Raw genomic sequence first — 57,671 nt, 5'->3', positions numbered from 1 at the left:
GGCTGAGCTTTTTCAGCCAGCACTTTAAGTTCGGGAATATATTCCGCACCTAAATGCCCTGGAAGACGTTCACCTAATCTGGCCTCGTAACGCGCTGCGGCACTTTGCGGCGAAATTTGGCACCAAATTTCCAGCACCTGCGTTACGCCCGCCTGAGTCAGATAGTCGGTGAGCACCTCTTTCGGCTGAAATCCAAACCACGCGTCGACTATAAAGGTAGAACCCTGCGGCGCGTCGCCAATAATCGACCAGATAACCTGATAACTGGCTTGACCCAGTTTGCGGTTAAAGGCGCGATCGACACCTTCGAGCCGTTGCAGGAACGGATTTTTAATGCCGTCCAGCGACAGCTGCAACCAACCTGTCTGTGCAGAGAGTTCAACGGCGAGACTGCTTTTACCGGAAGCAGGGATCCCGTTGACCAGAATCACCCTTTTTTTCGGCGAGGTCAGCGCATCGACGTTAAAAACTTCTCTGTTATCAGACATGTTCCACCTGTTCGGTTGCGGCGTTTGTCCCCTTTTGGGCCGCCTTGTAATGTTTCTGAATCACCGCCTGCAACTCTTTCAAACGCGGCACCGCCACGGTTTCAAGTTTGGTTTTGGTAGTCGCGTGATCCAGCGAGATGCAGTCTTTCCAGAGTGAACGTCCGGCAATCACGCCCGATGCGCCCGTGCTCATGGCATCTTCGACCTGCTTAAGGAAAGTTGTATGATCAACCCCCGCTGACAGTACCGCCCAAGGCACGTCACCCGCAAGCTTAGTTATTGCCGCGCAGGCTTCTTTGGAACCTGGATAAGGCAGTTTCAGCACTTTGGAACCCGCCGCCAGGCAAATTTCCGTGCCGCCGTAAATCAGTTCAGGCACTTTGGCCTTGTACTCTTCGTCGGTTTCGCTATCCAGCTTGTAAGTCAGGAATTCGACCACCAACAACAGGTCTTCATTGCTGAAGTCTTTGATACATTTATGCAGGATGTCGATATTATGCTGGTTGGCTTCAGGCTTGTCGGAACGCAGATACACCATGATTTTGCCGCCAGTCGCGCCCAATTCACGCACGCGGCGCGCATCGACATCTTTTGCCAGGCGGGAAAGGCGATAACCTTCCGGCGTATTGTCCCAGCCTGAGGCGTCCAGCCCGATGAGCAACGCCGTGTCGCGGGCAATAATGCCATCGTCGACCAGCTGCGGAACCGCGCAGATAGGGTCGACCAAAACGCACGAGGCTTTGCTGGCAAGATATTGCGTGATGTCAGCTTTAATCAAACCGAGCTGTTTTTCGGAAATGGCGGCCTGTTGCTCTGGCTCTTTGGCGAGCAGCGTACGCATGCCGCCACGTTGGTCACAGGCAATGACCAGCATCGCACCGTTTTGACCACAAATTTGCTGATAGCCGCGTAACTCGGAAGTTGATAATTTTGACATGAAACTCTCCTTTGCGTGAAATTTATTACAGATTAAAAAATCTCGATTACACTGGACGTTCTGTCTTTTCCCTTGTGAAGAAGGGAGATGAAAAAATCATGCACAACGCCGGTTTTAGGGGGTTTACGCCCTGTTTATCACCTTGCTGGAACATTGCTTTATCAATGTGATTGAGCAATAATTCCTCAACCACGCAATGAGTGTAATTCATTACTGAAAGGAATTTCAAGCTGAAAGAGCCAATTTTGCAAGATATTGCAGCAACGCGCACATTAATGCATATGGTGGCGAAGCTGCATTACGAGTCCGATATGTCGCAAGTCGAGATTGCCCGCAAGCTGGATGTCTCGACCGCGACGATTTCGCGTTTGCTTAACAAAGCCCGTGCAGCGGGGATTGTTCGTATAGAAGTCATTAACTTAGCGTCGCCAGAAACCATGACGGCGGATTTAGTGCAGCGCCTTGGACTCAAACACGCCTACGTGGTGGATGCGCCGGCAAATAACGTGCTCGATGCGTTACGCACGCCGCTGGCTGCGCTTCTTTCTCAAGCGGGATTAAGCGCAGGTTCCGTGCTGGGTATTGGTTGGGGACGAGCAGTGAGAGAAGTGACGCTGGCGGGCTTGCCGCGTTTACCGGGCGTGTTGACGGTGGCGTTAAACGGCGGCATGCAGCAGGCCGCGCCGCATTTTCAGATAACCGAATTCGTGCGCCGCGCCGCCGAGCAGATGGAAGGCACGCCCTATTTCCTTCATGCGCCCTATATTTCATCGCCTGCATTGCGTGATGCGTTTTTGGGCGATCCTAGCGTGCAGGAAATTATTTCTCTGTGGGACAAACTCGACGTGGCGATCGTCGGCATTGGCCTGACGCACGAGCCAAAGCCGAGCGAAAGCAGCACTGCAACGCTGAGCGAGCAGGCATTGAGCCACGCAACGGGCGACGTGCTGCGTCATTACATTACCGAGACAGGTGAAATTCTGCATTGGGAAGGCGAAGAGCGGATGATTGCCGCCTCGGTTGAGCAGCTTCGCCGCACGCCACTGACCATTGGCGTCGCCGCCACGCCGGAAAAAGCGGCGGGCATTATCGGCGCCGTTCGTTCAGGCATGATTAATTCGCTGGTCACCGACGTAAATACCGCGCAGGCGATTCTGGACCGTTTGCCAATCAATTAACGTGTGCCAAAAGTGAATCACTGGCTGTTAATTAAAATCTTACTGGCTTGGATAAATAATCACGTTGCGCTGCCAATTATCGTGGGCCGGTTAATAAATTGAGAACCTTAAATGGCTTAACCGGCCACGCCAGCGAACTCTCCGTTGCGGCCCCTGCATTTATTGCGGCTTATTTTCTTCGGGCAGTTTACCGAATTTCTTGCCGACCAATCGAATTAATACGATGCGCGTATAGTCAACGCCAATAAAGCCAATTAACACGCTAATCAGATTAACCCACTCCAACGGCAGCGCCAGAATAACCAGCAGGACATCATAGACATACCATGAGATGAGTGCGCACATTATTGCCGAAGTTACGTTCTTGATAAGAAAAGCTTTTTGTGAATACGTGCCGAGCAAGAAAGAGAGTAGGCCAGAAAAAATCGTCGCCATGATTTTTTCGCCATTCTTGACGATATAACCTAATACGAGAGTAGAAGGCGCGTGCCAGACATTCATGATAATAGCCCCAAATATTTTCCATACCCAAGGCTACGATGACCAAGAATATCGGGTCAATTTTTAGTGATTTAAAATACTTATCGGCGTGCCGTGTGAAAACATTGCTTTTACATCATTTTAATCTACTGTTTTATTTTTTATTGCCGATACGGGGTAATAGCTAAAATATTTATCACTAAGAAGGGAATGTTATTAAATTAGCTTGCCATTTTTTATCAGTAATCTCACGGCCTATCAAAAAAAGATGAATGCAAAATAGCCTCCTCACCATAAGAGAGGCTATTTTCAAGTGTGGCGAATAATGACAGTTACTGCTTGCTGATAAGATCCTGCGCGCAGGCCCACGCCGAACTCCACGCCCACTGGAAGTTATAACCGCCAAGCCAGCCGGTTACGTCGACCACTTCGCCAATAAAATAGAGGCCGGTAACGCTATTGGCGGCCATGGTTTTCGACGACAGCGCGCGAGTATCGACGCCACCCAGCGTAACTTCCGCCGTGCGGTAACCTTCCGTGCCGTTCGGCTGCACCTGCCAGTTTTGCAATTGCTCAACCAGCGCGGCCTGCTGCGGCGGATTAAGCTGCTTAAGCGTGACATCGGGAATCTGCCCCAACGTTTGCAGACACTCCACCAGCCGTTTCGGCAAATGAATAGAAAGGGTGTTTTTCAGGCTCTGATTCGGATGCTCTTGACGCTGCTGATTCAGGAAAGCCGCTAAATCGACGCCGGGCAGTAAATCAACGCTGACAAACTCGCCGGGTTGCCAGTAGCTCGAGAGCTGTAAAACGGCTGGACCAGAAAGCCCACGATGGGTAAACAGCAGGCTTTCGCGGAATACGGTGCCGTCCTGCGCCGTCATCACCGACGGAACGGAAACGCCGGAAAGCGTCTGTAAATGTTCCAGCAGCGGTTTATGCAGCGTAAAAGGCACCAGCCCGGCGCGGGTCGGCAAGACTTTAAGGCCAAACTGCTCGGCCAGACGATAGCCGAAAGGCGACGCGCCCAAGCCCGGCATCGAAAGTCCACCACTCGCCACCACAAGCGAACGAGCGCTTACTTGTTGACCGTTAACCTGTAGCGTAAAGCCGTCGTCGGTTTTTTCAACCGCGCCAATGTCGCTGCGCAGGCGCGTCACGACATGGCCTTTTTCACATTCCTGCTCGAGCATCGCCACAATTTGCTGCGCGGAATCGTCGCAGAACAGCTGACCCAGCGTTTTTTCATGCCACGCGATATTATAGCGGCTGACCAAATCGATAAAATCCCACTGGGTATAACGCGCCAGTGCAGATTTGCAGAAATGCGGGTTTTCGGAAAGATAGGCGGCCGGTTCGGTATACAGATTGGTGAAATTACAGCGTCCACCGCCTGACATGAGAATTTTGCGTCCCAGTTTTTTGCCGTTATCGAGCAACAAAACCTTGCAGCCACCCTGGCCTGCCTGCGCAGCACAAAACATTCCTGCCGCACCGGCACCAATGACTACAACGTCGAACTGATCCACATAAGCCTCTCAAATCTGCTATCACAAAGAAAAAAACTGCCGAAAAATGCACAAAAAGCGTGCAAATCAGCTTCTTGGGCGGCAGATTGTAAGCCCTGCGGCGTCGATAAGCCAGATTCCTGCTCAATAATCGTCGACGGTAAATAAATGTTTCAGAAGTAAAAGTCACATTAAATCAGATAGATATAAATATTACCTTTGCATATCATTGATTTCTCACCTACGTTTAGACAAAAAAATGTCATATTTTTCTTTTCCACTCACCCTGTTCTCGCAGATAATGCGCGGCGTTCATGTCCACAAACTGGCGTAACAATTATGCTGCATTTATTCGCCGGGTTGGATTTCCATACCGGCCTGTTATTGATACTCGCATTACTGTTTGTGTTGTTCTACGAAGCCATTAACGGCTTCCACGATACGGCAAACGCAGTGGCGACTGTGATTTATACGCGCGCTATGCGTTCACAACTTGCGGTTGTGATGGCTGGCGTATTCAATTTCTTCGGCGTCATGCTTGGCGGCTTGAGCGTGGCTTACGCCATCGTCCACTTGCTTCCAACCGATTTGCTGTTGAACGTGGGTTCTGCACATGGCCTCGCCATGGTGTTTTCGATGCTTCTGGCGGCGATTATCTGGAACCTGGGAACCTGGTATTTCGGCCTGCCCGCGTCCAGCTCTCACACGCTCATTGGTTCGATTATCGGCGTCGGGTTAACCAACGCGTTGATGACCCACAGTTCGGTGATTGATGCTCTAAACATTCCGAAAATGATTGGTATTTTCCTGTCATTAATTATCTCTCCGCTAGTCGGGATGATTATTGCCGGAACCATGATTTTCCTGCTTCGTCGTTACTGGAGCGGAAACAAAAAGCGTAAACGTATTCACCTGACGCCGGCAGAGCGCGAAAAGCAGGATGGCAAGAAAAAGCCGCCATTCTGGACGCGTATTGCCCTGATCCTGTCCGCCATCGGAGTCAGTTTCTCCCATGGCGCGAACGACGGTCAGAAAGGCATTGGTCTGATTATGCTGGTATTGATTGGTGTCGCTCCTGCTGGTTTCGTTCTGAATATGAACGCGACGGGCTACGACATTACCCGTACGCGAGATGCCGTGACGCATCTGCAACAGTATTATCAGCAGCACAATCAGGCGCTGCCTGAGGTGGTCGCGCTGACGCCGCTGGTGCCTGCACCGACCGACAGCAACGTTAACGCGACGGTTGATTTTCACTGTAACGACAGCTTGGCGATGGAAGCAATCACCCGCACTCAGGGCCTGCTGACTAACCTGCAAAGTTATAGCGAATTGGCACCAGACCAGCGTAGCCAGATGCGTCGTATGCTGATGTGCGTTGCCGATACCGTGGATAAAACGGCCAAGCTGAGCGAAACCTCTGCAGCCGACAAGCGCTTCCTCAACGACCTGCACGGTGACTTGCTGGAAACCGTCGAGTACGCGCCTATCTGGATTATCGTGGCCGTCGCGCTGGCATTGGCGCTGGGAACCATGGTGGGCTGGAAACGTGTCGCGACGACTATCGGCGAGAAGATTGGCAAGAAAGGCATGACTTATGCGCAGGGCCTCTCTGCACAGGTGACGGCGGCGGTATCGATTGGCGTCGCCAGCTATACCGGCATGCCGGTTTCCACCACTCACGTCCTCTCGTCGGCCGTTGCCGGTACGATGATTGTTGATGGCGGTGGCGTACAGAGCAAGACTATCAAGAACATCGCGCTGGCGTGGTTGCTCACGTTGCCGGTGTCGATTCTGCTCTCGGGCGCGCTGTACTGGCTGGCGCTCAAGCTGGTTTAAACCGGTCAGTCTGTTTTAGAGAAGCAGAAAAAGAAAAAGGCGGTGCATGAGAATGCGCCGCCTTTATTTTTTGCTTCAGAATCTTAGAGACCTTCTGAGTCTTATCACTCACCTTCAGAGTCTTATTGGTGAGTTAATACCAAATTAACATGGCGAGCATACTGATCAGGATGAGTCCGCACAGCGCGGTGGTCAGCACAAACTGCCCGCGCACCCGTTCACAACGGCGAATAAACTCCTCATCATGATGGTCAACATAACGCTGGGCATAGATATAACGCACGAGTCTTATTTGCTTGCTGGGCTGTCCGTGCGCGGTAAAGAAACCGCCTCCATCAACGTATTGATAAAGCAGCGGATCGCACCCTCGCAATACCACCAGCAACGCCCGTAGAGAAGAGTAATAACGCAGCATATTCACGACACAAACGACACACAAAGCCCAAAATAGCGCATTGGGACTGATCATGTTTCCCCCTTAAGGCGACCTCAAAACTCTCCGCCAAACGCCAGCGAGTCTCCCGCCCTTTCCACCGCTTTTTATCTTATCCCCTGGGCCAAATGCTGCCCGCCCCCCGGCACTCGTCCGGGCTAGCCTCATCCCTCTTGACTCAATCGATGTAACAGGATGAAAAACCGCGCTCCCGCTTAATAATGAGTGTAGGAAACGAAATAAAATTCGGGGAGTGAAAAAGCAATATTTCTCGCGGTAAGTCTGCCCGAACAGTCAGATACATGACATTGCTCATACGAATGAAGCCGTTATGAATGACGTTTTACAGCTATACTTGAGGTATGCTAGTTTTTCAGCCTATTGTTTATGCAATGATTAATGCTGACAGCAGCACCAGGACGACAGATAAATAATCCGAACAAACGTTAAATGACTTATGGAAGGAGTTTCTTATGGCTTATAAACATATTCTGATTGCGGTTGATCTTTCTCCAGAGAGTAGAGTGCTGGTCGCGAAAGCCGTCTCACTGGCTCAGCCTTACAATGCCAAAGTGTCTCTTATCCACGTTGATGTGAACTATTCGGACCTGTACACCGGCCTGATTGACGTTAATCTCGGCGACATGCAAAAGCGTATTTCCGAAGAAACGCACAACGCGTTGACCGAACTTTCCCAGAACGCAGGCTATCCGATTGCCGGCACGCTTAGCGGCAGCGGCGATTTAGCGCAGGTTCTGGTCGATGCCATCAAGCAGTATGACGTGGATTTAGTGATTTGCGGCCATCATCAGGACTTCTGGAGCAAGCTGATGTCTTCGGCGCGCCAGCTGATTAACACGGTACACATCGATATGCTGATTGTGCCGCTGCGCGATCCTGAAGAAGACGACGAGTAACGACTCGACGCATTGGCGCTGAAACACTTGGCGCCGAAAGATCCTCGCGGAGGTGCAAATTTGCACCTCCCGTTCAGTTGTTTTCACTAGAAAATGATGTAGCTCAAATTTCGCTTTATTAAATTTCGATCAACTTAAAACATGCTATACAAAATCGCCCATTTATCTTATAGCTAGTGAATCATTTGTGAACAAATGGATTTTGTTAGCTATGGACACACAATTTTCCGGCAACAAATGGGCTCGCCCGCTACCTCGCCACTATAATATTGAAACCACCGCCCAGCTTTGCGGCGTGCTTCCCGTTAATCTGCGCACCTGGCAGCGACTTGGCCTTATTCAGCCGCGCCACGACGAGCGCGGCAGCCGTTGGTATAGCGATAACGATCTCACGCGTTTGCATTCGATAGTCAAAACCCTTTCTGCCGGCATTCCGATAGGCGAAATTCGCCCCCATATTGATACTCGCGAGAGTTACACGCTTTTGAATGACAACGTTGCGCGCCACAACAGCAGCTGGCGCGGACTGCAGGCCGAAATCCTGCACTGCCTTGGGGAAGGAGAATGGCTCAAGCTGCGTCGTCTCATCTGGCGCTTTGGCCGCGAATATCCGCTGACCTATTTAGTGAATCGCGTTTTTCGCCCGATTCGCGCCTTCCTGACCACCAGCACCCAAACGACGCTTATTCAGCAAAAAGGCCTGTTTGACAGCATTCTGCTTGAGTACGCGACCTATATGATGCGGGTATTGCGCCATAAAACCCGCGCGCAGGTGCTGTTGCTGCCGATGCAAATCGACGATCCGCTGGAACTGTGGCTTGAGTCGTTGCGTTTGTCGGGCGAGGGATTAAACGTCGAGATTGTGCGCGCCGAGGTGGAAGAACCGGATCTGGCGGCTTTCGGGATGGAACATTATTTGATTTGGTCAGACTGCCCGCTGAACGAACGCCAGCAGGCGGTGTTTGACGCTTGGTTACAGCGAGGCCTGCCGGTGATGCTGCTCGGCAAGGCGTCGCATCTTAAAGCAGTGTATAAATATCAAAGCGGTGTATAAATATCAAAGCGGTGACTTTTCGTCGTAACCGCTGCCTGAGCCGGAATATCGGCCATCGGCGGCGCGTAATCAGGACGTTTCACCACAATACGTTTAGTGGCTAAACGTCGTGCCGGTTCGAGCAGGCCGTCGGCGTCATCGTCTGCACCGACCAACCCCTGAAACACGCGCATCTCTTTCTTTACCAAGGCACTTTTCTGCCGATGTGGATACATCGGATCCAGATAAACTACCTGTGGACGCGGTGAAATCTCGCCGAGCGCGGTCAGGCTGGAGCCGTGCAGCAGCGTTAAGCGTTGCTGCAACCACGGACCGATTTCCGCATCCTGATAACCACGGTTCAGGCCGTCGTCCAGCAACGCGGCAACCACCGGATTACGTTCAATCATTCTGACGTGACAACCCAGCGCGGCCAGCACGAACGCGTCGCGCCCAAGCCCCGCCGTGGCATCGACTACATCCGGCAAATAGCTGCCTTTAATGCCGACCGCCTTGGCCACCGCTTCGCCACGACCGCCGCCAAATTTACGCCGATGGCCCATCGTGCCGCCAACAAAATCGACATAAATTGCACCCAGCTTGGGTTCATCGCGCTTGCGCAATTCGAGGCGTTTGGCCGTCAGCACCAGCGCCATAATGGCGTCGGGGTCAGAGACCAGTTTCCAGCGTTCGGCCAGAATAGATAAGGCGCCTGCATCGGCGCCTTCTTCACAGGTTAAAAACACACTCACGGGAGGCGGTTATCCTTCAACACTCTGCTCTTTAATATCATAGTGGCGCAGCATAGCATCCAGCTGTGGTTCACGGCCACGGAAGCGTTTAAACAGCTCCATCGGCTCTTCGGAACCGCCGCGCGACAAGATGTTATCAAGGAACGACTGGCCGGTTTCGCGGTTGAAAATTCCCTCTTCTTCGAAGCGCGAATAGGCGTCGGCAGAGAGCACTTCCGCCCACAGATAGCTGTAATAACCAGCGGCATAACCTCCGGCAAAAATGTGGCTAAAGGCGTGCGGGAAGCGGCCCCAGCTTGGTGAGGGCACCACAGCGACCTGTTTTTTGATCTCGGCCAGTGTCTCGAGGATCTGCGCGCCTTTGGCAGGATCGTATTCGGCATGCATCCGGAAATCGAACAGCCCGAACTCCAGCTGACGCAGAATAAACAGCGCCGCCTGATAGTTTTTCGCCGCCAGCATTTTTTCCAGCATCTCCTGCGGCAGCGGCTCGTTGGTCTGATAGTGCCCGGAGATAAACGCCAGCGCTTCCGGCTCCCAGCACCAGTTTTCCATAAACTGGCTCGGCAGCTCGACGGCGTCCCACGGCACACCGCTGATTCCGGCAACGCCAGACGTTTCGACTTTAGTCAGCATGTGATGCAGGCCGTGACCAAATTCGTGGAACAGCGTGGTGACTTCGTTGTGGGTAAACAGCGCCGGATTATTGCCGACCGGACGAGTAAAGTTACAGGTCAGATAGGCGATCGGATGCTGCAATTCACCGCTGGTACGACGCAGGCTGCCCACATAATCATTCATCCACGCCCCGCCGCGCTTGTTTTCACGCGCGTAAAGGTCGAGATAGAAACTGCCGCGCAGCTCGCCGCTTTCATCGAATAAATCGAAGAAACGCACGTCTTTGTGCCAGGTATCAACGTCGGTACGCTCTTTGGCAGTAATGCCGTAGATGCGTTTAACCACTTCAAACAGGCCAGACAGGGCGCGGTTTTCAGGGAAATAAGGGCGCAGCTGCTCGTCGTTGATAGAGAACAGATGCTGTTTCTGTTTTTCGGCGTAGTAAGGCAGGTCCCAGGCGTTCATTTCGTCGACGCCAAAGTTTGCCTTCGCAAAGGCGCGCAGCTGAGCCAGCTCCTGCTCACCCTGCGGACGAGCGCGTTTCGCCAAATCATTCAGGAAGCCGGTCACCTGCTGCGGATTTTCGGCCATCTTGGTTGCCAGCGACATATCCGCGTAAGAGGCGAAGCCCAGCAGCTGAGCCAGCTCGTGGCGCAGCGCCAGCTCTTCGGCCATTACGTCGCTGTTGTCCCATTTGCCCGCGTTTGGACCCTGATCCGAGGCGCGCGTCGCATAGGCCCGGTACATCTCTTCGCGCAGCTCGGCGTTATCGGCGTAGGTCATTACCGGCAGATAGCTTGGGGCGTCCAGCGTCAACAGCCAGCCTTGCTGCTCTTTCGCTTCGGCCAGTGCCTGAGCCGCTGCCAGCGCGCTTTCCGGTAATCCGCTTAATTGTTCAACGTCGGTAATCAGCTTGCTCCAACCCATCGTGGCATCGAGCACGTTGTTGCTGTATTTAGAACCCAGCTCGGAAAGGCGCGAGGTAATTTCGCCGTAACGTTGCTGTTTATCGGCAGAAAGGCCAATCCCTGACAGCTCGAAATCACGCAGCGCGTTATCCACCGCTTTTTTCTGTTCCAGAGTCAGACCGGCAAAATGCGCGCCCTCTTTCAGGTCGCGATAGGCCTGATACAGCCCTTCGTTCTGGCCCGCCCACGTCGCAAATTCAGACAGCATTGGCAGACACTGCTCATAGGCCGCGCGCAGCTCCGGGCTGTTTTTTACAGAATTGAGATGCCCGACCGGCAACCAGATACGGCTAAATTTGTCTTCGCTTTCAGCAATCGGCTGACAGAGCGTTTCGTAAGTGTAAGGACCTGATTTAGCTACCACGTCTTCAACCGTGGCGCGGCAGGTATCAATCGCGGATTTCACTGCCGGAACAATGTGTTCTGGACGAATCGCGGAAAAAGGAGGTAAATCGAACTGTTCCAAGAGCGGGTTGTTAGACGAATCGTTTTGCGTTGATTGGGTCATAGGGCAGTCCTGGTTATCCTTAAGGGCCTGAGGCAGGCGGTGCTTACATCGACGCGTCCTGCAGCAGAACAGAAATTGTGTGACACCTTCAATATGGCGTAAAAACTAACATGAGGACAAGTCGGGAGAAAATCAAGGGCGGCGCGTGGTTTGGCGCTGACGCTCTTCAACAGAGGTGATGAAGAGAAAGCCTCTGACTTTTTACCCTGCAAACAGTTTATACTGTGGGTAATGATGTACTCGCGAAAGCGGCCTTCTGACGCATTAATCGAAGGCGACGACGTGGGCACGGCATCCTTGCACAGTATAAACTTTCGGTAACCTACTGATTTTACTGTCACTATAAATTATTCGGAAAACGTAAAAACATTATGTTGAGTTACCGCCACAGTTTTCATGCAGGCAACCATGCCGACGTTCTAAAACATACCGTTCAGAGTTTGATCATCGAATCTCTGAAAGAAAAAGAAAAACCCTTTCTTTATCTCGATACCCACGCGGGTGCGGGCCGTTATCAGCTGAGCAGCGTTCATGCCGAACGTACCGGCGAATATCTCGAAGGTATCGCCCGTATCTGGCAGCGTGACGACAGGCCAGCCGAGCTCGACGCCTATATGTCGGCGATCAATCACTTCAACCGCAACGAGACCCTGCGTTATTACCCGGGTTCTCCGCTGATTGCCCGTCAGCTGCTGCGCGAAGAAGACAAACTGCACCTGACCGAGCTGCACCCGAGCGATTTCCCGCTGTTACGCAGCGAGTTTCAGAAAGACGATCGCGCTCGCGTTCTGCGCGGCGACGGTTATCAGCAAATCAAGGCCCAGCTTCCACCTCCTTCGCGTCGCGGCCTGATTCTGATGGATCCGCCTTACGAGCTGAAAACCGATTATCAGGACGTGGTAAAAGGTGTGCAGGAAGGCTACAAACGTTTCGCTACCGGCACCTACGCGATTTGGTATCCGGTTGTTATGCGTCAGCAAATCAAACGCATGCTGCGCGAGCTTGAAGCCACCGGCATTCGTCGTATTCTGCAAATCGAGCTGGGCGTGCGTCCAGACAGCGACCAGCGCGGCATGACCGCTTCCGGCATGATTGTTATCAATCCGCCGTGGAAACTCGAGCAGCAGATGAAAAACGTGCTGCCGTGGTTGCTCGAAACGCTGGTACCAAATGGTCAGGGCCATCAGCTGGTTAAATGGGTTGTGCCAGAGTAAATTTTTCTTTAAAGCTGGAGACTCTCTCCAGCTTTCATTTAGTTAGGCTATCGCAATCATCGTTGCAAATAGCTGCAATCCCTCTTTTCTAACGCTAAACTCTATGCCATCAGATTTTATAGATCTTGGGAACTCGCTTCCCGGCCTTCTATTATTCTCAACTTATGGAAATTTCGATGACTAAACATTATGACTATCTGGCCATTGGCGGCGGAAGCGGCGGTATTGCATCAATTAACCGCGCGGCCTCTTACGGACAAAAATGTGCCATTATCGAAGCTAAAGCGCTCGGCGGTACCTGTGTCAACGTCGGTTGCGTTCCAAAGAAAGTGATGTGGCACGCTGCGCAAATTTCTGAAGCGATCCGCAATTACGGCCCAGACTACGGCTTCGACACGCAGGTTAACGGCTTTAACTGGAAAACGCTGGTTGCCAACCGTACTGCCTACATTGACCGTATTCACACCTCTTACGACAACGTTTTAGGTAAAAACAACGTTGACGTGATCCACGGTTTTGCTCGCTTCGTTGATGCGCACACCGTTGAAGTTGATGGCGAAACCATTACCGCCGATCACATTTTGATCGCCACCGGCGGACGCCCGAGCCATCCAAATATTCCAGGTGCAGAATACGGCATCGATTCCGACGGCTTCTTTGACCTGACCGAAATGCCACAGCGCGTTGCCGTTGTAGGCGCAGGTTACATCGCCGTTGAGATTGCCGGCGTGATGAACGGACTGGGTGCTGAAACTCACCTGTTCGTGCGTAAACATGCTCCGCTGCGTACTTTCGACCCGTTAATTGTCGACACGCTGGTTGAAGTAATGAACACCGAAGGTCCGGCGCTGCATACCGAATCTATTCCGAAAGAAGTGGTTAAAAATTCCAATGGCAGCCTGACGCTGAAACTGGAAAACGGCAAAGAGTTTGAAGTCGACTGTCTGGTCTGGGCCATTGGCCGCGAACCTGAAACCGATAACTTCAACCTGAAAGCGACCGGCGTTGAAACCAACGAAAAAGGTTACATCAAGGTCGATAAATTCCAGAACACCAACGTTAAAGGCATTTACGCTGTCGGCGATAATACCGGCGCGGTAGAGCTGACGCCGGTAGCCGTTGCAGCAGGTCGTCGTCTTTCAGAACGCCTGTTTAACAACAAGCCGGACGAGCATCTGGATTACAGCCTGATCCCGACCGTAGTATTTAGCCATCCGCCAATTGGTACCGTTGGCCTCACCGAGCCTGAAGCCAAAGAGAAATTTGGCGAAGACAACGTTAAAGTCTACAAGTCTTCTTTCACCGCCATGTACACCGCGGTAACCCAGCATCGCCAGCCTTGCCGCATGAAGCTGGTTTGCGTGGGTAAAGAAGAGAAAATTGTCGGTATTCACGGTATCGGCTTCGGCATGGACGAAATCCTGCAAGGCTTCGCGGTCGCACTCAAAATGGGCGCCACCAAGAAAGATTTCGACAACACGGTCGCTATTCACCCGACCGGCGCTGAAGAATTCGTTACCATGCGCTAAGCACTATTTTAAAGGGTCTCTGTGGAGGCCCTTTTATTTAGCCTTGTTGTTGTTCTCGAGCTTGCTGCTTTTCCTGATAGCGTTTCGATTGCTCTACCTCTTTCAATTCTTCTAATTTAATTTTTTGCTGTTTCAGAATATTTTTAGGAATATTTAACGAACCATCTTCGTTAACCGCACCGGAGATTTCATCAGCCAATTCCATAATCATTAATGCTTGAGTATCGGGATTGTCAAATAACACCCCTTTTCTCAAGCGGTCATTATATTGAAATTTAACAATAGCTTCCATTTCAGATTTTGAATCCATTTTAGTAATAAAGTTCTGTTTTACTCTTTCAGCAGCCTCACCTCTCAGGAAACGTATATCCACTGCACCTGCGGAAAAGGAGATCACTTTATTCCTCAGTGTCAGAATATTGTTCATATTTTCATGATCATTGACATAAAAATAGTCAGGCATATGCACGCCTTTAATCCCTTTAATACTCGTGGCGTGTACTGACTCGTGAATCAGTAATTGTAGCTTTTCTGCGTCGTTTTGAAGAAAATATTTATCGTCAAAAGAGAGGGCGTTTTTATTGGGATTGAAATAGGCAATTACGCCGCTATTTTTTTTATTATAAATAGAGACTGACTTTATTGGAATTTCTTTGCTGTTGATTCTTTGTAATACCTCAAATAGTGCATCAATATTACCGCTAATTCTTTGAATATCTTTTCTAGTGAGTTTACCCGCTTCATCGTAGCCCAAATAAGCCGCAACAATTTCCTTGCCTCTTTCTGTGGCAAGCTTGGCCCTGGCTTTCACTAACGTTTCATCCATCTTTATCAATGCGCCAAATAGCGCCTGACCATTCTGCGGATTATCGATTGAAATGCCTTTTATTCCTCTGCCGCGCACGATAATGCGATTTAAAAGATTATCCATAAAAGTGCCAGGCCTTGGGTGAATTACAGCCTGTCGTCTGGGAACCTCTCCTCTTGCGCCCAACAACTCCTTTTCATCAACGTTGAGTTGTTTAGCAAGACTTCCAGCCACGCCCAGCGCGCCAAATAGCGAATTTACGCCACCGTCGATGATGGCCGAAAGCCCCTTTAGTCGCTCTTTTTCGGTATCGCCATAAAGGGCAATATAGACGCCCATCTCTGTCTCTATTATTCCTGCCTCAAGCATGACCAAACTGCCGACCCCAGGAAGAATAATCGTGGCCAGTCCGGCGGTGGCGATTACCGGCTCAAGGTTCATCAAAATTTGATTCTTGAATACTTCGCTATTGGTGACGGTCAGCGTTTCACTGTCTTGAAGGGTCCGTTTTTCAGCCTGATCCGAAAACCATCGGAACAGGTCGCCTTTAATATTCAACGGCTGGTAGTCAATATATTTCTCCGACCATGAGCCGCTGGCCATTTTGGTTAACGCTTTATTAACGCCTGCGTAGGTAGAGCCGTCTTGACGATCGTAGACAGAAAAGTGATGTAAGAGGTTAGTTAGCTTAGTTTCGTCGCGCGCATGTTCCAACACCCAATCTTTTAGCGCCTGCTTGTTATCAAATTCGACAAAGCTCTCAATGTCCGAGGGCTTATAAAGAATAATTTTGCCGCCATAACCGTGAATCAGGACAATATCGCTGGCGTGATAGCCATAGATTGAAAAGGTTGAAATGCTTAACCCGGGGCGATTGGATATTTTGGTGTTCAGCTCGTCCATCGTCATGGCCGGAAGTTTCTCGATATTGCCCAACGCCGCCATCATTACCGATTTCACGCCCATTTCACTCAGGTTGCTCGATTTATCACCCATGTAGGAGATAAATTTACCTTTGCTCACCGTGCGATAATTCACGCTGTTTTTTTGCCAGAAAAAGGCCAACGCCTTAAGATATTTTTCGCTGAAATTACTATCGACCACAATTTTAAGAAAATCTTTAGGTAATAATCGCACCTCATTGTGCTTACCAAAAGAATCGGCCTCACCATTTTGGGTATAGATTCCGGAATTTCCGCTCAGCGCATCTGAGTTAATACGATCTTCTGCGCCGAAATTTTCCAATAACATGCTCACCAGAGTTTTAGACTCTTGAGGATGCGAATTATGCTCCCAGCCTGTAAACGTTTCGGAAGAGCCCGCTGAAAATTCAAACCGGTTAAACCACGTCTTTTGCGGATCAATATCCATGCCGTGCTTTTTCCAGATTGCTACCCTCAGCACGTCCGCTGCCAATTTATTTAATAAGGGAAACTCATTCTTTATTTTATTAATTACTTTTAAATAGGCAATTCTATCAACGTTTTGCGCAGCCGGTGCCGAATTGCCTAGTTCATTATCAATCTCGGGATGCTCTAGCAGATTACCGGGATCGTGAATTTCATCATCAGGCTCGATGCTTATTTCTGGCCGTGCTTCCACGCTGCTCCACGGCGTAAGGGTTTTTATTAAATAATTAACCGTATTATCGACGCTATTCAGCAGCGACTGCGCCTGTCGAGAAGTAGCGCGCTGCGCGGCGGCAAACAACGTTGGCGCAGAGTCGGAAACTTCAGCCTGTTGATGGCTATAACCGAGATGATAAGGGGTTAACAGTTGCACCGCCGCCAGCGCTGCCGATGCCCGTGACGAGGTGGCTAACTCAAGCTGCGGGGCTGGAGGCAGCAAACCTTGCCCCGGAGTGGCGCGAGCATAATGGCTGGCTAGCCGCCATTCATTGTTGACTTGCTGCTTATTTTTAATATGTTTTAAAGAGGTCATCGACCTTTCACAATTAATAATATTATCTTTTATAGCCCGCTCATCACTCCTTTTAACTCCGCCAACGTCGCCTTGCAGGGTTTTATTATTTTCTTGTTGCATCGTGCTGAGCCGCATATTAATTCCTATTAATGAAGAACAGATTCATCAAGGACAATGCGCCAAAAAATAATGTGAGACCAGCTCGAAAAGTGAGTAAATCACTTTTTCCCGAGCTGTATCGGGAAATAATAAAATAAATCTGCAAAGGTAAATTATTAAGCGAAATGTGAAAGCTTCATCAGTTAATGTGGGTGTTAAGATTATATTTTAATTCTTTCTTCCAGGAAGGAGAGAAAGGCGCGGGTCACTTCACTACGCTGTCGATGCTGTGGATAAACGGCACTGAGCACTAAAGGTTCAGGTTGAAACGCTTCAAGCACGCTAATTAGGCTGCCCGCTTTTAAGGCTTCATCGACAATAAACTCGGGTAATAACACCAGCCCCAGTCCGGCAAGCGCCGCGTCGCGCAATACTTCGCCGTTATTACTGACAATAGGGCCGTGTACATCGAGCAGTTTACGTTTGCCCTCCTGTAGCAGTTCCCAGCCGTTTTGCCCTTCTCGCCCGTAGCGCAAACAGGCGTGCTGGAGCAAATCCTCGGGCAGCAGCGGCATGCCGGCGCGCTGTAAATAATCGGGGCTACAGCAGATTACTCGTTTTAACACGCTTAACCGACGGGCAATAAGCGTTGAGTCAGACAGCTGGCCGATACGAATGGCGATATCAAAGCCTTCGCCAATCATGTCGACATAGCGGTCGCCCAGCTCCACCTGAAATTGCAGTAAAGGATGCAGGCTCAGAAACTCGGCAATCAGCGGCGAGAGATAGCTCATGCCATAAGACATCGGAATGCTGACCCGAAACGCGCCTTGCAGCTCGAGGGTCTTTTCAGACACTGCCAGCTCGGCCTCATGAATATCATCAAGGATCTTCTGCGCATGGCGAGAGAAAACCTGCCCCGAATCCGTCACGGAAAGCTTGCGCGTGTTCCTTATTAATAGTCGTACGCCCAGCGACGCCTCTAATGCCGCCATGCGACGACTGACATATTGTTTCGATAGCATCAGCTGTTCGGCCGCGGCCGTAAAATTTCCGGCATTAATAACCGTGATAAAAATGCGCAGATCTTCAATTTGCATAGGGTTCGCTCTGTAAGTTTCCGGGTTAATTTGGAGGGTAAACGTCGTCAACTAAAGCGTGACAGTGTTTGTCATTTAAGCCATCTGGTGCGCAAATCAGTTTACGTTTAATCTTTCTACATCGGAAGGGCAAACGCACTTCCACCCAATAACCCAGGAGCACATCATGATTGAGCAAAGACTGTCAGAACAACGCGGATTAGGTGACCACGGTTGGTTGAACTCTCATCATACCTTCTCTTTTGCGAGCTACTTCGATCCAAAACAGGTCGGCTTCTCAGACCTGCTGGTGATTAACGATGACCGCGTGGCGGCTTCTCGCGGCTTCGGCGCTCACCCGCACAGCAACATGGAAATCATCTCCTACGTGCTGGAAGGCGAGCTGGCGCATAAAGATTCGATGGGTACCGGTTCAGTTATCGTCCCGGGTGATGTGCAGCTGATGAGCGCCGGTTCTGGCGTGACACACAGCGAGTTCAACAACTCAACCACCGACGGCGTGCATTTCCTGCAAATCTGGATTGTACCCGCCGAAAACGGCACGCAACCCGGTTACCAGCAGGTCTCCGTGGCAGACGCCGAAAAACGTGGCAATCTGCGTCTGATTGCTTCACCGACCGGCGGCGATAACGCGTTGCGCGTTCGTCAGGACATCAAGATTTACTCCGGTCTGTTTGACGGTGCCGAGCAGCAAACTATCGCCCTCGACCCAGAACGTTACGCCTATATTCACGTCGCTCGCGGCAGCGTAACGGTTAACGGAATCAGCTTCAAAGCCGGTGACGGTGCGCGCGTTCGCAACGAAGCGTCTCTGACTTTCACCGACGGCGATCAGGCCGAAGTGCTGCTGTTTGACCTGCGTCCGGTTGAAGTGAATCACCCGAAACGTTAATTTCAACGTTGAAGGCGTAAAAAGAGAAACAAGAAGGCCGAGATTATTCTCGGCCTTTTTTATGCTTTTTTATCAGACAGGCTTATCAGCCAAGTGAAACAGACTAGATTTCCGACCATTCACGCAGCAGGTTGTGATAGAGGTTTAACATGGATAACACCTCTGCACTTTCGCCGTGGCGCGCCTTCAGCGTCTGAATATTGCTGTCCAACTCGAACAGCATGCCACGCTTTTTATCGTCGCGAATCATCGACTGAATCCACATAAACGAGGCCACACGCGTGCCCGCAGTAACCGGCGTTACGCAGTGCAGGCTGCTGGAAGGATAAAGGATCATATCTCCGGCAGGCAGCTTGACCGAATGTTGCCCGTAAGTATCGTTGACCACCAGCTCGCCGCCCTCGTAGCTTTCCGGCTCGCAAAGAAACAGCGTGGCGGAAAGATCGGTACGCATCCAGCCAGATTCGCCATTATTACGCACCGCGCCATCGACATGAAAACCATAGGTTTCATTGTTCTGATAGCGATTAAACAGCGGCGACGAGATATTGCGCGGCAGGGCTGCGGCAAAAAACAGCGGACTGTTTTGCAATGCTTTTAACACTGTCGCCTGCAAATGCTGATAAATCTCGCTGCGGGTATCAATCTGCTGATTGTTTTTAACCTGCGCGCCCTGACTGCCGACGGTCGCGCGCCCATCAATCCACGGCGCATTTTCCAGCTCTCTGGTAAACGCGGCGACATCATCCGGGCTCAATACTGCGGGGATACGGTACATCATAGTGGTTGTCTCATCTGAAATTGTGGGGCGCGATGCCCCACGCTTTCTGGTCTGAAAATCTGGCTTAGAAGTGAACGTTCGCCGTCAGCAGGAAGGTTCTTTCTTCGCCCGGATGGTAGCGATAGCCGCTCTTGTTGATTGACGCGACATAATCTTTATCGAACAGATTATAAACGTTGAGCTGCAAATCGACATTACGGTTGATGGCGTAACCCACTTTGGCATCCGCAACCCAGTAACCTTCGGTGTAGGAAGGTGTGCCTACTGCGCCATCGGTGCCACGGCTCAGGCCGCCAACATAACGCGCGCCGCCGCCCACGGACCAGGCATCGCTAACCTGATATTGGTTCCACAAGGTGAAAGCGTGTTTTGGCGTGTAAGGCAGTGATGAAGAACCTTCGGCAGTTTCAACCGCGCCGGTTTTCACCGAGGCGTGCTGCTGGGTGTAACCCGCCATGACCTGCCATGCCTTCGTGATGTTGCCGGTCGCCGACAGCTCGTAACCTTCTACGCGCTTGCTGCCGTATTGCGAGTAAGTGCCGTCGTCGTTGGCTTCCACATCGTTGTCGATTTGTGTACGGAATACCGCGGCCGCCAGTTGCAGGCGCTTGTCCATAAACTCCCACTTGGAGCCCACTTCGGTGGTCTTGGCTTTTTGCGGTTTGAAATCGGTACGGTTGGCGCTATTGCCCGTGCCGCCCGCCGCCAGCGCGAAGGTGCTGCCGCCCGGAGGCTGCTGGGAAATCGCATAGTTGACGTAAACGTTGCCGTTTTCAGTCAGATGATAGAGCGCGCCGACTTTCCAGTTAACCAGATTGCCGGATTTGTTGGTATCCACCGTGGTAATCGGCGTGTTTTTAGGTACGCCCGCTGGACAGGCCAACGCGCCGCGACCCGTTGCGCCACAGGCTGTCGCGCTGTCGTAAGAGGTGTGGTAATTGTCGAGACGAACGCCGCCGTTAACTTCAAACGATTTGGTCAGTTGAAGCGTATCAAACGCGTAAACGCCGAAGGTATCAGTGGTGCCGTTGGCATTTGCGCCGTTGCGATCCAGACCGCCGATAGTAACGTTGCTGTTCGGATTGTAAATATTGACCGACGGCGGCGTGAGTGCGTTAACGCCGTAGTTGGTTTGCTGCTCGCGGGTGAATTCCACGCCGGCGCTGACATCATGACCAATCGATCCCGTCTGGAATTTCGAGGTAATGTTGGTCTGGTTGGTCAAAATTTTGTTGCTGACGTCTTTGGTATTCGACAGACGACCCAGCGACCATGAACCGACATCCGCCGTCGGGCGCGTGATGTTGGCATCTGCCGCCATGAAGGCGCTCAACAGATAATCCTGTTTAATCTGCGACCAGCGGGTGGTATTTCGAATCGTGGTGTTATCCGAGAAATCGTGTTCGAAACGCATCGTTACGGTATCGGTGGTCGAATCGTCGTAATCAGAGTCGGTACCGTAGAAATTGTGGCTGTTAACCTTGCCTGAATTGTTCAGAGCAGAGGTCGCCGCCGAAGGCGCCGAATACCCCGGCAAGCCAATGGTCGGCACGCCGCCGTCTGGCGTATTGTGCTGGGTAACGTGCAGATAATTCAGGAATAAGCGGTTTTCCGTGCCTAAGCCGAAGGCCACGGACGGTGCGACGCCGTAGCGCTCGTTTTGCACTTTATCGCGACTGGCGTCGTGAGTTTTCTCGCCCATCAGATTTAAACGAAACGCGGTGGTGTCGTTGATCATCTGGTTATAGTCGAGCGTGCTGCGACGGAACCAGGCGCTGCCCGCGCTTACCGAGGCGTCAATGCCGGTGTCGGTGCGAGGCTGTTTGCTGATCATGTTGATGGAGCCGGATGGCGCGCTGCGGCCGTAATCGCTGCCGGATGCTCCTTTAATGACTTCAACCTGTTCGGTGTTGAAGGTATCGCGCGACACGCTGCCGATATCGCGAATGCCATCAACATAAATGCTGTTGGACGTATCAATACCGCGCATGTAAACCGCATCGCCGGTAGAGGAACTGCCGTTCTCACCTGCATAGAAAGCGCCAACGCCCGGCACGTTTTTCAACGCGTCGGTCAGATTAGTCACGCCCTGATCGCTAAGAACCTGTTTTGGGATCACGGTAACGGTGCGAGTGGTATCGATAAGCGGACGCGTAAATTTCGGATCCGCAGATTCTCCCGGTGCATAAAGCGAAGGCGCCTGAGCTTCGACAACTAACGTGTCATCCTGTTTTTTATCTGAATTATCAGCCGCCTGTGCAAAAGCGGGCGTGGTAATGCCGATACAAAGACCTGTAAACAATGTCAGCGAATTGAAGCTACTAAAAGGCAAGGTGAGATTTTTGTCCATTTTCTTCGTTATAAGTTTTGAAAGTTGATTAACGCCCATCATGCAGATAACCCGCCGCCTGAAATAAAAATCCTCAGGAAAACAGCGGGTTATCATGGCTTGTTATGGATTATTAAATGATAAGAAGAATAGTTATCATTTATGTTCTTATTTTTATCACGTAATGCTTTCGAAAAAAATACATTTCTTTACGCTAAATGCACATTCTGTACGTTACCTAAACACTTCTTAACAGAATGATGCCAAGAACGCGTCTAGCCTTACCCGCTTAAGAGGGTATATCTCTTTTTACCCCCTTAAAGGGGTATATACTAATTTACCCTCTACAAGGGGTAATGTTGCTATTACCCGTGGCAAAGGGTAATGTTCACTTTATAAACAAGGGTTGCAGTTAGAGGCTTTATGAAGATAACGTCGCCTAAACAGTTAGCTATCCACCTGAAAGATCTGCGAAAAACGCAAAAAATCAGTCAGGCGGCTATAGCGAGTAGAGTTGGCATCAAGCAGGACACGCTCTCCAAATTTGAACTCAATCCTGATACCACCAAGATTGAAACCTTCTTCAAAATTTTGTCGGCGCTGAATCTCGAATTGCATGTTGAGCCCAAAGGGGAAAACAAACGGTCGCAAGGGTGGACGGAAGAATGGTGAGCAATCGTTTATCTGTTTATATGAATGGATTCCTGACAGGGACGCTGCTTCAGGAAAAAAATGGCGCGCATACTTTTACCTATGATCCATCATGGCTGGCGACTGTTGATGCTCGCCCTATCTCGCTGTCCCTTCCCCTGCGTCAGACAGAATATAAAGGCGCTGAAGTCTTTAACTTTTTTGATAATTTGCTGCCGGACAATAGAAATATTCGCGAAAGAATAGCGGCAAAATTTCACGCTAAATCAATGCAACCTTTTGACCTGCTTTATGAAATAGGTCGAGATTGTGTTGGCGCACTATTGCTGCTTCCAGAAGGCGAGCCTCTTCCCGAGCTTCAGGTAATCAATGGGCGTCCTTTAACTGATTCAACGTTAGCGACAGTGCTTGAGAGTTACCGATCAGAAACAGTTTCTGATGAAGCAGATAACGATTTTCGTATTTCCATTGCGGGCGCTCAGGAAAAAACGGCTTTATTACGTTTTGAAGATTGCTGGCAATTACCTCAAGGCGTCACGCCCACAACACACATTTTCAAATTGCCTATGGGCAGCATTCAAAGTCATAGCCACACGCTTGATTTAACAGACAGTGTGGAGAACGAATGGCTTTGTCTGCGTATCGCAAAAGCTTATGGTTTGAACGTTGCCGATTGCGAAATGGTTAAAGTAAAAGATGTTAAAGCATTGGCCGTAAAGCGTTTTGACCGCCGGTTTTCGGGCGATCATTCGTGGATAATCAGGTTGCCCCAAGAGGATTTTTGCCAAATTCAGGGCATCCCCTCAGCGCAAAAATATGAAAGCGATGGCGGCCCGGATATTGCCAATATCATGCATTTGCTGCTCGGATCAGAAAATGCACTAGCAGATCGCCATGTTTTTATGAAGACTCAGGTCTTATTTTGGCTCTTGGCCGCAAGCGATGGACATGCCAAAAATTTTTCGATTTTTATCCTTCCGAGAGGCGGTTATAGGCTTACCCCGCTTTATGACATTCTTTCATGCTATCCGATGATGGGAGGAGCCGGTTTGGCAAAGCAGGATATAAAGCTCGCAATGAGTCTAGCCTCGACAAGGAAAGGCAAAAAATATCACTGGCAGACGATTTTTCCAGAGCATTTTTTAGCAACCGCCAGGAAATGCGGATTTGATGAGTCCACCATGCAAGAAATTCTGATGGATTTTTATGAGCAAACGCCTGAGGTACTCGCCAGAGTTCGTGCTGAGCTGCCTGAAGGTTTTCCGCAAAAAATTAGTGATGCTATTTTTGGAGGCATCGAGAAAATTTATTCTCGGCTAGGCAAACCACCGAGATAAATCATATAAATTCTTTTAATAAGTCTTTATTTTATTTAAATGATATTGACCCGATGAAGAGAGGAGCATTTTTTAGCGGGTTAATGCGTCTCGCAATGCGGTATTATTTGTTTAATGTTGTTTAATGTTTTTTAATCGATCCCTTTAAAGAGCCTCTAGCTCATTTCACACGCTGATTACCCCAATGACGCTTAATTCGCACGCCCCGCTTTATGTTCTAGATGCTCAACCTGTCTTTAATGGTCAAACAGTTTTTGACGGCCATAACGATCTGCTGCTGCGCCTTTGGCTGCACGAAGCCGACGATCCCGTGGCGCAATTTCTTGACCATAAACTCGATGGCCATCTGGATTTAACGCGCATGCGTCGCGGCGGTTTTGCCGGTGGGCTGTTTGCCGTATTTATTCCACCCGCCTCTTACATGCCGAAGCTAAAGCCGAATGCCGAGCTTGCGCCGCACGATCCGCTGGCGATTACCCAGCAGCAGATCGCCCTGCTTCAGCGTATTGAAACTCAGTCGGGCGGGCGGACAAAACTGTGCCGCACGGTGGCCGAAATTGAAAATTGTATCGCGCAAGGCGTGCTGGCGATGGTGCTGCATATAGAAGGCGCGGAGGCTATCGACGTGTCGCTGGGCAATCTCGACAGCCTTTATCAGGCCGGATTGCGCAGTATCGGGCCATTGTGGAACCTGCCGAATCAGTTTGGCGTGGGCGTAACAGGCGATTTTCCGGGCTCACCCGATAGCGGCGACGGGCTGACATTGGCCGGTTTAAGCCTGCTGCGCGCCTGTAATAGAAAAAAAATTCTTATCGATTTGTCGCACATGAATGAAAAAGCGTTCTGGCAGACGGCGCGTTTTAGCGATGCTCCGCTGGTGGCGACACACTCAAACGCTCACGCTCTGTGCGCCCAGCCACGTAATCTCACCGACCGGCAGCTGGCCGCCATTGCAGAGAGCGACGGTTTTGTCGGTGTGAATTTCGGCAATGCCTTCCTACGCGCCGACGGCAAGCGCGATGCCGACACGCCGCTAGAAAGAATCGTGCAACATATTGATTACTTGATAGAAAAAGTGGGAGAAGATCGCGTGGGGCTGGGCTCCGATTTTGACGGCATCAGTGTGCCAGAAGCGTTAGGCGATGTTACGGGCCTGCCTTTACTGTTACAAGCGATGAAACAAGCCGGTTACAATAACGCGCTGATTGAGAAACTCGCCTGCCGCAACTGGCTAAAAGTATTAAAACAAACTTGGGGTGAATAACCTCAAAACGCCGCTGTGCGCTGTTTTCAGCCGTAATAACCTTATACTTTGCGTGGTTGATATCACTTTCGCTTAGGAGGAACATCTGCGGCGCAAATTTCAATATTTGACAACGAGCACTTCATCTGCCGGAATTAATACGGGCATGATGTTTTTTTAACCTGCAACACCATGAGGAGTCGACTATGACCACTTGGACTAAACCTAAATTTGTAGATCTGCGTCTGGGCTTAGAAGTTACGCTGTACATCTCTAACCGCTAATCCCCCATGCCCACGGCTCGCTGTGGGCATTTTTCTTTTTTTTTCACTTCCTGGTCTACACATGCTGATTAACGTTCTTGGTTCCGCTGCGGGCGGTGGCTTCCCTCAGTGGAACTGCAACTGTAATAACTGTCAGGGCGTGCGTAACGGCACCATGAAAACCTCGGCGCGTACGCAATCCTCGATTGCTATCAGTGATGACGGTATTGATTGGGTGCTTTGTAATGCATCGCCAGACGTTTGCCATCAAATTGCCGCCACGCCTGATTTAATTAAACACGGTGTGCTGCGCGGTACTGCGATTGGCTCGATAATTCTTACGGATAGCCAGATTGATCACAGCGCAGGCTTGCTCAATTTGCGCGAAGGCTGTCCGCATCAGGTGTGGTGTACGCCTGAGGTCCATCAGGATCTGACTACCGGTTTTCCGGTCTTTACCATGCTGTCCCATTGGAACGGCGGGCTGGTCCATCACGCGATTGACCCCGACGAGGCGTTTTCAACCGCCGTCTGTCCTGCCCTGAAATTTACTGCCATTCCTTTATTAAGCAACGCGCCGCCGTATTCCGAATATCGCGGCAAGCCACTGCCGGGTCACAACATTGCGCTGTTTATCGAAGATACTCGCACCGGCAAAACGCTGATGTATGCACCGGGACTTGGCGAGCCCGACGACGCGCTGATGGGCTGGCTGAAAAAGGCCGACTGTTTGCTGATCGACGGCACGCTGTGGCGCGACAATGAGTTGGCGAATACCGGCGTGGGCCGCAATACCGGCAAAGATATGGGTCATCTGGCGCTGGCCGAGAAACAGGGGCTGATGGAGCTGCTCTCCTCGCTGCCTGCCGAGCGCAAGATCCTTATTCATATCAACAATACCAACCCGATCCTCGATGAATCCTCTGCCGAACGCCAGGCTCTGAACGAGCAAGGCATCGAAGTGAGCTGGGACGGCATGCGTATAGAACTTTAGGAAACGCACATGAAATCATTTGATTCCTCGGCGGCGCTGATGACGCCGCAAGAGTTTGAACAGGCACTGCGCGCCAAGGGTGCTTATTATCATATTCATCACCCTTACCACATTGCGATGCACAACGGTCAGGCGACCCGCGAGCAGATTCAGGGCTGGGTAGCGAACCGTTTCTATTATCAGACCAGCATTCCGATGAAAGACGCGGCGATTATGGCCAACTGTCCGGATGCGCAGACCCGGCGTAAATGGGTGCAGCGCATTCTCGACCACGACGGTCACGGCGACAGCGAAGGCGGAATCGAAGCCTGGTTGCAGCTTGGCGAGGCCGTGGGTCTCGACCGCGACGTGCTGCTTTCAGAAAAAATGGTGCTGCCGGGCGTGCGTTTTGCCGTTGATGCCTACGTCAACTTTGCCCGTCGCGCGGTGTGGCAAGAGGCCGCCTGTAGCTCGCTGACCGAGCTGTTTGCACCGCAGATTCACCAGTCGCGCCTCGACAGCTGGCCGACCCATTATCAGTGGATCCAGCCGGAAGGTTATCATTACTTCCGCAGCCGTCTGAGTCAAGCAAATCGCGACGTCGAGCACGGTCTGGAGCTGGCGCTGGAGTACTGTAATACTGTTGAGAAGCAGCAGCGGATGCTGGAAATCCTGCAATTCAAGCTGGATATTCTCTGGACCCTGCTCGACTCGATGACCATGGCTTACGCGCTCGACCGTCCGCCTTACCACAGCGTGACGCAGCAGGCGGTGTGGCATAACGGCGTGTAAAAGCGCCAAGCTATTCATTGTTAAATAGATAGTTGTTGAATATAAAAACAATAAACCAAGAACGATTGCTCAGAGAACAATGCAATGATCGAGATTAACGTCAATCAGGTGCCAATGTTTCGTCGTGGCTTCCGCCTCCAGTGGGAACCGACGCAGGATTGTTACGTGATCCTTTACCCTGAAGGTATGGCAAAACTTAACGAAAGCGCCGCCATGATTCTGGAAAATGTTGACGGAAAACGTCTGCTTTCAGAAATCATCGACGGCCTGAATCAGCGTTTCCCGGAAGCGGGCGGCGTGGATGAAGACGTGAAAGAGTTTTTTGCCCAAGCCTATGAACAAAAGTGGATAATTTTCCGTGAACCTGCCTAAACCTCAGGTCAAACCGCCGCTCTGGTTGCTGGCGGAATTGACTTACCGTTGTCCGTTGCAGTGTCCCTACTGCTCAAACCCGCTTGATTTTGCCAAGCAGGAACAAGAGCTGACCACCGAACAATGGATTACGGTGTTTGAACAGGCCCGCGAAATGGGGGCTGTACAGATAGGTTTCTCCGGCGGTGAACCGCTGGTGCGCAAGGATTTGCCTGAGCTTATCAAGGCGGCACGCGACCTCGGTTTTTATACCAACCTGATTACCTCAGGTATTGGTTTAACCGAAAAGAAAATCGATGCCTTCGCCGAAGCCGGTCTGGACCACATTCAGATAAGCTTCCAGGCGAGTGACGAAACCCTGAATGCCGCGCTGGCCGGTTCGGCGAAAGCGTTCCAGCAGAAGCTGGACATGGCAAAAGCGGTCAAGGCCCACGGTTATCCGATGGTGCTTAATTTCGTGTTGCATCGCCATAATATTCATCAGATCGATAAAATCATCGAACTCAGCATCGAGCTTGAGGCCGACGACGTCGAGCTGGCAACCTGTCAGTTTTACGGCTGGGCGCAGCTCAACCGCGAAGGTTTACTGCCTACGCGCCAGCAAATTGCCGACGCCGAAGCCGTGGTGGCAGAGTATCGCGTCAAGATGGCCGATAAAGGCAATCTGGCGAACCTGCTGTTTGTGACGCCGGACTATTACGAAGAGCGTCCTAAAGGCTGCATGGGCGGATGGGGCGCGATTTTCCTCAGCGTCACGCCTGAAGGTATGGCGCTGCCGTGCCACAGCGCGCGCCAGCTGCCGGTTGAGTTTCCGTCGGTGCTTGAACATTCATTGCAGGATATTTGGTACAACTCGTTTGGTTTCAACAAATATCGCGGCTTTGACTGGATGCCGGAGCCTTGCCGTTCCTGTTCAGAAAAAGAGAAAGATTACGGCGGCTGTCGCTGTCAGGCGTTTATGTTGACGGGCAATGCAGACAACACCGATCCCGTGTGTTCCAAATCGCCGCATCACGGCAAAATTTTGGAAGCGCGCGAGCAGGCCAACTGCACCAACATTCAGGTCAACCAGCTGCAATTCCGTAATCGCCGTAATTCTCAACAGCTGATTTTCAAAACGCCGGTTGCATGAAACAACAACGGCTGCGGCTCGCCAACGGCCTGTGGGTCACGCTAACTCACGATCCGCAGGCGACGCGCGCGGCCGCGCTGTATCACCTTGCCGTCGGCAGTCATCACGAGCCTGAACAGTGGCCGGGTTTAGCCCATCTGTTTGAGCACGTGGTGTTTGCCGGCAGCGAAAGTTTTCAGCAGCAGCAGCGATTAATGAGCTGGGCGCAGGCTGAAGGCGCGCGGCTCAACGCCACGACGTTACCTACCGCCACCGCCTGGTTTTTTGATGTGACGGCCTCCAAGCTTGAGGCGGGTTTCGCTCGCCTGAGTGACATGTTGGCGCGTCCGTTGTTATCGCTTGAAGCCGTTGAGCAAGAAACCGCCGTAATCGACGCAGAATTCCATCTTTTAGCCGCCGATCCCGACACATTGTGTGAAGCTGCTCTTGGCGCAGCCTTCGCTACGCCTAAAGCATTAAAACGTTTTCACGTCGGCAATTTGGTTTCTTTTAGTGACCCTTCTTTTAGTGGCAATTCGTTCAGTAGCAATTCTTTCAGTAGCAATCCACTTAATAACAACAGCCTCGCTTTGCAGCAGGCGCTGCGCAATTACCATCAACACTTTTTTAATACCGAGCTGCTCACCCTGTGGATTTCCGGGCCACAGCCGCTTGAAGAGTTGGCGGCGTTAGCCACGCGCTATGCCGAGGTGTTTGCCCCTGCGCATAATTTCCAGCCGCCCAATACCGAACCTCTTAGCCTGCATGGACAACGCGCATTCGCCATGAAATTGGCGGGCGCGGCGCGCTTGCAGCTCTCTTTTAAATTAGAGATAACCAGACAAAAGGCCGTTTCTTTAACCGTGCTTCGTCAGTTGGTTATCGACGAGGCGCAGCGCGGCTTGCTAGATGTGCTTAGCGCGCGCGGATTGTGCGACAGTTTGCAGCTAATAAAGCCCTATGAAAGCGAAACGGAGGCGATCTTAACCTTTGAGTTTTTGCTAAACGCGGGTGAGCAACAGCTTGCGGCCGAGGTCGAAACCATTTTTGCCTGCTGGCTGCGCCAGCTCGAGATGCTAACCACGACGCAGCTTCAGCACTACGCGCGCCTTGCCGCCGAGCAATTTTCTCGCCTCTCGCCGGTCGATCGTTTGCGTACGATAGCCTTTGATTTTCAACCGATTATCGCGCTTGATGCTGCTTTGCTGGAAGATTGGCAAAAGCTGTTACCCCAATTGACGACGAGCAACATGACACGACTCTGGGTAACGCCAGAAATTGCAGCCGAAGATCAGCTGATTCAAGGCTTTACGCTGCCGATAAAAGCGATTACGTGGCAAAGCGCGCAAAAAAATCCGCCTGTCGATTTTACTTTTTATCCGCAGCGACACGCGCCCGATGCTCCGCCATTGCCCCTTGAACGGGTATCCTTACCTCATCACGCGGCGGACTCACTTTTATTGGCAGGACAAAAGCCGGGCGTACTCATTTTGAGTCCCGCATTGGGCCACGCGTTGCCGCCTCGTTGGGCGCATATTATTCAGGCTTCGCTGCGGGCGATTATCGGCCAAGGTGCGCATCGTGGCGCCAGCCTTTCATTCGAAAATTATCAGGGACAATGGCTGTTACAGCTCAGCGGCGACAATGACGTGATGCTCACCACGTTGGATGCCGTAATAACGCAGCTGAATGTGCTTTCTCAAGCGCTAAACAACAATGCCGCTAAAGTCTTGATTGCCAAGGGAGAAAGGCAGTTTGTGCAGGCCGAACAGTCGCTGCAAACGGAGATTGCCATTCGCTGCCTGCTGAACCAGCTGCCGCGATTGCTGAGCCAAAATGCTAACGAGCTGCAAGATTCGTTTTCGCTACCGATTTTGCCTTGGCGGGCGGCGCTTTATGGCGGCGATGCAGATAAGGATAAAGGCGTGCTTCATGACGCTATTTCGCGTCTGTTAAGCCGTTTCCCGGGCAAAATCAATCCCGATCTTTCTCCGGCTTTAGCGCCGACACCTTCTCGCGCCAGCTATGCGTTTCCGACGACCAGTCAAGACGCCGCCGTGCTGCTGTTTTGCCCGCTGGTCGAGCAAACTCCGCGCTGTCTGGCCGCGTGGCAGATTATGGCGTCACTGTTTGAGCCGCGTTTCTTTCAGCGTTTACGGGTTGAGTTGAATCTTGGCTACGTCGTGACCTGCCGCTTTATGCAGTCTGCGGGAGAAAGCGGCATGCTGTTTGCGGTGCAATCGCCCACTCATTCCGTGCAGCAAATCGTTGAGCCGATCGCGCAGTTTATCGATGATATGAAAAGTATCGTTGCCGAAGTTGGTGAGAATGAACTTGCCGCGAAAATCGCCGATTTACAGCAGAATCTGGCCCTTTCCTCTTCCGATCCCAACGAGCGCGCTCGCGAACAGTGGCTGCGTGAACACCTCTACACTTCCGCTCTTACGCACGACTCTCTCTCCTCGTTTTCAATTACCGATTTAAATGATTTTTATTCGAAAATGATCGCCCAAAACTCTACCTGGTGGTGGCTGAATAACCGGCCTGAAGACAGCACAAATCAGTGAGTCACTAGCGGAAAGAGATCGATGAACATGATGGGATAGGTCAGGCTGGCGCATCATCCATGTTCTAACATTTTTTGACGTAAAACACGCCCTTCTTGCAGCGACTTTATAGCCCTTTCGTTAGGTTTACTATTTTCCATTTGCTTAAGCATTTGCTGGGCGTCTTTATCCGTCAGGACATAATGCCAAAACCCTTGAGTCGTGAACAGATTAGTAGTGGAGTTCATGTGCTACGCTTTGTTTTAGATTCAATTGCTGAAAACACCTCTTTAGTACACAGACTAAAAACATAAACATGCAAAATGAGGAACCACAGATGACTAAAGTATTGGTACTTTATCATTCAATGTATGGTCACATTGAAACGATGGCGCAGCATGTAGCAGAAGGTGCAAAAGGCGTGGCGGGCGTTGAAGTGACGGTCAAACGCGTGCCGGAAGTGATGGACCCGCAGTCTTTCGCGGCAGCGGGCGGCAAGAGCGATCAGCCTGCGCCTATCGCCGATCCTCACGAGTTGGCGGATTACGACGCCATTATTATTGGCACCCCGACCCGTTTCGGTAATATGTCGGGCCAGATGCGTAACTTCCTCGACAGAACCGGCGGCCTGTGGGCTAAAGGCGCATTAGTGGGAAAAGTCGCTAGCGTATTTACCTCAACCGGTACGGGCGGCGGCGAAGAGATGACCATCACCTCCACCTGGACTACCCTCGCCCACCACGGCATGATCATCGTGCCAATCGGTTATAGCACGCCCGAACTGTTTGATATTTCACAGGTTGGCGGTGGTACGCCTTACGGCGCCTCAACGATCGCGGCGGGTGACGGCTCTCGTCAACCTGACGCGCGGGAACTTGCTATCGCCCATCATCAGGGTAAATATGTCGCGCAGATTGCAGCAAAAATGACAGCCTGATTATTTAGTGTTTTTAATAAACTAAACTAACAACGCGGATAAGGGAGATCCTTTATTCGCGTTGCTTATTGTTTTTAATAAATCGCTTATAAAAAACGGCTTGTATTAAACCTTTTAAAAATTAAAGTAATAAAATTAAAAATAATATAAAAGTAACGCGTAAAAACCCCTACATTACTTATTGATACTTTATAACTTAAGATTATTGAAAATTTATTTATATTTATTTTACCTGCAAAAAACCTCTCTCTCTTCCTTTCCCTTTTCTCGCCAAGTAATTAAATTATTTTCATATCTAGCGTTCTAATTCCGGCAGAATCGATTTTCCTGACTTGTCAGAATGAAATAATTTCAGCGCCCTTATACACTCTCATCACATTCCTAATAAATCTGACGACTTAATTAATTTAAATTAACTCTTATACTAAATTACATTGGATATAATAATGCTTTCTTTTTGCCGTATTAGACTTTTATTTTCTCTGGTGATATTAGCCTCACTGGCCTCTGGACTGGCGCAGGCAGAGGGCGGACTCTCTATTCAGGGAACGCGTATTGTTTATCCGCAAGGCGCAAAACAGGTTAGCGTTTCGCTGATGAACTCTTCGACGACTGACTCTTTTCTCGTGCAGTCGTGGGTCGAAGATGCGACGGGTAAGAAATCTCCAGACTTTATTGTCACGCCGCCGCTCTATCTAAGCGGGCCTAAAAATGAAAATATCGTCAGGGTCATGTATGCAGGCGGAGACTTGCCCACCGACCATGAATCGCTCTATTACTTTATTGAAAAAGCCATACCTTCCCTTGATAAGTCGAAAATAGGCAATGGCAACGTGTTGTTGATCGCCGCGGCAAATCGTATCAAGCTGTTTATTCGTCCAAAGGGTTTACTTCAGGACGTTAACTCGGCAGCAAATACTTTACGTTTCGACCGAGTCGGCAACAAATTACAAATAACTAATTCATCGCCTTATTACTTGACGCTTACAGATATTATTTATAATCACCAAGAAATTAATAGCTTTATGATTGCGCCTAAAAGCCAGCTAATGCAAACGTTGCCAGTAGGCTCCGATAAAACCATTACCTACCATTATATAAATGATTTTGGTGGGACTTCCGACAGCATCAAGAAAAATATTTTACCCTGATTTAATTTTACCACTTTAAAGCTATTTTTATTTCCCGCCTATTATTTTCACCAGGAAGGGGGATTTCTGCTTGATAATTAAAATAAAAGAAACTGTGAAATGAATAATAAATCTTGGCGGCAGATAACAAAAAAAGAGACCGTCATTAAAGCAAAACGTATTTTTAATGTCACACCCTTGGCAGTGGTTTTATTTACTCTTTTTCCGGGCGCAGCTAAAGCCGGGCTCTATTTCGACCCTTCAATGCTGGATGCAACCTCGGGCCAACCTGTGGCTGACCTGTCGCGTTTTGAACAGGCGGGAACCCAGTTACCCGGCACTTATCAGGTAGACGTTTTTATTAATGGTAATCAGCTTGCGAACAGAAAATTAAAATTTATCTCTTTACCTAAAGCAGGCGTATTGCCGAATACCGCAATGTCATTACCTCATGATGATACCGGGCTGATGGCTTGCCTGACTCCTGCCGATCTCGATGCTATGGCGGTCAATATCGCCCTCTTTCCGGCAATGGCGAATTTACCTACAGCGGCCTGCGTCGCGCCCGGCAATTTTATTCCGCAGGCTTTCACAGCTTTTGATTTTCAGAAAATGCGGCTGGATATCAGTATTCCGCAGGCTGCGATGAAAAACCTGCCACAGGACTGGATCCCGCCGGAACGCTGGGACGAAGGCATCAACGCCGCCCTGCTCAGCTATCGTTATAGCGGCAGCACTAACCATGGCCGCTACGGCGATAGCAGCAGTAATAACCTGAGTTTAAGCAGCGGATTAAATCTCGGCGCATGGCGTTTGCGAGATAACAGCAACTGGAGCAGCTATCAAAGCAGCCAGAGCAGCAGTTACCAATGGCAGCACATTGACAGCTATGTCGAGCGGGCAATTATTCCGTTACGCAGCGAATTGAAGCTGGGCGACAGTTTTACCGAAAGCGATGTGTTTAATTCGCTCTCTTTTCGCGGTGTCATGCTGGCAAGCAACGATGACATGTATCCCGATAATCAGCGAGGTTTCGCGCCGTCAATAAAAGGGGTCGCGCACAGCAACGCCCAAGTCGAGATTCGTCAGAACGGCAATGTGATTTATCAAACCTTTGTCGCCCCCGGCGCCTTTGATATCAAAGATTTATATTCGATGTCATCGAGTGGCGACTTGGACGTCACGGTCACCGAAGCTGACGGCGGCATCACGCATTTTATGGTGCCTTACTCGTCGGTTCCGATGCTACAGCGCGACGGCCACCTCCGTTATGGGCTGACCGCTGGCCGTTATCGCAGTAATAGCGACCGTTATGACCATCCACAGTTCATGCAGGCCACCCTGTTATGGGGATTGCCGCACAGTATTACTGCCTATGGCGGCATTCAGCTTGCCGAGCGTTATCGGGCTGGCGCACTGGGCGCGGGCATGAACATGGGGGATTGGGGAGCAATTTCTGCCGACGCAACGCAGGCCGACAGCACGCTAAACGATGGCAGCCGTCATCAGGGTCAGTCTTATCGCTTCCTTTATGGTCGTTCGCTGGTCTCGACCGGCACCACGCTACAGCTGGCGGGCTATCGTTATTCAACCCAGGGTTTTCATACCCTTGATGAAACCGCGCTTAAAGGAATGACCGGCTGGCTTTATGACTTTAACCGGCTTGATGTCAACGGCCGGCCGGTAAAACGCCCATATACCGATTATTACAACCTTTACAACACGCGACGCGCCAGCCTTGAGGTGAATATTTCACAGACGCTGGGCGATTTTGGCTCCTTGTATGTGAGCGGTACGCAGCAAACTTTTTGGAATAGCAGCGCAACCTCTCGCTCGCTGCGCGCAGGCTACAGCAACAGCATCAACCAGATAAGTTACACGATTTCATTGGGTTATAGTCGCATTAGCGGCCAGCCGGAAGCCGATAAAACCGCCTTCCTTTCTCTTTCGGTGCCGCTGGATGCCTGGCTACCTCACAGCGACAGCACGGCGCAGCAGCACACGATGTGGGCTAACTACAACACCAATCGCAACAGCGACGGCAGTTTTACCCATCAGGCAGGATTGAGTGGCAATGCGCTGGATGAAAATAATCTGAGCTGGAATGTGTCGCAGGGTTATGACCCCCATAGCGGAAATAGCGGCAACGCGGGCGCAGATTATAGCGGCACTTACGGCAGTACCAGTGCGGGTTACAGCTATGGTCATGACTATCGCCAGATGAATTATGGCGTGTCGGGCGGCGTGATACTCCATCGCAACGGTCTTACAGTCGGTCAGTCGCTGGGTCGTACCAATATTTTGGTCGCCGCCCCGGGGGCCAATGATGTTGGCGTCGAAAACGGTACAGGTGTCCATACCGATTGGCGTGGCTACACCGTCGTGCCTTACGCCAGTGACTATCGTGAAAATCGCGTTGCGCTGGATATCAACCAGCTGGATGACCACACCGATCTCGACAACGTAGTCACCAGCGTTATTCCCACCGAGGGCGCCATCGTCCGTGCCAACTTCAAGGCGCGCAGCGGCGTGCGAGCGCTTATGACCCTAACGCACAACGGCCAGCCGCTGCCCTTCGGCAGCACAATTATGCAGGCTGACAATGCAAGTCTGGTCGGCGACGACGGTCAGGTTTATCTCACCGGCCTTGCGCCGAAGGGCACGCTAACCGCCCAGTGGGGCGAAGGTGCAAATCAACATTGTGCGGTGAAATATCAGTTGCCCAAAGATGCCCTGCAACAATCGTTGGTACGCACCAAAGCTGTATGCAGTTAATCCCAAGCTCACTTTATCTACGCGGCCAAAATATTGGCTGCTTTTCGAATACTTTACTAAATGAGAGAACTACACATGTGTTTAATTAAAAAAAGAAACCTGATGCTGAGCGTTATTTCCGCTGCTTTATTGGCGACCTGCTGGGGCGCTCAGGCTGCATACGACACCGCTAACCTTACAATAACTGCAACCGTGGTGGCGAATACCTGTACTCTAAAAACGACAAAAGTAACAGCCGATCTAAAAAGGATTTCAGCAAGAGATTTAACTGGTGCAGGAATTGAAAAAGGCAACACACCTTTTAGTTTAGAATTAACAAACTGCTCAGCTGGGACAACGGGTGTCACGATAGAAGCAACAGGGAAAAAAATTTCCAATAGCCCTGAATTATTTGAGTCTACAGGTTCAGCAACAGGCGTTGGCATTAAAATCATGGGAGGTGATCATAAAGTAAATTTAGCTAAGGAAGACGCAAAGTATGATGTAAAGGGTAAAAGCACAAATGCTCAGTTAAATTTCACCGCATCATTGGTGCAAGCGAATGCAACAGTTACACCTGGAAGTGTTGATAGTAGCATCAGCCTTGCAGTAAGTTACGACTAATTAGACTAAAACTTATAGTAACCGGAAACAGTGTATTGATTCCGGTAATTTTCTATTTATCATCAGTTTGGATTAAAGAAATATGAATAGACTATTTATTATATTAACGCTCGCGATAGCTTTTTTAGTGCCGAATTTAGTTTTAGCTAAGCCATTATCAGGCTGGGCTCAAAATGAAACTCAGATTCCCGCTCTAGGCAATACTAATACCCTTCAAGTTCGTGGGGTTTATAAGATGTATTTTAATGTAAAGCCATTAGGAAAAACTAATGAACAGGATTTAGAAAAATGTTTAAACTTATCTCGCGTTAGGGCCAGCTGGGAAGCTTTACAAAATGGTAAAATCACAGCTAGGGAAGACCATGAAATAACTGACTTAACAACTCATGAATTCTTAATAAGCGGGAATGCAGGGATACAAACGACGCTACAAAAGGGGAAAATAACCGGTTATTTAACTAATAGTTGCCATAGGCCGGTCGAATTCGGCATGAACATATCCGATAAGCTAGATGTTAGTAATGCATCAATTGAGGGTTTATGGGGTGCGTCCATTATTGTACCTGCTGCAAGAACGTGTGGTGTAGAATTGGTAAAAGATAATATTGACTTTGGAGATACAAAGCCTGGCTCCACCATAAAGAACCGTAGCATACAGTTTGAGCGCTTCACTGGGAATAGCCTAATCGAAATGACATCGGCTCATTTGAAAAACAATCAACTTAAATTAGGAAACTCAAATGATTTAATATTAAGCGTGCCGTCTATATATGAAGAGGATCAAAAAACTTGGTTTACCGATGTCTCCAGCCCCACTATTCCACTAACTCTAAAAGCATCTGCTTCATTACAGCCCGGTACATATACATCCCACCTGACCGTTAAATTAAACTGCCAATAATGATATTTTGGTTACCTTATTAACCCCTTAATAGTTGAAAACTATTTAAATGAAGAGATTATTTATTACCGCTCTATGGGTTGTTTTCATTAACCTGATAGCCGTCACTTCCACGCAGGCTGTCGAAATGTTTATCGGGGGCGAAAGCAGCACCCCTATTAACGAGGAGCAGCTTGCAAAAGAATTTCTTTTAACCGGCGATTTCACCCTGTTTTTAAACAAAAAATTGATTCGGGATCAGTGTATTTCCATTAAAAGCTTTATTATTACCTGGACAATGCCGAATGACATAAAAACCGTTTATATACAGAAATTAGGCCGTGAAGGGAGCCATTGGAAAAGTGCGGTCAAACCCAATACCCGCGTACAGCCGCGCATTAAAGTTACCGGTATAGTGACCAATCGTTGTAAAAGCCCGCAGAAAATATCGCTTGAGGTTTTACTATTTATGCGGAGCGACCCGAACGATGAGAAACGGTTATTTCTTAAGGAGATTTTACTGCCCTCACCTGAAATATGTTCCGTAAGACTCACGCCCGATGTTATCTCTTTTGGCACTATTTCTGCCGGTCAAAATTATTATGAGTACATCAATTACGAGGGTAATGGCGATGTAGCCATCAGCTCGCCTTTCATGAAAAATGGGCGTTTATTGCTAAATAACGATCCCACCATGGAAATCAGTGTCCCCTCTACGTTTAACTCTACCAACAATAGCTGGGAAACGTCGCAGCATCAGGGCGGTATTCCGTTAACGTTGAAGGTGGATAAAGCGGCAAAAGCTGGAAATTACAAGGCCCATCTCACCGCCACGCTGAGTTGTCCCTAGTTGTTTTGATAACCGACTTGTTTTAATAACTGACTTGTTTTAATAACCGAATCGTTTTAATAACCGAATCGTTTTAGAAAATCCTCGTTGCTGTAAAAATAGAGAACGACTGTAAAAAGCTGGGCCTATAAAAACAGGTTGACGTATTCCCCGCGGGATTCGATGCTTGAAGGCTGTTGCAGCCTTTCTTTCAGCCTACTTTTTACAGCCTACTTACAGCAACATTGGGGAATCAAAATGTCGTTAGTCTCCCTTTCGCATCTCGGCGAACTCTCCGTGGATGAGTGGGATGCCCTGGTTCCTGCCGGACAGCCTTTCCTGCGCCACGCTTTTCTAACGGCGCTCGAAGAGAGCGGATCGCTCGGGCCAAACTCTGGTTGGCAAAGCGCGCATCTTGTATGGAAAGAGTACGGAAAAATTGTGGCGGCGGTGCCGGGTTATCGCAAAAATAACTCCTCGGGCGAATACGTTTTTGACCACGCGTGGGCCGACGCCTGCCATCGCGCGCGTATTCCGTACTATCCAAAATGGCTGGGCGCGGCGCCTTTTAGCCCCGTCGGCGGTAGACGCTTGCTCGGCACGCCCGACGCGGCGCAGCAGCTGTTACAGGCGCTGCCCGATTTTCTCGAACAGCACGACCTGTCGAGCGCACACATTAATTTTACCGACACCCGCGACAATCAGCTGCTGGGCGACTCACCTGACTGGCTGCATCGGCTGGGCTGTCAGTATCATTGGCACAACCGCAACTATCGAGATTTTCAGGATTTTCTCGATACGCTCACCTCACGCAAACGTAAGCAGATTCGCAAAGAGCGCGAGCTGGTTATCGCGCAGGGCTTTGAATTTCGCTGGCTCGAAGGCGCGCAGATTTCAGAAACGCAGTGGGATTTCATCTACGACTGCTACGCCAATACCTATTATGTGCGCGGCCACCCGCCTTATCTGACCCGCGAATTTTTCTCGCTGCTGGCCGAACGCATGCCCGAAACCATTCAGGTGGTCATGGCCGAACAGGGCGGAAAACCCGTGGCGATGGCGCTGAGTTTAGTCAGCGGCGATACCTTTTACGGGCGTTACTGGGGCTGCCTCGCCGAATACGATCGGCTGCATTTCGAGACCTGTTTTTATCAGGGCATGGATTACGCGATGGCGAAAGGGCTGGCGCGATTCGACGCGGGCGCGCAGGGCGAGCACAAGCTGATTCGGGGTTTTGAGCCGGTTCTCACCCACTCGTGGCACTATTTGCGGCATCCCGGATTGCGCAGCGCGGTGGAAGATTATCTGGCGCAGGAGCGTGACGGCGTGCGCGCCTGGGCTGTCGAAGCCCGCGACGCGCTGCCTTATCGTCATGAACAGGCCTGACCTTTTTGTATTGTTGCTACCTTTTCATGTCGTAAACCGTGCCTTAAATCATGCATTAAGGCATGCCGACAAAACCGCCGGTCTGATGCTGCCACAGTCGCGCATACAGGCCGTTTTGCGCCAGCAGCTCGCCGTGACTGCCAATTTCGACGATTTTGCCCTGACCCAGCACCACCAGCCGGTCCATCTTGGCGATGGTCGACAGACGGTGGGCAATCGCTATCACCGTTTTGTGGGTCATCAGCGTTTCCAGACTCTCCTGAATCGCCGCCTCAACTTCTGAATCCAGCGCCGAGGTCGCCTCATCCATAATCAGAATCGGCGCGTTTTTCAGCAGCACGCGAGCAATCGCAATACGCTGACGCTGGCCGCCCGACAGTTTCACCCCACGCTCGCCGACGTGCGCGTCCAGCCCCATGCGGCCCTGCGGATCGGAAAGCAGCGGAATAAATTCGTCGGCGCGTGCCTGACGAATCGCGTTGGTCAGCTCTTCCTCACTGGCGTTCGGGCGTCCATACAGCAGGTTATCGCGAATTGAACGATGCAGCAGCGAGGTGTCTTGAGTGATCATGCCGATTTGCGCGCGTAAGCTCTCCTGCGTGACCTGCGAAATATCCTGCTCGTCAATCAGAATGCGGCCGCCGTCGATGTCGTACAATCTCAGCAGCAGATTCACCAGCGTCGATTTACCCGCGCCCGACGGCCCGATCAGCCCAATTTTCTCGCCCGGACGAATCGCCAGATCCAGCCCGTTAATCACGCTACGACTTTTACCGGTAACGCTACTGCCGTAGTTAAAATCGACGTGATCAAAATGAATCGCGCCCTGACTCACTTTTAGGCGCGGAGCCTGCGGTTTGTCCGTCACCGAAACCGGCTGGGCAATAGTTTGCAGGCCATCCTGCACCATGCCGATGTTTTCGAAGATGCCGTTGACCACCCACATAATCCAGCCCGACATATTCACGATGCGAATAACCAAGCCGGTCGCCAGCGCAATCGCCCCCACGCTTATCAGCGACTGCGTCCACAGCCACAGCGCTAAACCGGTGGTGCTGACGATCAGCAGGCCGTTAAGCGTGGTAATCGTGACGTCCATTCCCGTGACCAATCGGCTCGCCATCTGCGTTTTGTGCGTCTGTTCGCTGATCGCCTCACGCGCGTAGTTCTGCTCGAGATCCGTGTGGGCAAAAAGTTTCAGCGTCGCGATATTGGTATAGCCGTCGACAATCGTCCCCATCAGCTTGGATCGCGCCTCTGAAGAAATCACCGAGCGGGCTTTCACGCGCGGCACGAAATACCACAGACTAAGCCCGTAGAGCACAATCCAGGCGATAAGCGGGATCATTAAATGCCAGTCGGCTTCGGCAAACAGCACCAGCGCAGAGACCGCGTAAATCACCACGTGCCAAATGGCGTCTACCGCCTGCACCGCCGAATCGCGCAGCGAATTACCCGTCTGCATGATGCGCTGGGCGATACGTCCGGCAAAATCGTTCTGGAAAAAGTTCAGGCTCTGGCGCAGCACGTAATTGTGGTTCTGCCAGCGGATCAGGCTGGTCATGCTCGGGCTGATCGACTGATGGACCAGCAAATCGTGCAGCCCGATAAAAATCGGCCGCATGATCAGCGCGACCACCGCCATCCACAGCAGTTCGCCCGCGTGATCGCTAAAGAACGTCGCCGCCGGCGTGCTGCGGGTCAGGTCGATAAGCGTACTCAGATAGCTGAACAGCGACACCTCGATTAACGAAGCCACCAGCCCGACGACCAACAGCGCCAGAAAGCTCGGCCACACCTGCTTGAGATAGTAAAAATAGAAGGGCCAGACTTTATCGGGTGCCGTCTGGTTCGGCGGCGTTTTAAAAACGTCGATCATCCGTTCAAAATAACGGTACAGCATACGCGCCTCTCATATTCTGGAAATCGCGGGCAGTCCCGCCCCGGTCCAATCAATAACATTCACTGTAAATACAGCATCGTAAATACAAAGCGTAGTGCATTTTAGCGAATGTTTGCGGGCAGACTTATCGCAAACCGGCGGGTGTAAAGCGAGGGGGAGAAGGTATTTCCGGCGAATAAACGTGCGTAAAAAGTGCGCTCGCCATCACGGCGTGTCGTTAAGTGTGGTATAAAAACCGCCCTGCTCACTCACAACATTAACCACATGAAAAATAATAGTATTTATACGCCAGCACAGCCTGTTACGCCACAAAAACGGGTGTTGGGCTGGCGCGATTTGTTCTCGCTCTGGTTCTCGCTGGGGATGGGTTTGATGGTGCTTCAGGCGGGCGCGCTGTTAGCACCCGGTTTAGGTATGACGGGCTCGCTGCTGGCGATTTTTACCGGCACGCTGATTGGCGTGATTTTGCTGTCGCTGGTTGGCCTGATCGGCGGCCAGACCGGCATGTCATCGATGTCCTCGCTGACCCTTAGCCTCGGTAAAAAAGGCATCGCGCTGCCTGCGCTGTTTAATATCTTACAGCTTATCGGCTGGGGCGCTTTCGAGATTGTGGTGATGCGTGACGCCGCCAGCCTGTTGGCGAAGCAGGCGTGGGGCGAGCAAAGCGTTTGGGCCAATCCGACGTTGTGGACCTTTATCTTTGGTTTTCTCGCCACGCTGCTGGCGGTGTGCGGCCCGCTGGCGTTTATCCGCGTGGTGCTGCGTCGCTGGGGAATTTGGCTGCTGATAGGCAGTTGCGCTTGGCTGAGTATTAATCTGCTGCGACACACTTCGCTGACCGAGCTGTGGCACAAGGCCGGTGATGGCAGCATGCCGTTTGCGCTGGCCTGCGACATTGTGGTGTCGATGGCGCTGTCGTGGCTGCCGCTGGTGTCGGATTACACCCGTTTTGGCAAATCTTCGCGCCAGAATTTCTTCGGCACGGCCTGCGGATTTTTCCTTGGCAGCCTGTGGATGATGACGTTGGGCGCGGCGTATACGCTGGCGTTTGTCAGTTCGCAGGACAGCAACGCGCTGCTGCTGGCGCTGTCTGGCGTGGCGCTCGGCATTCCGCTGCTGTTGATTCTCGTCGACGAGCATGAAAACACCTTCGCCGACATTCACTCTGCCGCGCTCTCTACCGGCACGCTGCTGCCGCTTAATATCGGCAAACTGACGTGGGTGATTGGCATTATCTGCACTCTGCTGGCGTGGGGCGTGCCGCTGGCGCGCTACGAGAATTTCCTGCTGCTGATTGGCTCGGTTTTTGCGCCGCTGTTTGGCGTGGTGTTGATGGACTACTTCGTGCTGCGCCGCCGTCAGCCCGCTTCCCGTAACATCGACGCCCGCTCGCTGCTCGCCTGGATTTTAGGGATCGCGACTTATCATCTTATCGCGCAGTTCTACCCTAATCTCGGCGCCACCATCCCCTCGCTACTTGTCGCCGCCGCGCTGTGCGGATTGTTTGGGAAAATAGGTAAACCGGAACAAAACGTGGGTAAAACTCAGACAAAGTGAAGCAAGAAAGTCCTGAATCAGTATGAAGATTGCTCTAGGGTAAAGGCGGCAGATGAGACGTCATCTGTTACGCCTGTTTTTATGAGGTTGCAGCAAGTTGCATCACTCATTTAGAGCATTATCTTGCAGTACTCGTTTGGAGTATTAACTATGGCGACACTAAAAGATCTTATGGAGCAGCGCTCGCCTGAAAGTCAGGCACGCATTAAAGCTTTGACGTCACAAATGCTTCTTGAAACAGAGTTTTATGAACTCCGTGAGCAGCTTAATTTTTCCCAAAAAGAAGTCGCGGCAGTAGGAAAAAAATGAGTAGCGTCATTCAGCGTTTCGTTAAATAGCTTTCATATTGACGGCCCGGCACCTTCGCCTTATGTTGAATCACGGCTTTTCACCATGACATTTAAGGAAATTAGCATGCGGATTCTGGTAGTTGGCGCTGGGGCGACGGGAGGTTATTACGGGGCGCGTCTCACACAGGCGGGGAACGATGTCACATTTTTGGTGCGCGAAAAACGGGCCGCAGCGCTGAGAAAGTCAGGGTTGCAAGTGCAGACGCCTGAGGGCATTTTTTCGGTCCAGCCGCAGTTGCTTCTCGCATCGGAATTAGCCTCCCAGCCTGCCTCGAAAGTCATTATCCAGCCTTTCGATCTCATTATCCTCACTGTTAAAGGATTTTCCCTTGAGGCCGTGCTGGAAGAGTTTGCGCCGGTAGTCGGCGAGCAGACGTTAATTCTGCCCGTACTCAACGGCATGAATCATTTGGAAATTATTCAGCAACGTTTCGGAAAGCATCGAGCGCTGGGTGGTTTATGCAGAATCAACGCCACGCTTGACGAGCACGGACAAGTTCATCAGATGACGGCTCTCGAAGAGTTAATTTACGGCGAGGTTAGCGGCGAAACCACAGAGCGTATTACCAAGGTCCATGAGGCGCTGCAAGTGGCGGGCATTACGGCGCGATTGTCTAAAAACATCGTCAGTGAAATGTGGGAAAAATGGCTGTTTCTGGCAAGCGTCGGCGGAATAGCCTGCCTGATGCGTGGCAATATGGGGCAAGTTTCTCGTGCGGCAGGCGGTCTAGAATTTATCCGTGCATTTGTAGAGGAAGTCGTGTCGATTGTGGTTGCAGGTGGCTATCAGGAGCGCCCACAGGTTAAGGCCAACACCATAAAAGAGCTGTCTAATCCCGAATCAGTGCAGACCACGTCAATGTATCGCGACATGATCCAAGGTTTGCCTGTCGAAGCAAAACAGATCCTGGGTGATCTGGTTGAGATCTCTAAACGGGCCGTACTTTCAACGCCATTAATGAATGCTGCTTACACGCATATGTCGGTTTATCAGCACTCAATTGAAAAATGATTAAGAAATAATAGACGAAAAAGGGAGCCAAGTTTCCTTAGCTCCCTTTCTGTATCGATTAGAAATGTTCTTTTTAATCAATAGTTACCAAACTATTTTTGCGAAACGATTAAGAAGTAAATTCTTCCTGCTCGGCTTCGACTTCCAGCTCATGCACAACGGGCTGGGAGACAGCGGGCTTAGCGGTGGCGGCATCGAGTTGCAGAATACGGCTGGTGCGGCTCATTTCCCTTTCGGTTAATTCGACATTACCATTCAGTTTCTGGCCGTAAGAGGGGATCATCTCTTTCAGCTTGCCCTGCCATTCCGGCGTAGCAATTTTCTCTTTAAACACGCGTTCCATCAGTTGCAGCATGATTGGCGCGGCGGTTGAAGCACCCGGCGAAGCGCCCAGCAGCGCGGCAATCGAGCCATCCTGCGAGGTCACGACTTCGGTACCCAAACGCAGCACGCCGCCCTGCTTGCCATCTTTCTCGATAATCTGCACGCGCTGACCGGCAACCACTAAACGCCAATCCTGCTTTTTCGCCGCCGGGAAGTACTCTTTCAAGGCTTCGAGGCGCTGGTCTTCGCTCAGCATAACCTGATTAATCAGATATTTAACCAAGTCAAAGTTATCAAGCCCTACGCGCACCATCGGGAAGATGTTGTGCAGATTGACTGTCCCGAACAGGTCCCACAGCGAGCCATTTTTCAGGAACTTGCTGGAGAAAGTGGCGAACGGTCCGAACAGCAGCACTTTTTTGCCGTCCAGCACGCGGGTATCCAAATGCGGAACCGACATAGGCGGTGCGCCAACCGAAGCCTTGCCATAAACTTTCGCTTCATGACGTTTTACGATTTCTGGGTTATCCGTCACCAGGAATTCGCCGCCGACCGGGAAACCGCCGTAGCGCGCCGCTTCTGGAATGCCGGATTTCTGTAACAACGTCAGTGATGCCCCGCCCGCGCCGATAAAGATAAAGCGCGTGGTGACATTAATTTCGCGGCCGCCTTTGGTTTGAGCAAAGGTCACGGTCCACGTCTGATCGGCGTTACGTTTAATGTTTTTTACTTCGTGGCCCAGATTCAGGCTGAAGTTTGGCTTCTTGCGCAGAGATTCCACCAGCTGCTGGGTGATCGCGCCGAAGTTAACGTCCGTGCCGCTTTCAATTCGCGTCGCGGCAATTTTTTCGCCCTGCTTGCGCCCTTCGAGCACCAGCGGGATCCATTTTTCGATTTGCGCAGGGTCTTCTGAAAACTCCATGCCACGGAACAGGGTGCTGGTTTGCAGCGCCGCGTGACGTTTACGCAGGAAATCGACGTTTTTCTCGCCCCAGACAAAGCTCATGTGCGGCACGCTGGTAATAAACGAATGCGGTTCACCGAGCACGCCCTTCTCGACCTGTGAGGCCCAGAACTGACGTGAAATCTGGAAGGCTTCGTTAATATCGACCGCTTTGGAGATATCAACCGAACCGTCGGATTTTTCAGGGGTGTAGTTCATTTCGGCCAGAGCCGAGTGACCGGTACCGGCGTTATTCCATCCGTTGGAACTTTCGTCGGCCACGCTATCCAGTCGCTCATACATATTAATCGACCAGTCAGGCTCCAGCTCCTGAAGGTAGGTGCCCAGCGTGGCGCTCATAATTCCGCCGCCAATCAGGACCACATCAACGATTTTATTTTCCGCCGCTGCCGCGTGTTTAGACAGCGCCATCAGGCCCATGCCTGAAGCACCGGATAGTCGATTTTTCATGGTTAACTTCTCACTTTTTAGCTAAAGCAGGTGAAAAACCCAACGTCCTTGTGAAGGGACCGCTTCGTTTCTCAATACGGGGAGTATTTAGAAACGGGGAGTACTTTAATCAAGAAGTACTTAGAAACGGGAGTACTTAGAAACGGCCCGCGTTTTCCACACTAACCTAGTGGTTATTTTTAACAAAAAACACCAATCTACGTAACTAACATAACATTTTTGTCACTTACGCGATAATAAATTTAATAAATCAAATATTATGATAATGGCATAGTTATGGGAAAAAATTAACCAATTATTCACGCAAAAGTTTGTCTAAAACAGCACAAAAATGCGCAATAAGTTGAATTAATGGATTAAATAAATAAGAAACAGAGGCTGAATAAAATACGATCAGTTGGGTAAAACGAGAATAACGCGTTGCTTAAAAACCGCACAGAATGTCTAAGATACCTGTATCTTGTGAAGCGGGTCAAATTTTGCTTAAAAAACCAGCCCGGAGACTGGTTTCTGAAAATCCTCAGCACTTAAAATTTTTTAAGCGTGAAGCATATCTTTCTTGATTGCATCGACCGCGCGCAGAGATAAGGCCACCATACTTAAAGTGGAATTAACCGTACCGGCCGAGGCCATCGCGCCGCCGGATGCAATAAACAAATTGCGGTGATCATGGGTTCGCATCCAGCCATCGACGACCGAATCCTTTGGATCGTGTCCCATAATCGTGCCGCCCATAATGTGATTATTGGGATTAAAGTAAGGCGTCGATTCGATTTCCGTTGCGCCAAACAGCTCGGCAATTTGCTGTAAATGCTGGCGCGAACTTGCTTCGGCGCGGCGCACATAATCACCTACATCGTAAGTAATGTGCGGATACGGGATCCCCAGCGAATCTTTTTTGGTGGTACTTAAACGCAGGCGGTTATCCGGGTTGGCCAAAATATCGTGGTTAACATAGATATCCATGCCGCACGCGGAACGGCGGCGAATTTCTGCGTCGAGCTTCTTGCCCACCAGTCCCATCTGCAACGCTTTCACGCCCGCCTTGTGGTTTTGCGAGGTGTTGTTCATGCCGATTTGAATGGCCGACTGATGACGACGGAAATCGCCATCGCGGAAATTGGTAATCGAGCTCATTTGCACCGAACCGCCGCCTGTCCAAATAGGCTCCGCCGCCTGGAAACTCATCAAAATACCCGGGTGATCCATCATGTTACGTCCGACGTGGCCCGAACTGTTGGCAATGCCGTTTGGATTGCGATCGTTGGCGGCCAGCAGCAGCAGTTTTGGCGATTCAATCCCGTTGCCCGCCAAGACAAAGGTTTTGCCGGTGACGCGGGTGGAGCGTTTGTCAGGATCGTAGAAATTGACGGCCACAATTTCATTGGCGGCGTTGGTTTCCATGCTGTAAACCACGGCGTTTGAAATCACCCGCGCACCAAATTTTTCTGCTTTTACGATGCTGTGAATGCCGTTAAACATCGCGCCGATCGGACAAATTGGCATGCAGTTATTATTGCCGCAGCACTGCGGGCGACCATTATAAGGACGGCTGTTTCGCGCCTGTGGCACCGGCGTATTCTCATAACCCGCCTTGGCCACAACCTCCGTGAAACGGCGATCTGCCGGACCATAAGGCATCGGCTCCATCGGGAAAGGCTGTTTGCGCGGCGCAACGTACTTCAGCGTGTCGTCGTTTGGCCCGTTAACGCCCATTTCCACTTCGGCACGATAGTAATAGTCTTCCAACTCATCGTAAGTCACCGCCCAATCACGGCCGACGCCATAGGTTGAATGAAGTTGTAAATCGTGTGGCAGGAAACGCCAGGTCGACGCCGCCCAGTGCCAGGTTGTGCCCCCCACGCCGCGCACCACGCCCTGACGATAGGCCGAGGCGTCGGGCCCATCGACCTGCGGATACTCATTATTAGGGTGCAGCTGTGGATGCACGGCCCACGGCGAGGCCGGATAAGGCGTCGCGTAGTCAGATTCAGCTTTGTTGATGGGTGGCATATTACGCCAGTTTTCAACCACTTCTGCGCGTTCCCAGCGAGGACCCGCCTCCAGAACCAACACCGACAATCCCGTTTGTGCCAACTCTTGGGCAACAAAACCACCACAAATTCCGCCGCCAATAATGACGACGTCAGCACTTAATTCGTTAGACATTTAAAACCTCAAAATTTTTCGCACGCGCCAAAGCGCAATCAAATCAGTAACAAGCCACTCTCGTTGGTTTAACGGCGTTTACGGCGAACGCGCCACACGGCGAGCAATATCAGCAGCACCACGACCACCACGCCACCGGCAATCGAAGCAGGCTCGGCAATTTTGGCGATAAGCGGCGTCGGGCCGCCCTGACGAATAGCGGTGACCTCTTCCTCCGTCACGGAAAGCTCGGGATTTCCGTACTGTTTGAATAAATAGTTACTCAGCGTGGCGACCTGCTTGTCGCTAAGGGCCTGCACGTCGGAATAAGGACCAAATGCCGGCATCAGAACAGACTTGTCGCCGACCGTGCGTTGAACGCCGAACAGAATGGCCGACACCAGATTGTTGGGGGAATCGCCGCCCAGCGTGGTGTTATGGCTGAGTGAAGGATAGAAACCGTCTTGCGTGCCCTTGCCGTCCGGCTGGTGGCAGCTCGAGCAGGCCGCGTCATATATCGTCTGACCCGAAGCATCGGCTGCGAAGAATTTGGCGATGGGCTGAGTGCCGCGAACGGCGGTATCGGTATTGTTTACGTGATCGCTTGCCTGATTGGTATCGGTACCAAAACTGGCCGCGTGATGGGTTTGTGACGGGTCACGCACGGCCGGTAACGTGCGAAGATAGGTAATAATCGCCTTGATATCATCATCGTGCAGATATTGCAGACTGTTGGTCACGGCTTCTGCCATCGGTCCGGCGGCCTGCGCCTTACCGTTAACGTGTCCGGTTTGCAGATACTGCGCTAAATCCTTGTCGCTCCAGCTGCCTAATCCGCTCACCGGATCGCTGGTCAGATTCGGCGCATGCCAGCTGCCGAGGAGCGTGCCGCTGTATAATGCTTTGCCGCCCTGCAACGCCATTAATGCATTTCGCGGCGTGTGACATTCGCTACAGTGCGCGACGGTATCGACCAGATATTTCCCGCGATTCCAGGTGGCGTCCTGGTCATCTTCTGGCTTAAAAGGTCGGTTATGCAGGAAGAGCAGGTTCCAGCCCGCCATGGAAAAGCGCAAATTAAACGGGAAACTGAGCGCCGTTTGCTGCGGTTTAACGTCGACCGGTTTTACACCGTGCATAAAGTAGGCATAAAGCGCGTTGATGTCGGCGTCGGTCAGGCCAGCATAGGAAGGGTAAGGCATCGCAGGATAGAGGTGATCGCCGTCGGCGCGAATACCGTCACGCACGGCTTTTGAAAACTGCGCTTCTGAATAATTTCCGATACCAAACTTTGTTGAAGGCGTGATATTGGTGGAGTAAATAATGCCCATAGGCGAATGAATCGCGTATCCACCGGCAAATAAGTCTTTGCTTTCAGGGTTGGTATGACACGCCGCGCAGTCGGCAGCGATCGCCAAATATTTACCGCGAGCAATAAGATCTACGCCCGTTTGATGATCGGAGGGTGCGGCAAGCGGCAGGCTTTCTGCGGCCTGCGCAACATTCATGCCGACCATGACCGAGGCGGCGAGTCCCGCGAGATAAAAGGTATTTTTAACTGCGCGATAACGGGTAAATAGTGAATTTTTTGACAAGAACCTGCTCTCCATATCTGCTCTCCACGCCTGTTTTCAATCACTATTTTTAATAGCTATGTTCAATAACCATCGTTAATAACGACACAGGCACGCACTGAATTTCGGGCGCAGACGGCCACGGGCTTTTCCCGAGGAAAATCCGGTCAGTGGTGAAAACGAGCGTTGAATTTAAATCATGCTGTGCGCGAACTGTTCCTGCATACCCACTTCGGCATAGCCTGCTGGTTGTTTAAAAAACTTTTTTTAGAAAGTCAGCAGTCGATCAACCGGAGGCGGATTCGCCACCCAATAATCAGGGCCGTTGTGCGCATAAGTAGGGATAACCATGCCATCACGCGATACCTGATACATCAACGCCTGCTGGTATCCATAAACTCTGGCGTGATATCCAGGTTCAATGACCCCGCTGTACCAAGCTTTGATAATCGACATCATCGGCTCGTGCAAAGGCTGCTGTTTTAATTTTTCATCCAGCGTTTCAACATCAGGAATATTATTTTGCTCAGCGAAAGCAATAAGCTGTTTTACCTGAGCCGAAAATTGCCCATCGTGCTGGCAAAGCGCGAGATATAATCTTTCCCCTAGCTGAACATCCAGGCTGTTATGGCCGGTTAATAAGCGCGATAACTTAATAAATGCGGCAAGATCTGCAGCGGCATTTTTATTATCAGGCTTATTTTCGGCGGCCAATGCCGGCACTGCCGATAATCCGCCGGAGACCAAGGCAAAGCTGGCGATGACCGAACTTGAGCGAGAAATCAAACTTCGGCGACTACGTCCATTAGCGCTCAGTTCAGATTGACCGTCTGAATTATTATTGTTTTTCACATGACTCCCTAAATAAAAACCCTGTCTGCATATTGTTGAATAAGCGCGAGAAAATTTTTTTTCACTTGAGTGGTATTTCCTCTGCTGGCTGCAAAGGCGGATTTATCATAGGGACATTTGTGATAGGAGTCACAAAATTTGGGGTCTTATCGCGACGATAAATGTAACAAAATCATGATAATATGTAATAAAGTTAATTAAATTGTTCAAACAAATTGATAACAATAATTTCACAAAGCATTTAAGGTTGCGAACCAGTCTTTAGCATTTTTTATTAAAATGGCGTTCTATTTATTTAATTATTCTGACGGGCGAAAAAAAAGGCAAATAATGAATCAACAGGTTCATTATTTGCCTTGGAATTTATATCTATCGCGCTGCTTAAATATTTCCCGTCTTTGTTTCGTATTTAAAGTCGGAAATTATCTCGCCAGCTTGGGCTATTTTTTTGATTATTAAACCGTCAACCCGCGCTTTTAACGTTCAGAAACTGTTTATTTGTATAAACAGTTAACGTGCAGAAACCGCTACAGGAACATGCCGCCCGACGCTTCGATACGCTGGCCGTTGGCCCACCCGCTGTGTTCACTCAGCAACATCGCGATCATCCCACCAATATCATCGGGCACACCCACGCGACCCAGCGCGGTGTTTTTCGCCACGTACTGATTAACCTGCTGGTTGTCTCGCACGGTTCCGCCGCCAAAATCGGTTTCTATCGCGCCCGGTGCCAGAATATTCACCGCGATGCCGCGCGCGCCCAGCTCTTTGGCCTGATAACGGGTCAACACTTCCATCGCCCCTTTCATCGTTGAATAAGCCGCATAACCCGGCAGGCAAAAACGCGTGAGTCCTGAAGAAACGTTCAAAATCCGTCCGCCGTCGGCAATCAGCGGCAGCAGTTTCTGGGTTAAGAAAAACGGCGCTTTAAGATGAATATTCATCAGCAGGTCAAACTGCTCTTCGGTGGTATCCGCATAAGAGGCGTTGATACCAATGCCCGCGTTATTCACCAGAAAATTGAAATTATCGCGCTCCCAAATTTTCTCCAACGTGGCTTTGACTCTTTCTACAAAATCGTCGAAACCCTGGCTATCAGACACGTCGAGCTGCAAGGCCGCCGCTTTGGCACCAATATACTCAATTTCGCGAACCACGGATTCAGCCTCGTGATGCTGGCTGTTGTAGGTCAAAATGATGTCAATACCTTGTTCTGCCAGCTTAAGTACGGCGTTTTTGCCCAATCCGCGACTGCCACCGGTGACTAATGCGATTTTATTGCTCATTTTAAGACTCCATGATTGAGGTGCTGTGTATTAAATAGCCTATTAGACACAGGCAGAATGATAAATAGTCTAAAATGAGTTTCACTGTCACGTTCTCAACAACATTAAGCCCTTCTCAAGGATAAAATGTGGATAAAATTCAATCGATGCAGGTTTTTGTCCGCGTGGCGGAGTTGAATAATTTTACCCGCGCGGCTGAAAGTCTGGGTTTGCCGAAGGGCAGCGTGTCGCGATTAGTGCAGCAGCTTGAGGCGCGAATGTCGGCGCGATTGTTACATCGTTCAACGCGACGGGTGCAGTTAACGCAGGACGGGCAGGTTTTTTACGAGCGCTGCAAAGAGCTGCTGGCGAACATGGACGAGCTCGAGTCGATGTTCCAGACCAATCCCACCACCGTGAGTGGTAAAATACGCGTTGATATGCCCTTAACCATGGCGACGAATCTGGTGTTGCCGCGCCTTTCCGAGTTTCTGAATCGCTACCCCGCGCTGGAAATTGAACTCAGCAGCAGCGACCATCGGGTCGATGTGGTGCGCGAAGGGTTTGACTGCGTGGTCAGCGTCGGCCATTTGAAAGATTCGGGTCTGATCGCGCGAACGCTTGGCGAACTCAGCGTGGTCAACTGCGCCAGCCCTGATTACATCAAGCGTTACGGCCAGCCGGAACATCCCGATCATTTAGCCAATCACGCGATGGTTAATTACGATCACGCGCTGCGCAGTCGGGGTAACGAGTTTGAATATCTTGAAGGTAAAGAGCTAAAACGCGTCAAAAGCGGCGGCGCAATTACGGTAAACAGCACCGTCACTTATACCGCCGCCTGCTTGTCCGGGCTTGGCATTATTCAGGTGCCGCGCATCGGCGTGCAGGGTTATCTGGAGCAGGGAAGATTAGTGCTGATTTTGCCCCGATTTTTGCCGCCGCCGATGCCGGTCACGCTGGTTTATCCCCATCGTCGTCACCTCTCCCGTCGGGTAAAAATCTTTATGGATTGGTTAAGAGAGATTATGCAAACCTATATAGGATAAGATTTTTTCCTCCCCAACCTGGCCATTTACGGGCAGCAGGGCAGAGGGTGACTATACTGGAAGTTTGAACACACATAACGATAAGGAATGAGGGGTTTCATGCCGACATCCACCAAAGATGAATCAACAAAAGAAAAAACGACTAAACCGGACATCAACAAGCCGCTGATAAATATCAAGACTGGCAATGAAACGGTGGACTCGACGGTGACCGGCGTTTCGCGCATGGTGAGACGCGTGCAGGCCTGGCACTGGGTGGCGCACGTGCTGCGCGCTACCGAAAGATTTAACGACCGCCTTGGCAGCCAGTTTGGCGCGGCGATCACCTATTTTTCGTTTCTGTCACTGATCCCGATTTTGATGGTCTCGTTTGCCGCCGTCGGTTTTGTGCTGGCCTCGAATCCTGATCTGCTTACCGAGCTTATCGGCAAAATCGTCAACAGCATTAGCGATCCTAACTTGGCGAACACGTTGAAGAGCACCGTAAACACCGCCGTTCAGCAACGCACCACCGTCGGCCTCTCCGGATTAGTGATTGCGCTCTATTCGGGCATTAGCTGGATGGGCAATCTGCGCGAGGCGATCCGCGCCCAGTCGCGCGACGTGTGGGAACGTAATCCGAAAGATGAAGAGAAAATCTATAAACGCTACCTGCGCGATTTTATCTCGCTGATTGGTTTGGTGCTGGCGCTGACGATTACGCTGTCGCTGACCTCTATCGCCGGTTCTGCGCAGGAAAGCATTGTCGATGCCTTGGGTCTGAGCCATCTTGACTGGCTGCGCCCTGCGCTGACCATTATCACGCTGGCGATTTCTGTCGCAGCCAACTATTTGTTATTCCTGTGGATATTCTGGATATTGCCGCGCCACAAGCCGCGCAAGAAAGCGCTGTTTCGCGGTACGCTGATTGCGGCAATTGGTTTTGAGGTGATTAAATTTATCATGACCATGACGCTGCCCCGCTTGGCGAGCTCGCCGTCGGGCGCTGCTTTTGGCTCGGTGATTGGTCTGATGGCTTTCTTCTATTTCTTCGCTCGGTTAACGCTGTTTTGCGCGGCGTGGATTGCCACCGCGCGCTACAGCGATGACCCGCCGGTAGACCAGCCAGACGATGCCGCCAAGGCGTAATCAATCTCTTCATGCCAGTCAGCGCCTGCTTACTGGCATGAACCACTGAAAATTAGCCTTTAAAGCAGTGTATTATTCTAAAAAGCAGCCTGTCACTTCTCCAAACCTAGAACAACTCACTACCCTGCTCACTTTTATTTCACTTTTTTACAGAATGTTACTCTGAAAATAAACCATTCAACAAACTAATGACTGCTCACCCCTGCTGTTTGCGGGTGAATCTCCCAATACGGCCGAAAAGCCTGTTTTTGGTGCAGTTCGCCGTGTTGAAACTCCCCATGGCAGTGCTTAAGATGATTTTTTCAATCAAATCAATTTACATAAAAAACCGATAAGAAACACTTATGCAAGCCACCATCACCCCAGAACTCGAAGCCGACGCGGAACTCGTCAGCCAAAATTCTCGCGGCAAAGTTATCATCGCTTCTTTGATTGGTACCGCCATCGAGTTTTTTGATTTTTATATTTATGCGACGGCGGCAGTGATTGTCTTCCCGCACATTTTCTTCCCTCAGGGCGATCCTACTGCGGCCACGCTACAATCTTTGGCGACCTTCGCCATCGCCTTTGTTGCGCGCCCTATCGGCTCGGCACTCTTCGGCCACTTCGGTGACCGCGTAGGCCGTAAAGTCACGCTCGTTGCTTCTCTATTAACGATGGGCGTATCGACCGTCGTCATCGGCCTGCTGCCAACCTATGCCACTATCGGCGTATTTGCGCCGCTGCTGCTGGCGTTGGCCCGTTTTGGTCAGGGTCTCGGCCTTGGCGGTGAATGGGGCGGCGCGGCGCTGCTGGCGACCGAAAATGCGCCTGCCAAAAAGCGTGCGCTTTATGGTTCATTCCCACAGCTCGGCGCGCCGATCGGCTTCTTCTTCGCCAACGGCATGTTCCTGCTGCTCTCATGGTTACTGACCGAACAGCAGTTTATCGACTGGGGCTGGCGCGTGCCGTTCCTGCTTTCTGCGGTGCTGGTGCTGGTTGGCCTGTACGTTCGCGTTTCTCTGCACGAAACCCCGGTGTTCGCCAAAGTAGCGAAAGCGGGCAAGCAGTTGAAAGTGCCGATTGCGACCCTGTTCAGCAAACACTGGCGCCCGACGCTGCTCGGCACCTTCATCATGGTGGCAACTTACACGCTGTTCTACATCATGACCGTTTACTCGCTGGGTTACGGCACCACGGCAAAACCGGCCGGTCTGGGCATCGCACGTAACGACTTCCTGCTGATGCTGATGATTGGCGTGATCGGTTTTGGCGTGATGGTGCCGGTCGCGGGTCAGTTGGCCGACAAGTTTGGCCGTCGCAAAACCATGATCTGCATTACGCTGCTGATCATCCTGTTTGCGCTGACCTTCCCGTCAGTAATCAGTGGCGGTTCTATCGGCTCGGTGATGATTTTCCTGCTGTGCGGCTTTAGCGTGATGGGCCTGACGTTTGGTCCGATGGGCGCGCTGCTGCCAGAACTTTTCCCGACCGAAGTTCGCTATACCGGCGCCTCTTTCTCCTATAATGTGTCTTCAATATTAGGCGCTTCCGTTGCACCTTATATTGCGACCTGGCTGGCAACCCATTACGGGCTGTTTTACGTCGGCGTCTATCTTGCGTCGATGGCAACATTGACCCTGATTGCTCTGCTGTTGACGAAAGAGACCCGTAACCAGTCATTGTGATTATTTTGCCCGGCCGCGTTTCTGCGAGGTCGGGCTTTATCAAAGAGCAATCCGATGCGCCCAAGACCTCGCCTGCTATTCCCCCTGCTTATTCTTGTTGTTGTCATTATTGCTGCCGCTGCCTATTTCCTCTGGCCAAAATCCGGCAATCCGAACGCGCTGTGGAACATCGTCAGCCAGAAATGTCTGCCGAATCAACAGCAAAACGGCCAGCCTGCGCCCTGTTCACAGGTTGATGAGCAGCAGGGTTTTGTCGTACTTAAAGATATCGTGGGGCCGTTGCAGTTTCTGCTGATGCCTACCGCCAGAATCAGCGGCATTGAAAATCCCGCCGTGCTAAATGCTCAGACGCCGAATTTCTTTATTCAGGCTTGGCAGGCGCGTCATTTCATGGCCGATAAATACGGCAAACCTATTGATGACAGCAATATCTCGCTGGCGATTAATTCCGAATATGGCCGTAGTCAGAACCAGCTGCACATTCATATTTCTTGCCTGTTACCGCAGGTGAAAACCACGCTGAGTCAGGATGTGGGTCAGATTGGCTATCGCTGGCAAACCCTGCCCGACAAGCTGATTGGCCACAACTATCTGGCGCGTAAGGTTTCTCCCGCTGAATTAAATGAAAAAGGCGCGTTCCGCCTGCTTGCCGAAGAGGTGCCCGAGGCACGCGAGAATATGGGGCATTTCGGGATGGCGATGGTGGGGCTAAAAGGCGGGGATTTCTTGCTGCTGGCGAGTCAGAGTAACCTGTTGCTGTTTAACTTTGCCTCGACCGAAGAGATTCAGGACCACAACTGCGCGGTCCTGAATCCTGCTCCTTAGTCTCTACAAACTTATTAGCTACAAACTTAATAACTACAAACTTAATAACTACAAACTTATTAGCGACAAACTCAATAACGCCGTAGAGCGATAGAAAACAAGGGGCCAGTTATTTACTGGCCTTCATTTTTTGCAGGATAGCGCCACACTGGTTGGTGTCGTTGTCGCTCGGCGAAATCAGCGCTAACAGCGCCGCGGCAGGCGCCACTATTGCGCCCAATGCCACCGCCGCCGCGCCGCGTGCAATCAGTGGACCCGGTTTAACCCCCGCATCAGGATTTTTAAAGGTCCCGCGCACGTAAAGCGGCGAACGCAGCGTTAACACGCGCAGCCCTTTGCTTTCAGGATTAATCGACAGATCCAGACGCTCGTTGGCGAAATTGGTGGTTCCGCTCACGTTAATGATGGCGTTTTCAGTGTCGAACACCAGCAGGTTCGGAC

49 protein-coding genes (2 of these 49 running past the window's edge) are annotated in these 57,671 nt (G+C 51.0%); 30 read left to right on the top strand and 19 right to left on the bottom strand.

Annotated elements, in window-relative coordinates; genetic code table 11:
* A protein-coding gene (locus SC206_RS08795; RefSeq protein ID WP_332736237.1) for an AAA family ATPase crosses the window boundary here: on the bottom strand, positions 1 to 488 show its 5' portion. 94 nt of this gene lie to the left of the window's left edge; 488 of the gene's 582 nt are visible here — the first part of the coding sequence; the start codon lies at positions 486 to 488; its stop codon lies off the left edge, out of view.
* Entirely contained in the window at positions 481 to 1,425 is a 945-nt protein-coding gene (locus tag SC206_RS08790) for a tagatose-bisphosphate aldolase (protein ID WP_332736235.1), read from the bottom strand. The genes SC206_RS08795 and SC206_RS08790 overlap by 8 nt, the downstream gene beginning before the upstream one ends.
* Before the next feature lie 245 nt (positions 1,426 to 1,670).
* Between SC206_RS08790 and SC206_RS08785 the strand changes: the two genes are divergently transcribed.
* Complete coding sequence (locus SC206_RS08785) at positions 1,671 to 2,603, top strand: sugar-binding transcriptional regulator (protein ID WP_332736233.1); 933 nt, start codon at positions 1,671 to 1,673, stop codon at positions 2,601 to 2,603.
* 159 nt (positions 2,604 to 2,762) lie between these two features.
* Here SC206_RS08785 and SC206_RS08780 read toward each other — a convergent pair whose 3' ends face one another.
* Together SC206_RS08780 and SC206_RS08775 are read right to left on the bottom strand one after the other, a co-directional pair.
* Complete coding sequence (locus SC206_RS08780; RefSeq protein WP_332736231.1) at positions 2,763 to 3,104, bottom strand: phage holin family protein; 342 nt, start codon at positions 3,102 to 3,104, stop codon at positions 2,763 to 2,765.
* A gap of 311 nt (positions 3,105 to 3,415) precedes the next feature.
* Entirely contained in the window at positions 3,416 to 4,612 is a 1,197-nt protein-coding gene (locus tag SC206_RS08775) for an NAD(P)/FAD-dependent oxidoreductase (RefSeq protein WP_332736229.1), read from the bottom strand.
* A 318-nt stretch (positions 4,613 to 4,930) separates the two neighbouring features.
* Here SC206_RS08775 and pitA point away from each other — a divergent pair, with 318 nt between their 5' ends.
* Complete coding sequence (gene pitA, locus SC206_RS08770; RefSeq protein ID WP_332736227.1) at positions 4,931 to 6,430, top strand: inorganic phosphate transporter PitA; 1,500 nt, start codon at positions 4,931 to 4,933, stop codon at positions 6,428 to 6,430.
* Positions 6,431 to 6,563: 133 nt separating this feature from the next.
* Here pitA and uspB read toward each other — a convergent pair whose 3' ends face one another.
* Positions 6,564 to 6,899, bottom strand: coding sequence for a universal stress protein UspB (gene uspB / locus SC206_RS08765; RefSeq protein ID WP_332736224.1), 336 nt, complete (start codon positions 6,897 to 6,899; stop codon positions 6,564 to 6,566).
* Positions 6,900 to 7,336: 437 nt separating this feature from the next.
* On the opposite strand from uspB, the gene uspA reads away from it, so the two are divergent.
* Together uspA and SC206_RS08755 are read left to right on the top strand one after the other, a co-directional pair.
* A complete protein-coding gene (gene uspA / locus SC206_RS08760) occupies positions 7,337 to 7,780 on the top strand; it encodes a universal stress protein UspA (protein WP_332736222.1) in 444 nt (147 codons plus the stop codon).
* A gap of 211 nt (positions 7,781 to 7,991) precedes the next feature.
* Entirely contained in the window at positions 7,992 to 8,834 is an 843-nt protein-coding gene (locus tag SC206_RS08755) for a MerR family transcriptional regulator (RefSeq protein ID WP_332736220.1), read from the top strand.
* Here SC206_RS08755 and rsmJ read toward each other — a convergent pair.
* Both rsmJ and prlC read right to left on the bottom strand, forming a co-directional pair.
* Complete coding sequence (gene rsmJ, locus SC206_RS08750; RefSeq protein ID WP_332736218.1) at positions 8,819 to 9,565, bottom strand: 16S rRNA (guanine(1516)-N(2))-methyltransferase RsmJ; 747 nt, start codon at positions 9,563 to 9,565, stop codon at positions 8,819 to 8,821. The genes SC206_RS08755 and rsmJ overlap by 16 nt on opposite strands.
* A gap of 9 nt (positions 9,566 to 9,574) precedes the next feature.
* Complete coding sequence (gene prlC / locus SC206_RS08745) at positions 9,575 to 11,659, bottom strand: oligopeptidase A (RefSeq protein WP_332736216.1); 2,085 nt, start codon at positions 11,657 to 11,659, stop codon at positions 9,575 to 9,577.
* A gap of 371 nt (positions 11,660 to 12,030) precedes the next feature.
* On the opposite strand from prlC, the gene SC206_RS08740 reads away from it, so the two are divergent.
* Positions 12,031 to 12,873, top strand: a complete 843-nt coding sequence (locus tag SC206_RS08740) for a 23S rRNA (adenine(2030)-N(6))-methyltransferase RlmJ (RefSeq protein ID WP_332736214.1) — start codon at positions 12,031 to 12,033, stop codon at positions 12,871 to 12,873.
* 176 nt (positions 12,874 to 13,049) lie between these two features.
* A complete protein-coding gene (gene gorA, locus SC206_RS08735; RefSeq protein WP_332736212.1) occupies positions 13,050 to 14,402 on the top strand; it encodes a glutathione-disulfide reductase in 1,353 nt (450 codons plus the stop codon).
* Between the two features lie 37 nt (positions 14,403 to 14,439).
* Here the strand turns inward: gorA and SC206_RS08730 are convergent, their stop codons facing one another.
* Both SC206_RS08730 and SC206_RS08725 read right to left on the bottom strand, forming a co-directional pair.
* Positions 14,440 to 17,253, bottom strand: coding sequence for a dermonecrotic toxin domain-containing protein (locus tag SC206_RS08730; protein ID WP_332736210.1), 2,814 nt, complete (start codon positions 17,251 to 17,253; stop codon positions 14,440 to 14,442).
* A 200-nt stretch (positions 17,254 to 17,453) separates the two neighbouring features.
* Positions 17,454 to 18,332: a LysR family transcriptional regulator gene (locus SC206_RS08725; protein WP_332736207.1), complete on the bottom strand. Its 879-nt coding sequence runs from the start codon at positions 18,330 to 18,332 to the stop codon at positions 17,454 to 17,456.
* A 166-nt stretch (positions 18,333 to 18,498) separates the two neighbouring features.
* Here SC206_RS08725 and SC206_RS08720 point away from each other — a divergent pair, with 166 nt between their 5' ends.
* Complete coding sequence (locus tag SC206_RS08720; RefSeq protein ID WP_332736205.1) at positions 18,499 to 19,224, top strand: pirin family protein; 726 nt, start codon at positions 18,499 to 18,501, stop codon at positions 19,222 to 19,224.
* 103 nt (positions 19,225 to 19,327) lie between these two features.
* Here the strand turns inward: SC206_RS08720 and ybiX are convergent, their stop codons facing one another.
* Together ybiX and SC206_RS08710 are read right to left on the bottom strand one after the other, a co-directional pair.
* Positions 19,328 to 20,005 (bottom strand): PKHD-type hydroxylase YbiX, encoded by a 678-nt coding sequence (gene ybiX, locus SC206_RS08715; protein WP_332736203.1) that lies wholly within the window; start codon positions 20,003 to 20,005, stop codon positions 19,328 to 19,330.
* Between the two features lie 64 nt (positions 20,006 to 20,069).
* Positions 20,070 to 22,355, bottom strand: coding sequence for a catecholate siderophore receptor Fiu (locus tag SC206_RS08710; RefSeq protein ID WP_332736201.1), 2,286 nt, complete (start codon positions 22,353 to 22,355; stop codon positions 20,070 to 20,072).
* A gap of 402 nt (positions 22,356 to 22,757) precedes the next feature.
* Here SC206_RS08710 and SC206_RS08705 point away from each other — a divergent pair, with 402 nt between their 5' ends.
* The 9 genes from SC206_RS08705 to pqqF all read left to right on the top strand — a co-directional run bounded on the left by SC206_RS08705 (position 22,758) and on the right by pqqF (position 31,643).
* Positions 22,758 to 23,006 (top strand): helix-turn-helix domain-containing protein, encoded by a 249-nt coding sequence (locus SC206_RS08705; protein ID WP_332736199.1) that lies wholly within the window; start codon positions 22,758 to 22,760, stop codon positions 23,004 to 23,006.
* Positions 23,000 to 24,322: a type II toxin-antitoxin system HipA family toxin gene (locus tag SC206_RS08700; protein ID WP_332736197.1), complete on the top strand. Its 1,323-nt coding sequence runs from the start codon at positions 23,000 to 23,002 to the stop codon at positions 24,320 to 24,322. Before SC206_RS08705 ends, SC206_RS08700 begins: the two co-directional genes overlap by 7 nt.
* A gap of 184 nt (positions 24,323 to 24,506) precedes the next feature.
* Positions 24,507 to 25,586 (top strand): dipeptidase, encoded by a 1,080-nt coding sequence (locus tag SC206_RS08695; protein WP_332736195.1) that lies wholly within the window; start codon positions 24,507 to 24,509, stop codon positions 25,584 to 25,586.
* A gap of 185 nt (positions 25,587 to 25,771) precedes the next feature.
* A complete protein-coding gene (pqqA, locus tag SC206_RS08690) occupies positions 25,772 to 25,849 on the top strand; it encodes a pyrroloquinoline quinone precursor peptide PqqA (RefSeq protein WP_038328232.1) in 78 nt (25 codons plus the stop codon).
* Between the two features lie 61 nt (positions 25,850 to 25,910).
* Positions 25,911 to 26,822 (top strand): pyrroloquinoline quinone biosynthesis protein PqqB, encoded by a 912-nt coding sequence (gene pqqB / locus SC206_RS08685; RefSeq protein ID WP_009635651.1) that lies wholly within the window; start codon positions 25,911 to 25,913, stop codon positions 26,820 to 26,822.
* 9 nt (positions 26,823 to 26,831) lie between these two features.
* Positions 26,832 to 27,593 (top strand): pyrroloquinoline-quinone synthase PqqC, encoded by a 762-nt coding sequence (gene pqqC, locus SC206_RS08680; protein ID WP_332736188.1) that lies wholly within the window; start codon positions 26,832 to 26,834, stop codon positions 27,591 to 27,593.
* 84 nt (positions 27,594 to 27,677) lie between these two features.
* Positions 27,678 to 27,965, top strand: coding sequence for a pyrroloquinoline quinone biosynthesis peptide chaperone PqqD (gene pqqD, locus SC206_RS08675; RefSeq protein ID WP_332736186.1), 288 nt, complete (start codon positions 27,678 to 27,680; stop codon positions 27,963 to 27,965).
* The gene (gene pqqE, locus SC206_RS08670; protein WP_332736184.1) at positions 27,952 to 29,097 is read left to right on the top strand and encodes a pyrroloquinoline quinone biosynthesis protein PqqE; all 1,146 of its coding nucleotides are present in this window, start codon (positions 27,952 to 27,954) and stop codon (positions 29,095 to 29,097) included. Before pqqD ends, pqqE begins: the two co-directional genes overlap by 14 nt.
* Positions 29,094 to 31,643, top strand: coding sequence for a pyrroloquinoline quinone biosynthesis protein PqqF (gene pqqF / locus SC206_RS08665; RefSeq protein WP_332736182.1), 2,550 nt, complete (start codon positions 29,094 to 29,096; stop codon positions 31,641 to 31,643). Before pqqE ends, pqqF begins: the two co-directional genes overlap by 4 nt.
* A gap of 53 nt (positions 31,644 to 31,696) precedes the next feature.
* Here pqqF and SC206_RS08660 read toward each other — a convergent pair whose 3' ends face one another.
* Entirely contained in the window at positions 31,697 to 31,870 is a 174-nt protein-coding gene (locus SC206_RS08660; protein ID WP_332736180.1) for a hypothetical protein, read from the bottom strand.
* Positions 31,871 to 31,959: 89 nt separating this feature from the next.
* Between SC206_RS08660 and wrbA the strand changes: the two genes are divergently transcribed.
* The 7 genes from wrbA (at position 31,960) to SC206_RS08625 (ending at position 40,162) form a co-directional block, all read left to right on the top strand.
* Entirely contained in the window at positions 31,960 to 32,559 is a 600-nt protein-coding gene (gene wrbA / locus SC206_RS08655) for an NAD(P)H:quinone oxidoreductase (protein WP_332736178.1), read from the top strand.
* 446 nt (positions 32,560 to 33,005) lie between these two features.
* Positions 33,006 to 33,710 (top strand): fimbria/pilus periplasmic chaperone, encoded by a 705-nt coding sequence (locus SC206_RS08650; RefSeq protein WP_332736175.1) that lies wholly within the window; start codon positions 33,006 to 33,008, stop codon positions 33,708 to 33,710.
* A gap of 99 nt (positions 33,711 to 33,809) precedes the next feature.
* On the top strand, positions 33,810 to 36,464 hold the full coding sequence (locus tag SC206_RS08645; RefSeq protein WP_332736173.1) for a fimbrial biogenesis usher protein: 2,655 nt from the start codon (positions 33,810 to 33,812) through the stop codon (positions 36,462 to 36,464).
* A gap of 75 nt (positions 36,465 to 36,539) precedes the next feature.
* Complete coding sequence (locus SC206_RS08640; protein ID WP_332736171.1) at positions 36,540 to 37,067, top strand: fimbrial protein; 528 nt, start codon at positions 36,540 to 36,542, stop codon at positions 37,065 to 37,067.
* Positions 37,068 to 37,149: 82 nt separating this feature from the next.
* Entirely contained in the window at positions 37,150 to 37,968 is an 819-nt protein-coding gene (locus tag SC206_RS08635) for a hypothetical protein (protein WP_332736169.1), read from the top strand.
* Positions 37,969 to 38,017: 49 nt separating this feature from the next.
* Complete coding sequence (locus SC206_RS08630) at positions 38,018 to 38,797, top strand: hypothetical protein (protein WP_332736167.1); 780 nt, start codon at positions 38,018 to 38,020, stop codon at positions 38,795 to 38,797.
* Between the two features lie 237 nt (positions 38,798 to 39,034).
* A complete protein-coding gene (locus tag SC206_RS08625; RefSeq protein ID WP_332736165.1) occupies positions 39,035 to 40,162 on the top strand; it encodes a GNAT family N-acetyltransferase in 1,128 nt (375 codons plus the stop codon).
* Positions 40,163 to 40,217: 55 nt separating this feature from the next.
* Here SC206_RS08625 and SC206_RS08620 read toward each other — a convergent pair whose 3' ends face one another.
* Entirely contained in the window at positions 40,218 to 42,065 is a 1,848-nt protein-coding gene (locus tag SC206_RS08620; RefSeq protein ID WP_332736163.1) for an ABC transporter ATP-binding protein, read from the bottom strand.
* 264 nt (positions 42,066 to 42,329) lie between these two features.
* Between SC206_RS08620 and cytX the strand changes: the two genes are divergently transcribed.
* The 3 genes from cytX (at position 42,330) to SC206_RS08605 (ending at position 44,984) form a co-directional block, all read left to right on the top strand.
* The gene (gene cytX, locus SC206_RS08615) at positions 42,330 to 43,622 is read left to right on the top strand and encodes a putative hydroxymethylpyrimidine transporter CytX (RefSeq protein WP_332736161.1); all 1,293 of its coding nucleotides are present in this window, start codon (positions 42,330 to 42,332) and stop codon (positions 43,620 to 43,622) included.
* Positions 43,623 to 43,772: 150 nt separating this feature from the next.
* Positions 43,773 to 43,931, top strand: coding sequence for a hypothetical protein (locus SC206_RS08610; protein WP_332736159.1), 159 nt, complete (start codon positions 43,773 to 43,775; stop codon positions 43,929 to 43,931).
* A 105-nt stretch (positions 43,932 to 44,036) separates the two neighbouring features.
* Positions 44,037 to 44,984 carry a ketopantoate reductase family protein gene (locus SC206_RS08605; RefSeq protein WP_332736157.1) on the top strand — a complete coding sequence of 316 codons (948 nt, stop codon included), beginning with the start codon at positions 44,037 to 44,039 and terminating at the stop codon, positions 44,982 to 44,984.
* A gap of 109 nt (positions 44,985 to 45,093) precedes the next feature.
* Here SC206_RS08605 and SC206_RS08600 read toward each other — a convergent pair whose 3' ends face one another.
* The 5 genes from SC206_RS08600 to SC206_RS08580 form a co-directional block, all read right to left on the bottom strand.
* The gene (locus SC206_RS08600) at positions 45,094 to 46,722 is read right to left on the bottom strand and encodes a malate:quinone oxidoreductase (RefSeq protein WP_332736155.1); all 1,629 of its coding nucleotides are present in this window, start codon (positions 46,720 to 46,722) and stop codon (positions 45,094 to 45,096) included.
* A 537-nt stretch (positions 46,723 to 47,259) separates the two neighbouring features.
* Positions 47,260 to 48,891, bottom strand: a complete 1,632-nt coding sequence (locus SC206_RS08595; protein ID WP_332736153.1) for a GMC family oxidoreductase — start codon at positions 48,889 to 48,891, stop codon at positions 47,260 to 47,262.
* A 68-nt stretch (positions 48,892 to 48,959) separates the two neighbouring features.
* Positions 48,960 to 50,387, bottom strand: a complete 1,428-nt coding sequence (locus SC206_RS08590; protein ID WP_442976054.1) for a cytochrome c — start codon at positions 50,385 to 50,387, stop codon at positions 48,960 to 48,962.
* 324 nt (positions 50,388 to 50,711) lie between these two features.
* The gene (locus SC206_RS08585; RefSeq protein ID WP_332736149.1) at positions 50,712 to 51,296 is read right to left on the bottom strand and encodes a sorbitol dehydrogenase family protein; all 585 of its coding nucleotides are present in this window, start codon (positions 51,294 to 51,296) and stop codon (positions 50,712 to 50,714) included.
* 527 nt (positions 51,297 to 51,823) lie between these two features.
* A complete protein-coding gene (locus SC206_RS08580; RefSeq protein ID WP_332736147.1) occupies positions 51,824 to 52,582 on the bottom strand; it encodes an SDR family NAD(P)-dependent oxidoreductase in 759 nt (252 codons plus the stop codon).
* Between the two features lie 128 nt (positions 52,583 to 52,710).
* On the opposite strand from SC206_RS08580, the gene SC206_RS08575 reads away from it, so the two are divergent.
* The 4 genes from SC206_RS08575 to SC206_RS08560 all read left to right on the top strand — a co-directional run bounded on the left by SC206_RS08575 (position 52,711) and on the right by SC206_RS08560 (position 57,230).
* Positions 52,711 to 53,610, top strand: coding sequence for a LysR family transcriptional regulator (locus SC206_RS08575; RefSeq protein ID WP_332736145.1), 900 nt, complete (start codon positions 52,711 to 52,713; stop codon positions 53,608 to 53,610).
* 99 nt (positions 53,611 to 53,709) lie between these two features.
* Positions 53,710 to 54,738, top strand: coding sequence for an inner membrane protein YhjD (gene yhjD, locus SC206_RS08570; protein ID WP_332736143.1), 1,029 nt, complete (start codon positions 53,710 to 53,712; stop codon positions 54,736 to 54,738).
* 344 nt (positions 54,739 to 55,082) lie between these two features.
* On the top strand, positions 55,083 to 56,405 hold the full coding sequence (locus tag SC206_RS08565; protein WP_332736141.1) for an MFS transporter: 1,323 nt from the start codon (positions 55,083 to 55,085) through the stop codon (positions 56,403 to 56,405).
* Between the two features lie 54 nt (positions 56,406 to 56,459).
* Complete coding sequence (locus SC206_RS08560; RefSeq protein ID WP_332736139.1) at positions 56,460 to 57,230, top strand: CDP-diacylglycerol diphosphatase; 771 nt, start codon at positions 56,460 to 56,462, stop codon at positions 57,228 to 57,230.
* A 109-nt stretch (positions 57,231 to 57,339) separates the two neighbouring features.
* Here the strand turns inward: SC206_RS08560 and SC206_RS08555 are convergent, their stop codons facing one another.
* Positions 57,340 to 57,671: the end of an AsmA family protein gene (locus tag SC206_RS08555; RefSeq protein WP_332736137.1), read on the bottom strand. Its footprint extends 1,795 nt past the window's final position; the window shows 332 of its 2,127 coding nt (coding positions 1,796–2,127); its start codon lies beyond the right edge, outside the window; its stop codon occupies positions 57,340 to 57,342.

The sequence above is a fragment of the Rouxiella sp. T17 genome, assembly GCF_036663475.1.
Taxonomy (GTDB): Bacteria; Pseudomonadota; Gammaproteobacteria; order Enterobacterales; family Enterobacteriaceae; genus Rouxiella.
Note: the sequence above shows the minus strand (reverse complement) of the source record. Positions and strands in the feature narration are given on the sequence as shown.

What these genes read in the sequence shown, in the direction of transcription:
- pqqC (WP_332736188.1), top strand. Translation starts at nt 26,832, where the DNA reads ATGAAATCATTTGATTCCTCGGCGGCGCTGATGACGCCGCAAGAGTTT.
- SC206_RS08700 (WP_332736197.1), top strand. Translation starts at nt 23,000, where the DNA reads ATGGTGAGCAATCGTTTATCTGTTTATATGAATGGATTCCTGACAGGG.
- SC206_RS08595 (WP_332736153.1), bottom strand. Translation starts at nt 48,891, where the DNA reads ATGTCTAACGAATTAAGTGCTGACGTCGTCATTATTGGCGGCGGAATT.
- yhjD (WP_332736143.1), top strand. Translation starts at nt 53,710, where the DNA reads ATGCCGACATCCACCAAAGATGAATCAACAAAAGAAAAAACGACTAAA.
- SC206_RS08625 (WP_332736165.1), top strand. Translation starts at nt 39,035, where the DNA reads ATGTCGTTAGTCTCCCTTTCGCATCTCGGCGAACTCTCCGTGGATGAG.
- SC206_RS08780 (WP_332736231.1), bottom strand. Translation starts at nt 3,104, where the DNA reads ATGAATGTCTGGCACGCGCCTTCTACTCTCGTATTAGGTTATATCGTC.
- SC206_RS08705 (WP_332736199.1), top strand. Translation starts at nt 22,758, where the DNA reads ATGAAGATAACGTCGCCTAAACAGTTAGCTATCCACCTGAAAGATCTG.
- SC206_RS08695 (WP_332736195.1), top strand. Translation starts at nt 24,507, where the DNA reads ATGACGCTTAATTCGCACGCCCCGCTTTATGTTCTAGATGCTCAACCT.
- SC206_RS08660 (WP_332736180.1), bottom strand. Translation starts at nt 31,870, where the DNA reads ATGAACTCCACTACTAATCTGTTCACGACTCAAGGGTTTTGGCATTAT.
- SC206_RS08590 (WP_442976054.1), bottom strand. Translation starts at nt 50,387, where the DNA reads ATGGTCGGCATGAATGTTGCGCAGGCCGCAGAAAGCCTGCCGCTTGCC.
- SC206_RS08630 (WP_332736167.1), top strand. Translation starts at nt 38,018, where the DNA reads ATGAAGAGATTATTTATTACCGCTCTATGGGTTGTTTTCATTAACCTG.
- SC206_RS08600 (WP_332736155.1), bottom strand. Translation starts at nt 46,722, where the DNA reads ATGAAAAATCGACTATCCGGTGCTTCAGGCATGGGCCTGATGGCGCTG.
- pqqB (WP_009635651.1), top strand. Translation starts at nt 25,911, where the DNA reads ATGCTGATTAACGTTCTTGGTTCCGCTGCGGGCGGTGGCTTCCCTCAG.
- SC206_RS08720 (WP_332736205.1), top strand. Translation starts at nt 18,499, where the DNA reads ATGATTGAGCAAAGACTGTCAGAACAACGCGGATTAGGTGACCACGGT.
- pitA (WP_332736227.1), top strand. Translation starts at nt 4,931, where the DNA reads ATGCTGCATTTATTCGCCGGGTTGGATTTCCATACCGGCCTGTTATTG.
- SC206_RS08740 (WP_332736214.1), top strand. Translation starts at nt 12,031, where the DNA reads ATGTTGAGTTACCGCCACAGTTTTCATGCAGGCAACCATGCCGACGTT.
- cytX (WP_332736161.1), top strand. Translation starts at nt 42,330, where the DNA reads ATGAAAAATAATAGTATTTATACGCCAGCACAGCCTGTTACGCCACAA.
- SC206_RS08790 (WP_332736235.1), bottom strand. Translation starts at nt 1,425, where the DNA reads ATGTCAAAATTATCAACTTCCGAGTTACGCGGCTATCAGCAAATTTGT.
- pqqD (WP_332736186.1), top strand. Translation starts at nt 27,678, where the DNA reads ATGATCGAGATTAACGTCAATCAGGTGCCAATGTTTCGTCGTGGCTTC.
- SC206_RS08635 (WP_332736169.1), top strand. Translation starts at nt 37,150, where the DNA reads ATGAATAGACTATTTATTATATTAACGCTCGCGATAGCTTTTTTAGTG.
- SC206_RS08610 (WP_332736159.1), top strand. Translation starts at nt 43,773, where the DNA reads ATGGCGACACTAAAAGATCTTATGGAGCAGCGCTCGCCTGAAAGTCAG.
- SC206_RS08755 (WP_332736220.1), top strand. Translation starts at nt 7,992, where the DNA reads ATGGACACACAATTTTCCGGCAACAAATGGGCTCGCCCGCTACCTCGC.
- SC206_RS08725 (WP_332736207.1), bottom strand. Translation starts at nt 18,332, where the DNA reads ATGCAAATTGAAGATCTGCGCATTTTTATCACGGTTATTAATGCCGGA.
- SC206_RS08605 (WP_332736157.1), top strand. Translation starts at nt 44,037, where the DNA reads ATGCGGATTCTGGTAGTTGGCGCTGGGGCGACGGGAGGTTATTACGGG.
- pqqF (WP_332736182.1), top strand. Translation starts at nt 29,094, where the DNA reads ATGAAACAACAACGGCTGCGGCTCGCCAACGGCCTGTGGGTCACGCTA.
- prlC (WP_332736216.1), bottom strand. Translation starts at nt 11,659, where the DNA reads ATGACCCAATCAACGCAAAACGATTCGTCTAACAACCCGCTCTTGGAA.
- SC206_RS08620 (WP_332736163.1), bottom strand. Translation starts at nt 42,065, where the DNA reads ATGCTGTACCGTTATTTTGAACGGATGATCGACGTTTTTAAAACGCCG.
- SC206_RS08580 (WP_332736147.1), bottom strand. Translation starts at nt 52,582, where the DNA reads ATGAGCAATAAAATCGCATTAGTCACCGGTGGCAGTCGCGGATTGGGC.
- SC206_RS08730 (WP_332736210.1), bottom strand. Translation starts at nt 17,253, where the DNA reads ATGCAACAAGAAAATAATAAAACCCTGCAAGGCGACGTTGGCGGAGTT.
- wrbA (WP_332736178.1), top strand. Translation starts at nt 31,960, where the DNA reads ATGACTAAAGTATTGGTACTTTATCATTCAATGTATGGTCACATTGAA.
- gorA (WP_332736212.1), top strand. Translation starts at nt 13,050, where the DNA reads ATGACTAAACATTATGACTATCTGGCCATTGGCGGCGGAAGCGGCGGT.
- pqqA (WP_038328232.1), top strand. Translation starts at nt 25,772, where the DNA reads ATGACCACTTGGACTAAACCTAAATTTGTAGATCTGCGTCTGGGCTTA.
- ybiX (WP_332736203.1), bottom strand. Translation starts at nt 20,005, where the DNA reads ATGATGTACCGTATCCCCGCAGTATTGAGCCCGGATGATGTCGCCGCG.
- SC206_RS08560 (WP_332736139.1), top strand. Translation starts at nt 56,460, where the DNA reads ATGCGCCCAAGACCTCGCCTGCTATTCCCCCTGCTTATTCTTGTTGTT.
- SC206_RS08640 (WP_332736171.1), top strand. Translation starts at nt 36,540, where the DNA reads ATGTGTTTAATTAAAAAAAGAAACCTGATGCTGAGCGTTATTTCCGCT.
- SC206_RS08645 (WP_332736173.1), top strand. Translation starts at nt 33,810, where the DNA reads ATGAATAATAAATCTTGGCGGCAGATAACAAAAAAAGAGACCGTCATT.
- uspA (WP_332736222.1), top strand. Translation starts at nt 7,337, where the DNA reads ATGGCTTATAAACATATTCTGATTGCGGTTGATCTTTCTCCAGAGAGT.
- uspB (WP_332736224.1), bottom strand. Translation starts at nt 6,899, where the DNA reads ATGATCAGTCCCAATGCGCTATTTTGGGCTTTGTGTGTCGTTTGTGTC.
- SC206_RS08710 (WP_332736201.1), bottom strand. Translation starts at nt 22,355, where the DNA reads ATGGACAAAAATCTCACCTTGCCTTTTAGTAGCTTCAATTCGCTGACA.
- SC206_RS08565 (WP_332736141.1), top strand. Translation starts at nt 55,083, where the DNA reads ATGCAAGCCACCATCACCCCAGAACTCGAAGCCGACGCGGAACTCGTC.
- SC206_RS08650 (WP_332736175.1), top strand. Translation starts at nt 33,006, where the DNA reads ATGCTTTCTTTTTGCCGTATTAGACTTTTATTTTCTCTGGTGATATTA.